Genomic DNA, 57,342 nt, shown 5'->3' on the forward strand with positions numbered 1-57,342 from the left:
AATGGGCCCAGGGCCGGGCCAGTTTTGGTGGTCTGGTGGCCGCTTTGCAGTACGAAGCGATGCGTGCCCAGGTGCCGGCAGATCGTCCCGTACGCTCGCTGGCGATCACCTTTGTCGGGCCGGTCGAGCCGGATGTACCGGTCAGTTTCGAAGTGGATGTGCTGCGTGAAGGTAAAGCCGTCAGCCAGGTGTTGGGCCGGGCGATGCAAAAAGGCCAGGTGGTGACCCTGGTGCAAGGCAGCTTCGGCGGATCGCGTCCGTCGGAGGTGGCGGTGAGCGCACAACCGGCGCCGGAAATGAAACATTGGGAAGAATGCCAGGAATTGCCCTATATCAAGGGCATCACGCCGGAATTCATGCGCCACCTGGCCATGCGCTGGAGCGTCGGCGGGCTGCCGTTCACCGGCAATACTTCGCGTCAAATGGGGGGATGGGTGCGCTTGCGCGGGGACGTCAAGGAAGAGCCGGTCACCGAGTCGCACATCCTGGCGCTGGTCGATGCCTGGCCTCCTGCCTTGTTGCCGCATCTGAAGAAACCGGCCATGGGCAGCACGCTGACCTGGACCATCGAATTTGTTCAGCCGCTGCTGGAGGTGAGCACGCTGGACTGGTGCAAATACCTGGTTGAAATCGAATACGCGGCGGATGGCTACGGGCATGCGGCTGCCAAGCTGTGGAGCCACGACGGTCAATTGATCGCCATGAGCCGCCAGACCGTGGCCATTTTCGCCTGATCAATGCCGGCGGTGGCGCTCACGCCAGGCGCGCCACCAACCGCCGCTGAGCAGGAACCGCGGAAAGGTCACGAACTGCTCGACCAGCAGGCGCGACACGGCGTCCTTGCGACCGCTGAAGGGTTCGGATGCCTGTTTTTCCAGGGTATGCCCATGGCGCTGCAAGCCCAGGGCGGCGAGCAGCCCGACGATGCCGATGGCAAAGTTGACGAAGCTCAAGCCGAACACACCCGTCACGATCAGCAGGAACGCCAGGATAAACAGCGGTACCGCAAGCAAGTGCAACACCAGATTGGTCGGGTGCTGATGATTGTTGGGGTACTCCCGCCATTGCCAGGCGGGAAGGTTGGGATGACGCTTGCCCATGATGCTGATCCTCGATCCGTGTTGAACACATGATTGAAGAATAGGCCTGGGACAGCGCAGCGGCGAATGGAGGTTGGCTATCGGGGTGATAGCGCAAGGTTCAAGATGTGTATTGATCAGGACGTTGGGCACTCAGAGTTTCAACTGCCCAATCGCCTTGCTCAATTCCCCCGCCAACGCCGCCAGTTCATTACTGGTCAGCGCCGAACTCACCGTTTGCTGCACCGTGTTCTCGGTCACATCGCGAATGCTCACCACCGCCCGGTTCATCTCTTCGGCTACCTGGCTCTGCTGCTCGGCGGCCACGGCAATCTGCGTGTTGCTTTCGCGCATCTGTGCCACCGCACTGGTGATCTGCGCCAGCGCCGCGCCCGCTTCCTGCGCCTGCTGTACGCAGTCGTCGGCCTTGAACGAACTTTCCTGCATGAAATCCACCGCATCGCGGGTGCCCGCCTGCAGGGCCGAAACCATACGGGTGATCTCGTCGGTGGAGGCCTGGACGCGCTTGGCCAGGTTGCGCACCTCATCGGCGACGACCGCGAAACCCCGGCCCATCTCTCCGGCCCGGGCCGCTTCGATGGCCGCGTTCAGCGCCAGCAGGTTAGTCTGCTCGGCGATGCTGTGAATCACCCCGACCACGCTGTTGATTTTCTGGCTGTCTTCGGCCAGGCGCTGGATCATCTGGGCCGTTTGCTGCACACCGGACGATAGCCCGGCAATCGACAACTGCACGCGGCTGACCACTGCCTGACCGCTGCCCGCCAGGGTGTCGGCGGTTTGCGACAGGTCGCGGGTGGCGCCGGCGTGCTGGGCGATGTGATAAACCGTCGCGGTCATCTGGTTGATCGCCGTGGCGGCCTGGTCGGTTTCGCTTTGCTGGCCAAGCATGCCGTGGCGCACTTCGTCCATGCTCGAAGCCAGCCGCGCCGCACCGTCATCCAGCTGCCGCGCAGTGCTGGCCACGGTATTCACCACGCGTTGATAACCGGCCTGCATCGCGTTAAACGCATTGGCCATTTGCCCGACCTCGTCGGTGCAGGCCAGGGGCACGCGGGCCGACAGGTCGCCGGTTTTTTCCACGTGCAGCATCACGTCTTTCAACGTGTTGAGCTGGCTGAGCAGGAAGCGGATCAACAATTGCGATGCGCCGAGCATGGCCAACATCAAGATAAACACCGCCACCGCGTAGTGGGCGAAGCGCTCGCCGAACACCTGGGTCAGGCTCGGGCCATGGGCGATGATCGCGATTTGCTGGCCATCCTGGCGACTGAAGACTTCAGCGCCCATCAACGGATTATCGCCAAACAGCGGCAGGGAATTGACCTCGACCCAGCCACGGGCGCCGGTCAGCGCCGGCACGGGTTGTCCGTCAATGATCGGCGCTGGCCCGTTGGAGAAGGCCAGCACGTTGTCGGCCTGGGGCAGCGGTTGCCCGTCCGGCCAGGCTTTCAGGAGGCGCGCCTGGGCCTGCGCCGATGCCTGGGCAGCGTGACCGCGTGCCTGCTGTTCGAGTTGCACGGCGTACAGCACCAGCAACAAGGTCGTGACGAAGGCGACGGCGTTGACCGCCCAGAATTTGTATTTCAACGAGATGTTGCTAAGCCAGGCACCCATGGAGGTCTTCTCTGATAGCGGAAACAATTATGGCAAGGTGCCATTATTGTGCCGGGATCGGGCGGAAGGGTCTTGATGTGGATCAAGGTTCCCGGTCAGGCTGGACACAGCCATTGCCTGCGTAATGCGCTATCCTGCGCGCCTTAAAATTTCCCTCGCTACAGGATCGCGTCCCATGAAAGCTGCACTCGTCGAACTCATCAGCAAAATCAGCTCCGGGTGCATGAGCGCTGACGAAATCCTCAAGGTGGCGGACGAAGCGGCCCAGGCCTACGCCGACCCGCAGGCGTTCCTGACGGCGAATCCGGACATCAACTACGACGACACTTTCCCGATCCCGCTGGGGGAATGGGTGGTGGTCGGCAGCCTGCCGGAAACCGTGCTGTTCCAGGCCGATACCTACATGGACCTGTTCGCCCTGATCGTCGCCTCGTTCGGGCCGGGCGTGGACTTCAACATCAAGCCCAAACAACTGGCCAAGACCGAAGCCTTGACGGCGCTCAATCGCATCCAGGTGCAGATGGGCAGCATGAACAAGGAAAACGGCGGCTACACGCTGATGAACTTCAGCCAGTTGCTCGATGATGAATTGCAGGTGGTGCTGGTGTACGGCGACGACGTGCCGCGGGTACTGGAATTGTGCGCCGAGGTCGGCATCGCCGCCGCTCCATCCCTGGAAGCCCTGAAAGTCGCCATCCACGTTTAATACAATAAAACGGAACCCTGGCATTGGCCGGCTATCCTAAGAGGGCAAACCACTCTTAGGGAGCGTCACCATGGGTTCCACGTTCAACGGCCTGATTGGCCTGATTATTCTTGCCCTGGACATCTGGGCCATCATCAACGTGCTGAAAAGTGGCGCATCCACCGGCATGAAGATCGTCTGGGTGCTGCTGATCCTGCTGTTGCCGGTCCTGGGCCTGATCATCTGGGCCATCGCCGGTCCGCGGGGCAATGTGCGGATCTGACACCTTTTTCAGCAAAGCACCCATCCTGTGGGAGCAGGCTTGCCGGCGATTGGATCAACGCGGTGTGTTTGACAGACCGCACCGTCTGCATCGCAGGCAAGCCAGCTCCCACATGGAATCAAACTTGCCCTGCAACTGAGGTTCGACCTGTCATCTTCCGCGTCGTAGAATGCGCGCCTTTCCCGGGCAATCGAGCAAATCGATTGGCCATCATGGGCGGGTAACCGTCCGTTGCCACCGCATTCATCGGAGCACTTCCCATGAGCACCACCCCAACCAGCGAATACCTGGAAACCCTCTACGAAGGCTACGGCCAGCGTTTTCGCATGGAAAAACTGCTGCACGAAGTGCGCACCGAACACCAGCACCTGGTGATTTTCGAAAACCCGCGCATGGGCCGGGTCATGGCGCTGGACGGCGTGATCCAGACCACCGAAGCCGACGAATTCATCTACCACGAAATGCTCACCCACGTGCCGATCCTGGCGCACGGGACCGCCAAGCGCGTGCTGATCATCGGCGGCGGTGACGGCGGCATGCTGCGTGAAGTGGCCAAGCACCGTGGCGTTGAGCACATCACCATGGTCGAGATCGACGGTACGGTGGTGGATATGTGCAAGGAATTCCTGCCGAACCACTCCAAAGGCGCGTTCGACGATCCACGCCTGAACCTGGTGATCGATGACGGTATGCGTTTCGTCGCGACCACCACCGAAAAGTTCGACGTGATCATCTCTGACTCCACCGACCCGATCGGCCCGGGCGAAGTGCTGTTCTCGGAAAACTTCTACCAGGCTTGCCGTCGCTGCCTGAACGAAGGCGGCATCCTGGTGACGCAGAACGGCACACCGTTCATGCAGATCGAAGAAGTCAAAACCACTGCCGGACGCCTGCGCAGCCTGTTCCCGGACTGGCATTTCTACCAGGCAGCCGTACCGACCTACATCGGCGGCTCGATGACCTTTGCCTGGGGCGCGACCGACACCCGCTATCGCAAACTGTCCCGTGAAACCTTGCAGCAGCGCTTTGCCGGCAGCGGCATCATCACCCGCTACTACAACCCGGAAATCCACATCGGCGCATTCGCATTGCCGCAGTACGTACTGCAGGCCATCAACAAGCCAAGCAACGACTGAAGCCACACGCATTGACTGTAGGAGCGAGCTCGCTCGCGATGGACGTCAACGATGACGCGGGTTGCCAGATTAAACGTGGCGCCTTCAAAGCCATCGCAAGCAAGCTCGCTCCTACAGTTTTTTGTGTCAACCGGTGAATAATCCGCGGGAACGATCACCCCGTGCAAAAGTCCAGATAGATGTAAGCCCACTTGCGGGTTTTATCGAGGAGGCACTGATGCAAAAGTGGAAAATCACTTTCGTGGATGATCACGGTGAAACAGTCGACGAAATCTTCGAGTGCGAGGAGTGCCCGGACAACGAGCACGCCGCCAAACTCATCAAGGCTCGTCTGCTTCCTGTCGCTGCGGAACTGGATCTGAATGATCTGGAAGGGCGTACCGCCGACGCGAGCGTCAAAAGTCTTAAATCCCAGAACAGCATACAAATCCTCGGCATCACTCCCGTCTGATACAACTCCTGTCACATTTAAACCAGGCCTTGGCAGCTGCTCGGTCAAAGGGCTACTCTGCAGAAGAGATCAGCGATTGGATCGCTAAGGTCTGGTCTTGTCAGCTACATGCTTGATTCCCATCGGTGACCTGGTTACCGGCTCGTCCTCACTATTCGGCTGGGGGCGTCGGGGAGCACGGAAAGTCTATCCATCGGATTGAGGAGGACGTTTCATGAGCACAGCCTATCAAGAAGACATCAGCAGCAGCGTGTTGCGCCGCATGAAAGAAGGCGGTTTCGATTTTTCAAAATTTCATCCCATCGAGTTCTACGCGATTTTTCCCGACGAGGAGCGGGCCCGCAGGGCAGCAGGTCATTACCGTGGTGAGTCCTTGAACGCGCAGATCAGTGTGCGCGACGACGGCGCATGGGCGCTGGAACTGAGCAAGGTCATGTACGCCACCTACGATGACATCGGCGATTTCGAACAGGGATTCGAGGCAGTGGTAGAGCCTCTGGGCGGCATCATCGAAGGATGGGGTGTGAAGCAGGAGGTACGAGGGCGACTCGCATAACATTATGAACAGCAACAACACCCAGCAACGGCTGACCTTCGGGTTGGCCGTTTTTCGTTCAAAAGCATGATCAAAAGATCGTCCAATCGCGGCCCGAACTTCGGCACCTCCCCTATTGGAATGCGCCCTCCGTAGGAGCCGCCGAAGGCTGCGATCTTTTGATACTGCTTTTGATTCAAAAAGGCAAAAAAAAACCGCCCAAAACAGGCGGCCAAAAGGGAAGTTCGATGAGCTTTTCAGCGAATAAGCCAATTATCCCTATCGCCAGGCGGGCATTGAAATCAACTCTGACTATGCTGGTGATAGCGACAGCATTGCTTCGCAATGGAGCGGGGGCGATCAGGTTGGGGCATTTGCCGCACGCAATTGGTGCGGTGTTTTCACGGCTTTTATCCAACTGATTGATATAAAAGCGTTTATGCCGATGGCACGGGCCTTGCGATGGCTAGATGTCCGGGTGACAAGGAGTACGGCATGATCCGCACCTATTTTGATGAGATGTACGATGCCGGCGGCCAGGTCCGCCCGCATTACCGGGAATTTGCCCGTTGGCTGGCCGAGACGCCTGAAGAGTTGCTGGCCCAACGGCGCCGCGAGGCCGATCTGCTGTTTCATCGAGCCGGTATTACGTTCACGCTTTACGGCGACGAGCAGGGCACAGAGCGCCTGATTCCGTTCGACACCATCCCGCGCAGCATTCCGGCGAGCGAGTGGCGGGTAGTCGAACGCGGTTGTATCCAGCGGGTCAAGGCGTTGAACATGTTTCTCGCCGACCTCTACCACGAGCAGCGCATCATCAAGGCCGGGATCATTCCGGCGGAGCAGGTGCTGGCCAACGAGCAGTACCAGTTGGCGATGCAAGGGCTCGACCTGCACCGGGATATCTACTCACACATCTCCGGTGTCGATCTGGTGCGCGACGGTGACGGCACCTACTACGTGCTCGAAGACAACCTGCGTACGCCCAGCGGCGTCAGCTACATGCTCGAAGACCGCAAGATGATGATGCGCCTGTTCCCCGAATTGTTTTCGGCCCAGCGCATCGCCCCCATCGACCACTACCCGAACCTGTTGCTCGACACCCTGAAAAGCTCCAGTCCCATCGACAACCCCAGCGTGGTGGTGCTGACCCCGGGCCGCTTCAACAGCGCGTTCTTTGAACATGCGTTCCTGGCGCGGGAGATGGGCGTTGAACTGGTCGAGGGCGCGGACCTGTTCGTGCGTGACGACAAGGTCTTCATGCGCACGACTGACGGGCCGAAGGCGGTCGATGTGATCTATCGCCGACTCGACGACGCATTCCTCGATCCGCTGGCGTTCAATCCGGACTCCATGCTCGGCGTGCCAGGGCTGCTGTCGTCCTACCGTTCGGGCAACGTGGTACTGGCGAATGCCATCGGCACCGGGGTGGCGGATGACAAATCGGTGTATCCGTTTGTCACCGACATGATCCGCTTTTACCTGGATGAAGAACCGATCCTGAAGAACGTTCCGACCTTCCAGTGTCGTAATCCTTCTGAACTTTCCCACGTGCTGGCCAATCTTCCAGACTTGGTGGTCAAGGAAACCCAGGGTTCGGGGGGCTATGGAATGCTGGTCGGGCCGGCCGCGACGGCGGCGGAAATCGAGTTATTCCGCGCGCGCATCAAGGCCAAGCCGCATGCCTATATCGCGCAGCCGACCCTGTCGCTGTCGACCTGTCCGACCTTCGTCGAAAACGGCATTGCGCCACGGCATATCGACCTGCGTCCGTTTGTATTGTCCGGCCGTGAAACCCGGGTGGTGCCCGGTGGCCTGACCCGTGTTGCGCTGCGCGAAGGCTCCCTGGTGGTGAATTCCTCCCAGGGCGGTGGAACCAAGGACACCTGGGTAGTCGAGGATTGAAGGAAACTTGCCATGTTAAGTAGAACTGCCTCGGATCTGTATTGGATGTCGCGTTACCTGGAGCGGGCGGAAAACCTCGCACGGATGCTCGACATCAGTTATTCGCTGTCGCTGATGCCACAGGATGGCCGCGGCGACGGCTTGCACGAACTGGCCATGCCGCTGCTGATCACCGGCACCCTGGAGGATTATCTTGAGCGCCACGGCGAACTGCACGCCGAGCGACTGCTGCACTTCTTCGCCCTGGATGCGGCCAATCCGGCCAGTATCTACAGTTGTCTCGGTTCTGCACGGGCCAGTGCCCATGCCGTGCGTGGGCGGATTACCGCCGACATGTGGGAAAACATCAATGCCACCTGGCTGGAAATCCGCGGTATCGCCGACCAGGGCTTGAGCCGCTATGGCATGAGCCGCTTCTGCGAATGGATCAAGGAACGTTCCCACCTGTTTCGCGGCGCGTCCTACGGCACCATCATGCGCAACGATGCGTTTCGTTTCATTCGCCTGGGCACTTTCATCGAGCGCGCCGACAACACCCTGCGCCTGCTCGATGCGCGCTACGAAATGGCCGGTGACCAGGCGGAAGCGGTCAGCGACGGCACCGCACATGCCTATTACCAGTGGAGTGCGCTGTTGCGCGCGCTGTCTTCATTCGAGGCCTACACCGAGATTTACCGCGACGCGCCCGGCGCCCGCCATGTTGCCGAATTGCTGCTGTTGCGCGCCGACGTACCGCGCTCACTGCGCGCCTGTACCGAAGAAATCGACCAGATTCTCGCCCAGCTTCCAGGCGCCAACGGCCGACCGGCCCAACGCCTGGCCGCAGAAATGGACGCGCGCCTGCGCTACACCGGCATCAACGAAATTCTCGACGACGGCCTGCACGCCTGGCTGACCGAGTTCATCCCGCTGGTGCGTCAGCTGGGCAACGCCATTCACAGTTCCTACCTGGAGGCTGCATGAGACTTTCCATTAGCCACGAGACCACCTATCACTACGAAGATCAGGTGCGGGCGAGCATCCAGTACCTGCGACTGACACCCCACGACAGCGAGCGCCAGCATGTGCTCAGCTGGCAGCTCGACCTGCCGCGCCCGGTGCGCGCGCAGCTTGACCCGTTTGGCAATATCCTGCATGTGCTGACCATGGACGAACCGCACGAGGCCATCATCATCGGCGCCCGTGGCCAGGTCGACATCGACGAGCTGCGCGAAGCCGAGCATGAAAGCCAGTCGGCGCTGCCGTTCCTGCGGTTCACCCGCCTGACCGAACCGGATGAAGCCTTGCGCGCGTTCGCGGAGAAGCAATGCAAGAAGCGCCGCGATCGCACGGCGTTGATCGACCTGATGCATGGCCTGAACTCGCACATGACCTACACCCCGGGCTCGACCGAGGTCGACACCAGCGCGGCCCAGTCCTTCGCCGGGCGCTCCGGGGTTTGCCAGGACCACACCCACGCCTTCCTGGCCTGCGCCCGCAGCCTGGGGATTCCGGCGCGTTACGTATCGGGTTATTTGTACAGCGAGAACAGCGAGCATCTGGCCAGCCACGCCTGGGCCGAAGCCTGGCTGGATGACGCCTGGTACAGCTTTGACGTAACCAACGAACTGGCCCGCCCCGAGCGTCACCTGAAACTGGCCGTGGGCCTGGACTACCTGGACGCCTGCCCGGTACGCGGCATGCGCCGCGGTGGCGGCTGTGAACAGATGCACGCAAAGGTGTTCGTCTCGCCGACGCCATTGCCGGTGTTTTCGGTCCAGGAGCAGTAACCCGGAGACCGCATCGCGATCAGGTCAGCCCAGGTACTACAAAACTAGGGCTGAACCTTGCGCCCGGCCATATGCTTCAAATACCCCACCAGCCTCTCCAGATCCTGATCCGGAAGCACCTGCGCACTGAACCCGGGCATCTTCGCCTGCGGCCACTGCCGCAGGCTCTGCGGATCCCGAATGTAGCGCTTGAGGAAATCAGCGCCGAAGTATTCGGTGGGATTAAACGGAATGTTTAGATCCGGTCCGAACTGCGCATCCCCTGCGCCGTTCAACCGATGGCACGCCAGGCAATTCTTCTGGAACAGCGCAAATCCCAGGTTCACCGGATCGTCGGCCTTCAACGCCGGGTCCGGCAGCAGGGCAGGGAAGCGCTGGGCCACCGGCGCCAGTTGCCGGATGCTCGCGACTTCGAATGGCCATTGCTCCGGGCTGATGTTGCCTGCCTGGGGATCGGTCCAGACCAGATAAAACGGCCCCGCGCTGTGCTTGCCCGCAGACAGGGCGGGCCATGGCCGGGCCGGATCCTCGATCGCCAGCCAGGCTCTGGCGCCCTGGGCATTGAGCAGGGGCGCGGCTGAGAGCTCTGCGGCAAATCCGTCCAGCGCCACTGCCTGCAGATGGTCTTCTGGCTTGATCCCGGTCAGCAACGCAGCGATGGGCACGGCACGGTAGGTCATCTCGCGCTTGTAAGACACATCGTTGCTGATGGTGATGGTCTGCACCTGCGGATGCTTGAGCAGCTCGGCGGTTTGCCAGGTGCGCGAATTCTCGCCCAGCTGCAGATCCAGCTGTGCGGCAGAAAGGGGCGTGCCGAATAGCAAGGCCCCGAGCAGAATGAGCGTTTTCAAATGATCGCCGTCCATGTCGTGGAGAGTGCCGTAAAGGTTGGCACACCCACGCTGGCCCGGGTAGCGGGCAGTCACATTTCTACGGCGGCGATAACAAAAGGCGCTTAAATCAGCCGATGACCTTGGTCAGGTTCGGCAAAATCAACAACAGCGTGGTGGCGAAAAGAATGAGCCCGGCTTGACGTACTTTCGATTGTTTGAACATGGCTTGACCGCCTTTATTGTTATTTCCTGATGCCTGCCTGCATATCTCCATGACGGCAGCGCGTTGCACTTCCTGTCCGACGAGCGCCTCGGCAAAACCCGACGACAACTTCGTACATGATTACCTTAGGGCCCGCGTCACTCGTGGCTTAGATCCATTTCGTATGAATGGCTCTCAATTAGCTATCAAAATAGCATGAGGCCTATTGCCAGCTCCTTTGCCGCCCTTTTGCTAGACCTCTCGCCGACCTGAAACGGTTAATCCCGTAGCACGCTACCGTTCGTCTGAGCGTGTGCGTCAATGGTGCTGAGCGTTGTGGTCATTGAATCTGAGGGCGCAGGGCATAAGGTGAAGCTTCTATAAAAGAACAAGAAATCGAGGACGTCATGACCCAAGCTTTGATTTTCGACGCGTTACGCACGCCCCGGGGCAAAGGCAAGGCCGATGGCGCCTTGCACAGCGTCAAACCGATTAACCTGGTTGCTGGCCTGATGACCGCGCTGCAGCGGCGCATGTCCCTGGACACCAGCCAGGTCGACGACGTGGTGCTGGGGTGCGTGACGCCCATCGGTGATCAAGGCTGCGACATCGCCAAGACGGCGGCGCTGGTGGCGGACTGGGATATCAGCGTGGCGGGTGTGCAGATCAACCGGTTTTGCGCCTCGGGGCTCGAGGCGGTGAATCTTGGGGCGATGAAAGTGCGTTCCGGTTTTGAAGACCTGGTGGTGGTCGGCGGCGTCGAATCCATGTCCCGGGTGCCCATGGGCAGCGACGGCGGGGCGTGGGCCCTGGACCCGCAAACCAACCTGCATACCCATTTTACCCCGCAAGGTGTGGGCGCCGATCTGATTGCCACACTGGAAGGCTTCAGCCGTGAACAGGTCGACGCCTACGCGCTGCACTCCCAGCAAAAGGCAGCGCGGGCTCGGGGCGATGGCTCGTTCAGCAAATCCCTGGTGCCGGTGCAGGATCAGAACGGCATCGTCCTGCTCGATCATGATGAATTCATTCGGGCCGACACGACTCTCGAAGGGTTGGGCAAGCTCAAGCCGAGCTTCGAAATGATCGGCCAGTTGGGCTTCGACGCCACTGCGCTGCGGGTCTACAGCCATGTGGAGCGCATCAACCACGTCCACACCCCCGGCAACAGCTCCGGCATCGTCGATGGTGCAGCGCTGATGCTGATTGGCTCAGAGGCCAAGGGCCGGGCGCTGGGCTTGCAACCCCGGGCGCGGATCGTTGCCGCGGCGGTGACCAGCACTGACCCGACCATCATGCTCACGGGGCCTGCCCCCGCCACGCGCAAGGCCCTGGCGAAGGCCGGGTTGCGGGTGGAAGACATCGATCTGTTCGAGGTCAACGAGGCCTTCGCCTCGGTGGTGCTGAAGTTCATCAAAGACATGGCCATCGACCCGGACAAGGTCAACGTCAACGGCGGCTCCATCGCCATGGGGCACCCATTGGGCGCCACCGGCTGCGCAATCCTTGGCACCTTGCTCGACGAACTGGAAGCCCGCCAGTTGCGCTACGGCCTCGCTACCCTGTGTGTCGGCGGCGGCATGGGCATCGCCACGATCATCGAACGCCTCTGAGCCCCGACTTCAAGGAACATTGTCATGACCGAAGCCATCCGTTACGAAAAGGGCCAGGACCAGATCGTCGTCCTGACCATTGATATGCCGGGCCAGAGCGCCAACACCATGAATGCTGTGTACCGCGACGCCATGGCGGACTGCGTGAAGCGCCTGGTCGAAGAGAAAGCGTCGATTGCCGGCGTGATCATCACCTCGGCGAAAAAGACTTTCTTTGCCGGCGGCGATCTCAATGAACTGATCAAGGTCGGCAAGCCCGAGGCCAAGGCCTTCTACGACATGGTATTGACCCTCAAGGCCCAGCTGCGCGCCCTGGAAACGCTCGGCAAGCCCGTGGTCGCCGCGATCAATGGCGCAGCGCTCGGCGGCGGCTGGGAAATCTGCCTGGCGTGCCATCACCGCGTGGCGCTGGATCATTCCTCGGTGCAGCTTGGCCTGCCGGAGGTCACCTTGGGCCTGCTGCCGGGCGGCGGCGGGGTCGTGCGCATGGTGCGCCTGCTCGGGATCGAGAAAGCCTTGCCGTATCTGCTGGAGGGCAAGAAGGTGCGGCCTCAACAGGCCTTGCAGGCCGGTTTGATCGACGAGCTGGCGCAGGATCCGCAAGAGTTGCTGGGCAAGGCCCGGGCCTGGATCCTGGCCAATCCGGCCGCGGTGCAGCCATGGGATGTGAAGGGCTACCAGATACCCGGCGGCACGCCATCGCACCCCAAAGTCGCGCAGATGCTGGCGATCGCGCCATCGATCCTGCGCAGCAAAACCCAGGGCTGCATGCCCGCACCGGAAAAAATCCTCTGTGCGGCGGTGGAAGGGGCCCAGGTTGATTTCGACACCGCGCACCTGATCGAGACCCGTTATTTTACCGAGTTGACCACCGGCCAGGTGTCGAAAAACCTGATCGGCACCTTCTGGTTTCAGCTCAATGAAATCAACGCCGGGGGCTCCAGGCCCCAGGGGCATGCCCCGTTCACCACGCACAAGGTCGGCGTGCTGGGTGCCGGGATGATGGGCGCGGGCATTGCCTTCGTCAGCGCCTCGGCGGGTATCGAGGTGGTGCTCAAGGACATCAACCTGGCCGCAGCAGAGAAGGGCAAGGCCCACTCGGCGACACTGCTGGATAAACAAGTCGCTCGCGGGCAGCTGTCATCCGAGCAGCGCGAAGCGATTCTGGCGCGGATTCAACCGAGCGAAAATGATGCTGACCTGGCCGGCTGCGACCTGATCATCGAAGCGGTGTACGAGGATCGGGAGCTCAAAGCCAAAGTGTCCTCGGCCGCGCAGAAAGTCGTCGGTGCCCAGGCGGTGATCGCCTCCAACACGTCCACTTTGCCGATCAGTGGCCTCGCGACCGCCGTCCCCGACCAGACCCGGTTCATCGGCCTGCATTTTTTCAGCCCGGTGGAAAAAATGCCCCTGGTGGAGATCATCAGGGGCACGCGCACCAGCGATGAAACCCTGGCCCGGGGTTTTGATTTCGTCCTGCAAATCAAGAAAACCCCGATCGTCGTCAACGACAGCCGTGGTTTCTTCACCTCGCGGGTGTTTGGCACCTTCACTAACGAAGGCATCGCCATGCTCGGCGAAGGGGTCAGCGCGGCGATGATCGAAACCGAGGCGCGCAAAGCGGGTATGCCGATTGGACCGCTGGCGATTTCCGATGAGGTTTCCCTGAGCCTCATGAGCCACATCCGCCAGCAAACCGCCAAGGACCTGCAGGCGGAGGGCAAACCGCTGATCGAGCATCCAGCCTTTGCGGTGATCGATCTGTTGCTCAACGAGTACAAGCGTCCTGGCAAGGCCGCAGGCGGCGGGTTTTATCAATACCCAAGTGGTGGCCAGAAGTACCTGTGGCCGGAACTGAAAACCCGCTTCGAAACGGCCGACGGGCAGATCTCGCCCAAGGACGTGCGCGACCGCCTGCTGTTCGTGCAGGCCATCGAAACCGTGCGGTGCCTGGAGGAGGGCGTGCTGACTTCGACGGCGGATGCCAACATCGGCTCGATTTTCGGCATCGGGTTTGCGGCCTGGACCGGCGGAGCGTTGCAGTTCGTCAACCAGTACGGCGTGCAAGACTTCGTCGCTCGCGCGCAATACCTGGCCGAGCAATATGGCGAGCGATTCACGCCGCCGGCACTGCTGCTGGAAAAAGCGGCCCGGGGGGAGACGTTTTAGGGGACCGATGATGCCTGTGGGGCTTGCCTTGTCACGGTGTTTCGAGGCAGGCTCTGGGTGTGCATTATTCCCATCACGTGTCAGGTATTTTTTATGTCGTTACGCATCTGCATTCTGGAAACCGACATCCTGCGTCCGGAACTGGTCGATCAATATCAGGGTTACGGGCAGATGTTCCAGCGTCTGTTCACGCAGCAGCCAATTGCCGCCGAGTTCACGGTGTACAACGTGATTCAGGGCGAGTATCCCGACGATGAGCAGGTGTTCGATGCTTATCTGGTCACCGGTAGCAAGGCCGATTCCTTTGGCACCGACCCGTGGATAGAAACCCTCCGGGCTTATCTGCTCAAGCGCTACGAGCGCGGCGACAAGTTGCTCGGCGTGTGTTTCGGTCATCAGTTGCTGGCACTGTTGCTGGGCGGCAAGAGCGAGCGCGCCACTCAAGGATGGGGTGTCGGCACCCACAACTACAAGCTGGCGGCCAAGGCGCCGTGGATGAGCCCGGTCGTGGAAGAGCTGACCTTGCTGATCAGCCACCAGGACCAGGTCACCGCGCTACCGGAAAATGCCACAGTCATCGCCTCCAGCGATTTCTGCCCGTTTGCCGCGTATCACATCAACGATCAGGTGCTGTGCTTCCAGGGGCATCCAGAGTTCATCCACGACTACTCGCGAGCCCTGCTGGACATCCGTCAGCAGGCCCTGGGCGAACAGATTTACCAGAAGGGCGTGGCCAGCCTCGACCAGCAGCACCACGGCGCTACCGTGGCCGAGTGGATGATGCGGTTCGTGGCGCACAAGCCAGAGCTCAAAGCGGTCTAGCCGAAAGCTGTGGGAGCAAGGCTCGCCCGCGATCGAGTGCGCAGCACTCGCCTTGCTCCTACAACCACCCTGATCTCTTGAAACTGGCCCACAAACTCACACAGCCCACCGCAATAAACCCCAGCACCGCGAAATACCCGTAGTGCCAGGTCAGCTCCGGCATGTTCTGGAAGTTCATCCCGTAGATCCCGGCCACCGCCGTCGGGAACGCCAGAATTGCCGCCCATGCGGCAAACTTGCGCTGCACCACGCTCTGGCGTGACGCCTCCAGCAACACCCCGACCTCGATCGTCTGGCTGGCAATGTCGGCCAGGGTCGTGAGGTCTTCCATCTGCCGGGTGACGTGGATCTGCACGTCGCGAAAGTACGGCCGCATGTTTTTGTCGATGAAAGGAAAACTGAGCCTCTGCAGCTCTTCGCCAATCTCCACCATGGGCGCTGCATAACGCCGCAGGCGCACGACATCGCGACGCAGGCCGTGGAGCTTCTGGATATCGCGTTCATTCAGCGCGCTGCACAACACATTGCGTTCCAGCGCATCGATCTCGGCATGGATCGCCTCGCCCACCGGCTGGTAGTTTTCGATCACGAAGTCGAGGAGGGCATAAAGGACAAAATCTTCCCCGTGCTCCAGCAGCAGCGGACGTGCCTCACAACGTTGTCGGACGTAGGCGTAGGACGCCGAATGCCCATTTCGCGCAGTGATGATGTAGCCGTTGCCGGCGAAGATGTGGGTTTCGATGAACTCGAGTTTTCCGTGTTCATCGCGAATGGGCGAATAGGTGACGATAAACAGCGCGTCGCCGAAGGTCTCGAGCTTGGGCCGGCTGTGTTTTTCCAGGGCGTCTTCAATAGCCAGTTCGTGCAGGTTGAACTGGCGTTGCAGATTGGCCAGTTCCTGGGCATCGGGCTCTTCCAGCCCGATCCAGACGAAGTGGTCGGGCTTGGCAGCCCAGGCAGCGCCCTCGTCGAGGGTGATGTTGGTCACTTTTTTCCCGGCGCTGTAAACCGCAGCCGCAACAACTCTACCCATGGTGTTGGTTCACTTCTGATTAGCAGGCAGTGTCCAGCTTAGCCCGTAGGCGCTGTCGAGTGAAACGAGGCTGCGATCTTCTTACCCTGTCGCGTGTACTCTCGGCCCTCCATGGCCACGATCGACTAGCCCGCCAGAATCTGCCGATCCATCGAAGCAATGCACTCACGCATCTGCTCGCGGCATTGCTCGATCAATGCCGGCATATCATCCAGGCTCAACCCGGCCGTAGGAATTGCCGGCAATGAGCGGATCAGAATCTTCCCGCTGTCCCAGCGATTCAGGCGCATGTGCTTCACATAAGTGCTGACGCACACCGGCACAATCGGCACCCCGGCAGCGATCGCCATCTGGAACGCGCCTTTCTTGAACGGCAACAAATCTTCACCCAGGTTACGCGTGCCTTCCGGAAACACCCAGATCGAAGTGTTTTCATTCTGCAGCGTATGAGTCGTCGTCAACATCGACTTGCGCGCCTTCTGCGCATTGCCCCGGTCGATCAGCACGTTACCGGCCAACCAGAACAATTGCCCGAACAGCGGTACCCACTTCAGGCTCTTCTTGCCGATGCACACGGTGCGGTACGGAACCACGTTGCCGAACACGAAAAGATCATAGTTGGACTGATGGTTGGCGATGATCACGCAGCTCGCAGGCTTGTCCATCAACGGGCCAACGTCGGCTTTTACCCGCAGGCGCAGGATACACATTGCAGGCCAGGCGTAGAGGCGGGCGCACAGGCGACTGTTGTCCGGGTTGAAAGGTCGGCACAGGCCGAGAATCACGCCCAGCACACCGGCGAGAATAAAGTGCAGGCCCATCAATAACATACGAAACGCGAACAGCATTTAGAGGCCCCACCGGGACAAAAGGTGGCGCAGTGTACGGATGTGCACTGTTTTCGGCAATTGTCGCTATAGAGTTCGGAGATAGGCGATGTTTAAGCACATGTTTCCGACTTGTGTGTCAGACGCGTCCTAGAGCTGTCGTAGGATTTTTAACTGATGGGTAAGCAAAGCCCGACACGAGGGTCGCAAAGCTTTGTAGGAGCGAGCTTGCTCGCGAAGAACTCGTGGACACCGCGTTTTCCCAGGCTTCACGCGTGATCGTTGACGTTTTTCGCGAGCAAGCTCGCTCCTGCAATGGGCCGCATGGCCGGGCGGGCTTTTTCAGGGGCGCAAGTCCGGGCTTAGCCCATATGTTGCTGATCCAGGACGATGGCGTTGTCCAGCGTCTCCAGCAGCGCCTTGCGCACCTTCAACTTGGTGTTCTTGTGCGCGGTCATATTGATCTTCTTCAACTGCCGGGCAGCAGCCAGCGCAGCCCCTTGCAGTTCATCGGCAGACACCACGACGTCAAGGAAGCCTGCATCGACGGCGCTCTGCGGATTAAACATCTCGCCATTGATCACGGAGCGGTGGAACGCCGACTTGCGCAGGCGATCGCGCGCCAGCTCGATGCCGGCATGGTGCATGGTCATGCCGATCTGCACTTCGTTAAGGCCGATGCTGAAAGCCCCCTCGACACCAATGCGGTAGTCCACCGACAACAGCAGGAACGCGCCCTTGGCCACAGCATGTCCGGGGCATGCGACGATCACCGGGAACGGGTGCGCCAGCAGACGACGAGCCAGCGTCGAGCCAGCCGTGACCAGGGCTACGGCTTCCTTGGGACCGGACGTCATGACCTTCAGGTCATAACCCCCCGACAAAATCCCGGGCGTGCCGGTGATGATCACCACCGCGCGATCAGTCACCGCCTGATCCAGCGCAGCGTTGAACGCGGCAATGACGTCCGGCGAGATCGCATTGACCTTGCCGTTGCTCAAGGTCAGTGTCGCGATACCGTCTTCGAGGTGGTAGGAGATCAACTCACTCATGACGCTATTCCTTGTATGAAAGATGAGGCAGACGTTACCCACCACCGTAGGCCAGGTAAAGCGCCGTGACTGACTCGCCGGTCACCCCGCGTCGCCACTCAGCGCGTGGCCAGCCACCGCCGCTGTGCCTTTGCCTCTATATAGAAGGGGCGGCCACGCCGGAGATTGGCAGGTTTGCCATGGCCAGCGGGTAGCCCGAACAACTAAATCGCTAACCGCATGAAAATTCTGAAAAAAATATTTGCCATCGGAAAAGCTTTCGACTACATTAGCGCGCCTCGACAGACAGAACATGTTTGAAGAGATACGGTGAAGTGTCCGAGTGGCTTAAGGAGCACGCCTGGAAAGTGTGTATACAAGAAATTGTATCGAGAGTTCGAATCTCTCCTTCACCGCCACATTAAGTAAACACAAACCCCTGATTTTCGTAGAGAAAGTCGGGGGTTTGTGGTTTCTGGCGTCTGAAAAAAAGTGCTTGGCTGGGAGCTTGAGTGCTTCAAGGGAAGTTCCGGGATCTCAATTCGTGAAGTGTGCTGTTAACATCCAGCCCTGGCCACTCACCTCTCGAATGGAATCGATCCTCATGTCACTGCCTGACACCACCTACCCGAAAATCGCCAAGTCGGCCGCCGCGCTGCTGATGTCGATCCTGCCATCCCTGGCTTTCGCGGTAACGCCAGCAACCTTCCCGGACGCTGCAGCCAGCGACCCCGCCAAACTTGGCTGGATGGTCGGCTCGCCGCCGCCCCCAGAGCGCACCGTGCGGTTTGCCGATGGCAGTTATTTCCAGTTTCCGGCGATGCGCTGGAGCGTTTCCAACTTCCGGCAGCTGATGCCCACCGTCAACGTGTCCCGTGGGCTGGGTGCGCCTGTTGCGCTGGAGTCAGCCTTGCGCCGGGACATCGATGCACTGAGTTTTACCCCGCTGGGTGCGCAGCAGTCGATGACCTGGGAGCAGTCGCTGGCGGCTACTTATACCGACGGGATTGTGGTGCTGCACCGCGGCAAGCTGGTCTATGAGCGTTATTTCGGGGTACTGAGCCCGCAAGGTCAGCACGCGGCGATGTCAGTGACCAAGTCAGTGGTGGGCACACTCGGTGCCACGTTGGTGGCTGAAGGGCAGATTGACGATAACAAGCGAGTGGTCGACTACGTGCCTGAACTGGCGGGGTCGGCGTTCGGCAATGCAACGGTGCGCCAGGTGCTGGATATGACCACCGGCCTGAAATTCAGCGAAGACTACGCGGACCCGAAGGCTGATGTCTGGGCCCATGGCCGGGCGGGGAGTCCGTTGCCTTTCGCCAAGGACTATACCGGGCCGCGCAGTTACTTCGAGTATCTGCAGACAGTGCAGCCCCAGGGTGAGCACGGTGCCGCGTTTGCCTACAAGACAGTGAACACCGATGTCCTGGGTTGGATTATCGCGCGTGCGACCGGTCGTAACGTGGCGCAGTTGCTGTCGGAGCGTATCTGGAGCCGCCTGGGAGCGGAGCAGGATGGGTATTTTACCGTTGATTCCATCGGCACGCCGTTTGCCGGTGGTGGGCTGAATACCGGGCTGCGTGATCTGGCACGCTTCGGTGAAATGTTACGTAATGACGGCCGCTTTAATGGCCAGCAGATTGTGCCCAAGGCGGTGATCGACGACATCCGTCGCGGTGGCGATAAACAGGCGTTTGCCAAGGCCGGTTATGACTTGCTCAAGGGCTGGAGCTATCGCTCGATGTGGTGGGTGACGGACAAGGAGGGCGGGGCTTTCATGGCGCGCGGGGTGTATGGCCAGCGGATTTACGTCGACCCCAAAGCCGAGCTGGTGATCGTGCGGTATGCATCGCACCCGGTCGCAGCCAATGCCGCCAATGATCCGGTGACGCTGCCGGCCTTCGAGGCGCTGGCTCGGCATCTGTCCCGCTAGAACCAGAGTCCATTCGTCGGGCGCGCTGTGATCTGAATGACAAGTCCAGTCGTGACCGACTAGTCTCAAAACCCTTGGTGATCGATATGGTTCGGGCAAATAGGGCTTGCCGGTGTCGATCCCGCTTTTGAAGGGGCGAAGTGATGACTGAACCGTATATCGAAGACGACGGGTCCGAGTTTCCGATCAACAATTGCGTCCAGTGTGGCCAGACCGAATACGTGGCCAGCTTTGGGGAGGACAAGCACCAGGTTGGCAAGATCAAATCGATGGTGAGCCAAGGCCCCAAGGCGAAGTTCCTGCCCAGGGTTGCGGCCGCTTCCAGAAAGTAAGCAGCCATCTGACAACCCCGCTGAACAGCGGGGTTTTTTATGGGCGCCGAAAAAAGTTTAACCAGGCGTGTTGATCTCAAATTCTTTCACAACTTTTTCACAAGGGTTTGCGTAGTCTCAGCTCATCCGTTAGAAAGCAAGTCCTGGCCCGTTTCCCCAGCGGGCTTTTTTTTGCCTGCCATAAAACCTTTTCCCATATCGCTGTCCAACCGTCGCTGCTTCCAGCAACGGAGGATATGTGTGGACGTTTCCTCCGCTTGGGCATTCAATGCCCGGGTTTCGGTTTCTCCCTATTTTTTGAGGTTTTTGTCATGCGTTTAACACTGCCTGCTCTGGTTCTGGGACTTTTCGTTGCACAAGGCGCGATGGCCGCTGGCGATGGCACGGCCGCGATCGGCGGCGGCCTGGGCGGCGCCTTGGGTAACGTGGTTGGCCAAAGCATGGGCGGCAGCACGGGCGCAGCAGTCGGCGCAGGCGTCGCGGGCGCGGCCGGCAGCGCTGTTGCGGCACGTAAAGGCAGCCGCACCAAGGCTGCGATCGGCGGTGGTGTTGGCGCTGCAGGTGGCTCGGTAATTGGTAACAGCCTGGGCGGCAAGACCGGTTCCACCATCGGCGCAGGCCTGGGCGGTGCATTGGGCGGTGGCGTCGGCAGCAACCTCGGCAAGGGTCACAAGCGTCACTGATCCTGTTGATCCAAAAGCAAAGCCCGGCTAATTGCCGGGCTTTTGCGTTTATGAACGTTTCCCCCCACAGAGGCTCAAAGCCATTACATCCCCAACGCATGCGAGGTGCACCATGACATCTAAATCCGAAAGCAAACCAGGCGACTGTCGTCGTCAAGGCTTGACGCTGTCTGCATTGGTATTGGGACTGATGGTCAGCCACGGCGCCGTGGCCGCTGGCGACGGCACCGCAGCAGTCGGCGGTGGCCTCGGTGGGGCACTTGGGAATGTCGTGGGTCAGCAAATGGGCGGCAGCACTGGCGCGGCCATCGGCGCAGGCGTCGGTGGGGCCGCGGGGAGTGCGGTAGGGGCGCCCAAGGGCAGCCGCACGGCCGCTGCGGTGGGGGGTGGTTTGGGTTCTGCGGGTGGTTCGGTGATTGGCAACAGCCTGGGCGGTTCGACCGGTTCGACCATTGGCGCAGGCCTCGGTGGTGCAGCCGGTGGCGCTGTCGGCAACAACCTGGGTACCGATGACGGTGGTTCGCATTCCAAGGGCAATCACAAGCACAAGAATAAAAACAAGTATAAGAATAAGCATCGTTGATCCATCCCTGCACCCTGCGAGGTATGCCCCATGACGCCTGAAACAGAAGGCAAGGAAGAAAAAGGTCCGAGTGGACTGCCGTTTATCAACGATCCGGGAAATGAAGATCCAGGGTCGGTAATGGACGATGCAACAGTGCCGCTCAATGACTCCGATGACGCTGGCGATGTCGACTACGAAGACGAAGAGCTGGACGAAGACGAGCAATAAGCTGTCGACCGACTGTCTCTCTCATAGAACGGCCGTGCCGCCGAGGTCGTCGAACTGTCAGGGCCTGCCATTGCAGGCCCGTCGAGAGGTGACCCATGAAATCTGTTCCCAAAGCATTCGACCCGGATGAAACGCCTGAGTATCCCCTGCCATCCCCCACGGACTCCCTGAGTCGCGATCAACGGCCGCCTGACGAAGACACGGCCGTGGAGCAGTTGCCCAGGGATGATGTGAAGCGTGGGGATGTAGAGGCCGTTCCCGATGATCAGGACATTGCAGGAAGTGATGCATCCGACGAACCGAGCTGACGTCGTCGTGGATGTCGGACGCCTTTACCCTTTCCTCAAGTCGATATCCTGCTGAACCCTTTAATCCGTCGCAGAATCGGTGCTAACGTGCGGGTCCTCTTGTTGTTGAAAACGGATCAGACGCGATGAATGCACCGCTGAACGAATTCGGCCCGATCAAGGCTGTGATTTTCGATATGGACGGCTTGTTGCTGGACACCGAGGGCATCTACACCGAGGTCACGTCGATGATTGCCCAGCGCTATGGCCGGGTTTTCGACTGGAGCATCAAACAGAACATCATCGGGCGCGGCGCAAATGATCTGGCGCGCTACGTGGTCGAGGCCCTGGACCTGCCGATCTCCGCAGAAGAATTCCTGGTGATTCGCGAACCGCTGATGCGTGAGCGTTTTCCACACGCGCTGGCAATGCCCGGCGCCCAGGAACTGGTGCGGCACTTGAAGGCGAACAACATCCCCATCGCGGTGGGCACCAGTTCTTCACGTCAGTCCTTCGGCCAGAAAACCACGCTGCACCGGGAGTGGTTCGATTTATTCGATTTCATCGTCACGGCTGATGATCCGGAAGTGGGCGCGGCCAAGCCGGCACCGGACATCTTTCTGACCGCCGCGCGGCGTCTGGGTGTCGATCCGGCCGACTGCCTGGTGTTCGAGGATTCGCCCTTCGGCGTCACAGCAGCGAAGGCGGCGGGCATGACCGCCATTGCCATCCCGGATGCGGCCATGGCCGATGCAAAGTACGCACATGCCGATGGCATCCTGCGCACGCTGAAGGCGTTCAAGCCCGCTGACTGCGGCTTGCCGGCGTTGGAATGGGCGTAAATCAGCAGGCATGAAAAAGCCGGCCACCTGATCAGGTGGCCGGCTTTTTCACGCAGGTGTTGCCATCAGGCGCCAAAGCCGCCGTCGATGGTCAAGCTGGCACCCGTGATGTAGCCCGCTTCAGGGCCCACCAGGTACGCCACGAAGCTGGCGATTTCATCGGCATGACCATAACGACCTACTGCCATCAACGGGATCAGGCTGTCGGCAAAGTCACCCTGTGCAGGGTTCATGTCGGTGTCGACCGGGCCGGGTTGCACGTTGTTGATGGTGATCCCGCGCGGGCCGAGGTCGCGTGCCAGGCCTTTGGTCAGGCCGACCAGCGCCGACTTGCTCATGGCGTACGGACCGCCACCGGCGAAGGGCATGCGATCGGCATTGGTGCTGCCAATATTGATGATGCGACCGCCTTCGGTCATATGCCTGGCAGCGGCCTGGGTAGCAATGAATACACTGCGTACGTTGATGGCCATGGTCTGGTCGAAGTCTTCGAGCTTGAAATCTTCCAATGGCGCAACCGCCAGCACACCTGCGTTGTTGACCAGGATATCCAGCGCGCCAAAGGCTTCGACGGTGGCCGTGACCGCGTGACGGATGGCCTCGGCATCGGCGCTGTCGGCCTTGATGGCCAGGGCCTTGCCGCCATTGGCGGTGATGCTGTTCTGCAATTCTTCGGCTTTTGCCGTGGAGCTTACGTAAGTGAAGGCAACGGCTGCGCCTTCAGCGGCCAGGCGTTTGACGATGGCTGCGCCAATACCGCGGGATCCGCCTTGGATCAAAGCCACTTTGCCGCTGAGGTTCTGAGTAGTCATGTCTGTCTCCAAAGTCGCCGGGGCGAGATGTCCCGGTTGATGGAGCCTAGTATCGGTTCGGGATTAACTGCCGGGTAGACGGTAATCACGATAGTCTGTGTAAACCATAAGTTTACAATGGCTCCTGTGGAAACCATCAGCAGTATCGAATGCCGAGGGCTTCCCAGGGCCGAACAAAGGCTCTGCTCAAACCTCGTCCAAGCGATCCGCCTTTACCACAATGCCAACGTATAACTCAGGATCAGCCGTGTCTCATCCAGGTCATTGCTGAAGTTCGAGCGGACCGTCGCATTTCGAACCTTGACCCCAAGATTCTTCAGCGAACCGCTTTGCACCACGTAGCCGATATCGGTGTTGCGCTCCCACTCTTTCCCCGAGTGACTGCCCGCTACCTGCACATTGTCGCCATTGACGTAACGGGTCATGAAGGTGAGGCCTGGAATGCCCAGTGCGGCGAAGTTGTAGTCATAGCGCACCTGCCATGAGTGCTCATCGGTGTTGGCAAAGTCGTTGATCTGCACAAAGTTGACCAGGTAGGGATCGCTATTGGCGATGTACGGGAACGGGTCGTCACCGCTCATTCGCTGATAGGCGCCGGTCAATACGCTGGAGCCCAGGGTATAGGCCACTTGCCCGTTCGCTGCGCGGTTGTCGAGTGGGCGGAAATTACCGTCGTCGGTACTTTTCGAATAGCGCAGGTCGAACTTGAGCGACTGTTGCGCGGCGAGAGGAATTTCATAGATGACCCCGCCAAAGTACTGTCGATAGATATTTTCCAGGTTGCCGTAGAACAGGCTTGTGCTCAGGGCTTTATTAAAACTGTAGGTGCCGCCGGCAAATCGGAAATCATCGCTGACGCCGCCGATGCGGTTACCCGTGAAGTCCTGGTAGTTTGAAGAACTGTTAAACTTGATTTGCTGCAATTTGCCGCCTTGCAGGGCCAATCGGTCGATATCTTTTGAAGTCAGCAGCGCTCCTTCGAAGGTCGAAGGCAACAAGCGCGTGTCATTACTCGACACGACTGGCGTACGGAAAGCCAGGGAGCCGACTTTGAGTTCCGTTGCAGAGACCTTCGCCTTGGCCGTCAGGCCCAGCTTGGAGTACTCGCTTTGCGAGCCGCGGCCGTTCTTCGAGCTGAGGTCAGCGGGCAACAGGCCGGTGCCACCGGACCCATCGCCGCCGTCGAGCTTGATGCCGAGCATGCCGATGGCGTCGAGGCCAACGCCGACAGTGCCTGCGGTATAACCCGACTCAATGCGCAGCATCGCGCCCTGCGCCCACTCCGCCGCAGCGTCACGCTCTGCCGTGGGCGGGCCGTTACGAAAGTCACGACTGAAGTAGAAGTTGCGCAGTTCCACACTCGCTTTGCTGTCGGCAATAAAGTCGGCCGAGGCGGTCACTGGTAAAACCAGCGCGCAGGTACCTGCAATGGCAAAAGCCTTGTTGATTGACATGCTCTTGATGCTCCAGATAAACGGCAGCTTTTAATGGTCAGGTTTTATTGTTTTTTTCATGAAAAGTTACAGCTGAACTTTTCTGCGGGCAGCACGCGGCAAACGGGTGGTTAACCCGTTGCGCGACTACCTGTAAAAGGAAAAGCTTTGAATCAAGCCAGGGTCTTGATGCGGCCAATCACCGAGCCGGCTTCAAAATAGTCACCTGCCTGTTTGGCGATCTGCACCTGGCCTTCACAAGGTGCAAGGACCGAAGTTTCCATCTTCATGGCTTCTACAACGGCAATGACCTGCCCGGCACTTACCGACTCGCCGTCTTCGACAACCCAGGTATGCAGATTACCCGCCACGGGCGTCAGCACCGCCTGCGGGTCAATGACCTCGGATGGGGCCGCGCTTTCGCTGGTGGTACCCGCTGCATTCAGGCTGACGCCGCGCAGCAGCGCAGCTGGAAGGCCCAGTTCGTGTCGTTTGCCGTCGATCTCGACAAACGTACGCAGTATTTCCGGGTCGGCCGATACAGCAGCACGTGGGGCGAGCGTGATCTGCTCGGCGAAATCGGTCTCGATCCAGCGCGTGTGTACGGCGAATTTATCGGCACCGGTGAAGTCATCATGGTCCATGACGGCCCGGTGGAACGGCAGCACCGAGGCGATGCCCTCGATGTTGAACTCAGCCAGTGCGCGCCGGGCCCGGACGATAGCCTGTTCGCGGGTGGCGCCGGTGACGATCAATTTGGCCATCATCGAATCGAAGGTGCTGGGCACTCGCGAGCCGCTTATAACGCCGCTGTCCAGGCGCACGCCCGGGCCAGATGGTGGCAGGAAATCGGTGATCTGACCGGGGGTGGGCAGGAAGCCTTTGCCCGGGTCTTCCGCGTTGATGCGAAACTCGAAGCTGTGGCCACGCGGGGTCGGCGTCTCGCTGAAGGACAGCGGCAAACCATCGGCGATCCGCAATTGCTCGATCACCAGGTCAACCCCGGTGGTCTCTTCAGTCACCGGGTGCTCGACCTGCAAGCGGGTATTGACCTCAAGGAACGACAGAGTGCCATCCTGGCTGAGCAGGAACTCCACCGTACCGGCACCGACGTAGCCCGCCTTGGCGCAGATATCCTGGGCAGACTGATGAATACGCTGGCGCTGTTGGTCGCTGATAAAAGGCGCAGGCGCTTCCTCCACCAGCTTCTGATTGCGCCGCTGCAAGGAGCAGTCACGCGTGCCGACGACCACGACCTTGCCGTGTTTGTCGGCGAGGATCTGCGCTTCGATGTGCCGGGGCCGGTCGAGGAACTGCTCGACGTAGCATTCGCCACGACCAAAGGCCGCTTCTGCTTCGCGCACGGCTGAGGCGAACAATTCAGCCACCTCATCCATGCGCCAGGCGACTTTCATGCCGCGTCCGCCGCCGCCAAAGGCTGCCTTGATGGCAATTGGCAGGCCGTGCTGCTCGGCAAAGGCCAGTACTTCGGCGGCGCTTTCGACCGGGCCAGAAGTACCGGCCACCAGGGGGGCACCGACCAGGTGGGCAATTTTTCGCGCCTCGACCTTGTCGCCGAGCACGTCGATGGTCTCCGGGTTGGGACCGACCCAGATCAGCCCAGCCTCGATCACTGCCCGGGCGAAGTCGGCCCTCTCAGACAGGAAACCATAGCCGGGGTGCACGGCATCGGCCCCGCTGCGTTGGGCGATGGCGATGAGTTTGCCGATATCCAGGTAGGTCTCGGCCGGGCGCTGGCCATTAAGTGAGTAGGCTTCGTCGGCTTGGCGCACGTGCAGGGCGTCGATGTCCGCATCGGCATACACCGCCACAGACTGCACGCCGTAGTCACTGCAGGCGCGGGCGATGCGGACAGCAATTTCACCACGGTTGGCAATCAGTAATTTCTTCATGGGAGTTTGTTCACATCGGCAGTTGATGAAGAGGCTTGCGTATCGGGTTGCATCTCTTTGAAGCCACCCAGAGGGTTGAAGCGAATCTGCGCATTGACCGGGATCTGGCCCGCCAGGTCCAGGTGGTAGCTGGCGACTGCGCCGATCACCGGGTAACCACCGGTCAACGGGTGATCGGCGAGAAACAGCACCGGTTGGCCGCTGGCCGGAACCTGGATGGCGCCCACGGAAGTGCCTTCGCTGGGCAACTCCTGATGGTTGCTGCGTTCCAGCGGCGTTTCACCCGCCAGGCGAATACCGACCCGGTTGGACTGTGAGGTGACGCGCCACAGCTGGCTGCCCAGACGCTGGATGGCGTCTTCGGTAAACCAGTCAGTGCGCGGCCCCATGACCACGTCGAGGGTCACGATGGTGGCCGCGGTGGGCAGGTCAAAGGCGGGAGATTCGTTCAACGAAACGCTGGTGCCTGTCGTCAGCGCGTTAAAGCCCAGTCGGTCGCCGGCCGCGAGAGCAGGGGGGCCGACCTGGGCGAGCGTGTCGGTGGACAGGCTGCCGAGCACCGCAGTGGCCTCAAAGCCGCCGCGAATCGCCAGGTAACTGCGCAACCCTGCCGAAGGTGAACCCAGGCTGACTTTGTCCCCGGGCTCCAGTTCGATGGGCTGGTAGTTGTCGGCAGACGATTGCAGCCCACTGGCGTTGGTGATGATGATCGGGGTTTGCGCGCCGGTGATTGCGATCACCGCATGGCCATGACAGATGAAGCTCAGGCCGCCGAGCACTGCTTCCACGCAGGCCATGTCCGAAGGGTTGCCGACCGCGCGGTTGGCTGCGCGCAGCGCGCCGAGGTCCAGCGCGCCGGAGCGGGATACGCCTTGGCCGGTCTGGCCGGGTCGGCCCATGTCCTGCAACACGCAGTGCAAGCCGGGCGTAATGATGTGCAGGTAGGCACCGCTGGGGGCGGCGGCGCTTGCCTGCGCAGTGGGGGCGGGCAGGCCGCCTGCCGGAAGCGGGCCGGCATCGGTGAACCGCACTTTGTAGCCGGGGCGAAGCAGGGCCGATTCAGCACGGTTCAGGTCCCACATCTGCAGCGGCGTGACGCCGATGATTTGCCACCCACCAGGGCTGGCCTGCGGGTAAACACCGCTGAATTCCCCCGCCAGGGCAACCGCACCTGCGGGTATGCGGGTACGCGGCGTTTGTCGGCGAGGCACCTGGAAACCCGCACCGCCGGTCAGGTAGGCGAAGCCCGGAGCGAAGCCGCAAAAGGCCACGCTGTAGTCATGGGCGGTGTGGCGTTGAACCACCTCGGCGCGGCTGATCCCCAGCAGCGTTGCGACTTCGTCCAGGTCTTCACCGTTGTAATGAACGGGAATTTCCACCCGGCGATGCTCGATCGCGCGGCGCTGGCTCAGGTCCTGGCCGGCGATACGATTGACCAGCGCCTGCCGCGCAATGGCGCTGGGGCGGAACTGGATCAGCAAGGTTCGTGCGGCAGGAATGATTTCTTCCACGCCCGCAATAGGCTCCGCCGTCAGGGCGTCGAACAATGCCAGGGTCTCATCCAGGTCGTTCAATTCGACGAGCAGGGCGTCCAGGTTTACCGGTAAGAAACGCACAGCAGACTCCTAGACGTGGTACGTGCTGTCGGGCACGTCGGTGATGAACATATGGCCGGGCGAATGGGTGATTGCGAAGGGTACGCCCGAGGCCATGACCGCGGCTTGAGGCGTTACCCCGCAAGCCCAGAACACCGGGACCTCGCCCGGCTCGATGCGCACGGCGTCACCGAAATCGGGCCGGGCCAGGTCCTGGATCCCCAGCAAGCCAGGCTCGCCGACGTGGACCGGGGCCCCATGCACCGAGGGGTAGCGCCCGGAGATACCGCAGGCCTCGGCCACGCGATCAGCGGGGATCGGTCGCATCGACACCACCATCTCACCCTGCAGGCGCCCGGCCGGGCGGCAGGCACGGTTGGTCAGGTACATCGGCACGTTGCAGCCATCGGCGATATGCCGCACTTCAATGCCTGCCTCTTGCAGGGCTGTTTCAAAGGTAAAGCTGCAACCGATCAGGAAGGCCACCATGTCGTCGTGTTCGGCCCAGGCCTGGGTGGCGTCGCTGACTTCCTCCACCAGCTTGCCGTCACGCCAGATGCGGTACAGGGGCAGGTCGGTGCGCAGGTCAGCCCCTGCCGCCAGCCGGGTGTGGGGGCTTGCAGCGTCAGTGACGTCAAGCACCGGACAAGCCTTGGGGTTGCGTTGGGCATACAGCAGGAAGTCGTAGGCCCAGTCGCGGGGCAAGGCAATCAGGTTCGCCTGAGTCATGCCCGGTGCGATGCCGGCGGTGGGGGTGACCAGGCCGCCGCGGTAGGCCGAGCGAGCTTCACGGCCAGCGGCGATGGCCGCCTGGCGAGCGCGTTCCAGGGCGTTCATGGACGACCTCCGGCAAACGGTTGCAGGGACATGTTGGCCTGTTCCAGCACGCGACGCAGTTCACGGGCCATGTCCACCGCTGCCGGGCTATCGCCGTGGACGCAGATCGAGTCGGCCTGGATGCTGACCAGGCTGCCATCGATCGCTTCCAGGGTGCCGTGCTCAACGAGGTGCAGCATGCGTTGGGCGACGAGCTTGGGATCGTGCAGCACGGCGCCGGGTTCGCGGCGAGAGACGAGGGTGCCTTGTGGCGTATAGGCACGGTCAGCGAAGGCTTCGGCGATACACTGCAAGCCCTCGTTACGGGCCAGTTCAATCAGGCTTGAGCCTGCCAATGCAACCAATACCAGGCTGGAGTCGATCGCGCGGATGGCTTCGATCACGGCCAACGCCTGACGACGATCGTGAGCAATGGTGTTGTACAGGGCGCCGTGGGGCTTCACATAGCGCACGCTGCTGCCAGCGGCCTTCGCCAGGCCCTGCAGCGCGCCGATCTGGTAGATCACGTCAGCCGTCAGTTCATCGCTGGACAGGTCCATGTTGCGGCGGCCAAAGCCGACTTTGTCCGGATAAGCGACATGGGCACCAATGGTGACGTTTTTTGCCACCGCAGCTTTCAGCGTCTGCAGGATGCCGGCCGGGTCGCCGGCGTGAAAACCGCAGGCGACATTGGCGCTGGTCACGACGTCGAGCATCGCGGCATCGTCGCCCATGCGCCAGGCGCCGAAGCTTTCGCCCAGGTCGCTGTTGATGTCTATCGTTGGCATTAACTTGACTCCTTGTTCGTCATCGGGCTCAGGCAATGTTGAGGAAGGCGAAAATCGGCCCGACGGATTTGATCGCCATGTACCAGGTCAGCAGGCAGGTCAGGGCGCCTAGCAGCAACAGCCAGCGAGGGTAATGATAACCGTCCATGAGGTCGGACCGGCGCCAGCCCACGTAGATGAAGATGCTCAGGCCGATGGGCAGTATCAGGCCATTAAAGCCGCCCGCGAAGAGCAACAATGCCGCCGGAGCCGTACCCATCAGGACAAAGATCAGCAGTGACAGGGCGATGAACACCATCGTGGCGCGGTTGCGTCCTTTCTCGGTGATGCTCGGCATGAACACGGTGATGAAGGAAATGGACGTGTAAGCCGCGCCGATCACACTGGTGATACTGGCGGCCCAGAGGATGAGGCCGAAAACGCGCAGGCCGATTTGCCCAGCCGCTGCCTGGAAGGCTTGCGCGGCCGGATTGGCGCCCTGACCCGAGGTGTCGATAACGACGCCACTGGCCACCACGCCAAGGATGGCGAGAAACAGGACGTAGCGCATCAGGCCGGTGACCAGGATGCCGCTCAGGGCTGCCTTGGTCACTGCCTGGAGGTTTTCGACTCCGGTAGTACCGCGGTCCAGCAGTTTGTGAGCCCCGGCATAAGTGATGTAACCGCCGACCGTGCCGCCGACAATGGTGGTAATGGTGGCGAAGTTGATCTGGTCCGGAAGTACGGTCTGGTAGAGCGCCTCACCCAGTGGCGGATTGGAGGCGAAGGCCACGAACAGCGTCAGGCCAATCATCACCAGGCCCAGCACCACGATCAGCCGGTCGACGGCCAATCCGGCGCGGTGGGAGAGGAAGATGCCGATGGCCAGCAGGGCGCTCAGGCTGCCGCCCCATTTTGCATCAAGCCCCATCAGCGCGTTCAGGCCCAGCCCGGCACCGGCGATGTTGCCGACGTTGAACACCAGGCCGCCGAAGATCACCAGCACCGCCAGCAGGTAACCACTGCCTGGAATCGCTTTATTGGCCACGTCTGCGGCACGCATTCGGGTCAGGGTGACGATGCGCCAGACGTTCAGTTGCACCACGAAGTCGATAAGAATCGACGCCAGGATACCGAACGCAAATGCCGCACCCATCTTGGCCGTGAAGGTGGCGGTCTGGGTAATGAATCCAGGACCGATGGCAGAAGTCGCCATCATGAAAATGGCGGCGACCAGGGAGGACCGTCGCGCCTTGGCAAAATCCTGAGCGGTCTGTGTCCCGGCGGACGGTGTCACGGCTGTCTCTGTCACGGCATCATTCCTTCGGTAGGGGATGGTTTGATTGGGCAACGAGCGTGCCAGGTTTCAATCATATGGCTGAAAGTGTTGATGCATGGCTATTTGATTGTTGAACAATCCATTCATGGTAGTTCCACAATACGCACCAGTTTGTAACCATATCACTCCTGCGTGTTACTTATTGATGCACTCGGCACCCTCGGTTCTTGCTATGCGCTGAGCTCTGATAGAACATCAAAATGACTTTCCCTGACTCTGGACCGCACATGAACGACGTTGCACATTCCCTTCCGCGCTCGCTGGGTGAGTCCATTACCCAGGAGGTCCGCAGGATGCTGGTCGAAGGCGAATTGGTACCGGGCCAACGGCTGTCCGAAGCGGCGCTGGCCGATAGTCTGCAGATTTCCCGCAACACGCTCAGAGAGGCATTCAGGGTCCTGACCCGTGAGGGTTTGCTCAAGCATGAGCCTAATCGCGGGGTCACTGTGGCGGTGCCTGATATGGCGTCGATCATTGACATCTATCGTGTACGCCGCTTTATCGAATGCAAGGCCATTGCCCAGGGGTACCCGCTGCACCCGGGGGCATTGCATATGCGTCAGGCGGTGGAGGCGGGGATGCAAGCGCGCGAAGCCAAGGATTGGAAAGCAGTCGGCACCGCTAACATGATGTTCCACAAGGCTATCGTCGAGCTCGCCGACAGCCCGCGATTGGTGGTGTTCTATGGGCAGATATCGGCCGAGTTGCGCTTGGCGTTCGGCCTGTTGGATGACGCCGAATTCCTGCACATGCCTTACGTCGACATGAACATTTCAGTCTTGCGTTGCATAGAAGAGGGGCGACCGGAGGAGGCGACCCGGATGCTCGAAGCCTATCTGGTGCAATCGGAGCGCACCGTTCTGGCGGCCTACGAACGCAGCATGAATCGATAGTCAGCCCCGCATGGAAACCTTCAGCAGTATCGAATGCTTTGTACGCAGTGCCGAAGTCGGCAGCTTCGCCGAAGCCGCGCGGCGCCTGAGCCTTACGCCGGCGGCGGTGGGCAAGAGCGTCGCCAAGCTGGAGGCGCGCCTTGGCGTGCGCTTGTTCCAGCGCAGTACGCGCAGCTTGAGGTTGACCGAAGCCGGCCAACTGTTTCTTGGCGAGGTCAGCGCCAGCCTGAACACCATCCAGAACGCCGTGGCCAACCTGGCCAGCGCGCAGGGGCTGCCGGCGGGGACGTTGAAGGTCAGCATGGGCACGATGTTCGGTCGGTTGTACGTAGTGCCCCTGCTAGGCGAGTTTTTGCGGCGGTTCCCGGCCATCAACCCTGACTGGCATTTCGATAACCGCCAGGTCGATCTGATCGCCCAAGGGTTTGACGCGGCGATTGGCGGCGGGTTTGACCTGCCCCAGGGCGTGGTCGCTCGCAAGCTGACGCCGGCGCATCGGGTGCTGGTGGCTTCTGCGGACTATCTGGCGAGCCGGGCGCCGATCCTGGAGCCTGAAGATCTCGGGCATCACGACGGTATCCTGATTCGTTCGCCGCAAACCGGGCGCGTGCGCTCTTGGCAGTTGACCAGTCGCACCCGGCAACACAGCCCCCTGGTGCTCAAGGCGCGGATGACCATGAGCGATTCCGAAGCGGCCTGTGCCACGGCGGCTCAAGGCTTGGGCGTGGCCTTGGTCAGCATGCCCTTTGCGTTGGGGTATCTGGAGGCGGGGACCTTGCAGCGGGTGTTGCCGGACTGGTGCGTCGACGATGGCAACATTTCCATCTACTACGCCGAACACAAGTTGCTGCCGGGCAAGACCCGGGCATTTGTGGATTTTGTGATTGAGCAGTTCGCGCAGCAGGGCTTGGGGCAGAGATTCAGTGCTATCTGAGCAAGGCTTGCCACCGAGGTGCTCCCATCGCGGGCAAGCCCGCTCCCACAGGTTCGATGTTGTCTCCAATTACAGCTGATACCTGTGGCCCCCAGGTTCGATGTGGTCTTCAGTTATATGGGGTACCTGTGGGAGCGGGCTTGCCCGCGATTGGGGCGCTTCGGTCTACCGACCAAACCGCACCGGCCAACCAATGATCTTCTTCGGCCGCGGCGTCGCATAGGTGCGCACCTTGGACGTCGACAAGCCCAGTCGCACCAGTGATTCGGCAATGGTAACCGCCGCTGTCACGCCATCCACGACCGGCACGCCGGTGCGCTGGCGGATCTGCTCGTCCAGCCCGGCCATCCCGCCGCAACCCAGGCAAATTACCTCGGCCTTGTCTTCGAGCACCGCCAATTCCGCCTGGCGGACAATGGCTTCCAGCGCACGCTGCGGATCCGATTCCAGCTCCAGCACCGCCAGGCCACTGGCCCGCACGGAGGCGCAGCGGTCCCACAGGCCGGAGAGCTTTAACCGGTCCTCGATCAGGGGCACGGTGCGATCCAGGGTCGTGACCACCGAGTAGGCATGGCCGAGAAACATCGCGGTACTGGCGGCCGCATCGGTGATGTCCACCACCGGCACGTCCAGCAGTTCCTGCAGGCCTTCGCGGCCGTGCTCGCCGTAACCGGCCTGGATCACCGCGTCGAAAGGCTGGTCGTAAGACATCACCCGGTCCATCACGGCAATCGCCGCCAGGTAACTTTCGAAATTGCCCTCCACTGAGTCGGCGCCGAAATACGGCGTCAGGCCAATGATTTCCGTGCCCGGGGCAGCCACTGCCTGGGCCGAACGGGCGATTGCCTGGGTGATGGACTCGGTGGTGTTGACGTTGACCACGAGAATTCGCATGGGAGGTCCTTATAGCGGGTGGTTCTGCGGCCCGACGTCGCCGGGCCGCCAAGGGTTAGTGACCGGCGTTGTCGACCGCGATGGATTCACCGCTGACGTCAGCGTAATGAGGCTCGCGCCGGGCGATGATCAGGTAGAGCATCCCGGCAATCCCGGCTCCGATCAGCCAGGAAAACGGGGACACGCTGTGAAAGCCCGGCACCAGTGCCAGGACGATGGCGATCAGCGCTGCAGGAATGAACGCTGCCACCGCGCGCAGGTTGACGCCGCGGCTGTAGTAGTAGGCGCCGTCGGGGTCTTCGCTGTACAGCTGAGGCACGTTGACCTGGCCTTTTCGCACCAGCCAGTAATCGACCATGATCACCCCGTACAGCGGCCCCAGCAGGGCGCCCAGGCCGGACAGGAAGTACACGATCACCAGCGGGCTGTTGTAGAGGTTCCACGGCAGGATCAGCACCGCAAGGGTGGCGCTGATCAGGCCGGCGCGGCGGAAGGTCAGGTATTTTGGTGCCAGGTTACTCAGCACGAAAGCGGGTGCGACGAAGTTGGCCATGATGTTCACGGCCACCGTGACGATCAGGAAGGCCAGGCAGCCCAGCACCAGGAAGAAGGTGTTGGGGATCGAGGCAATGATCTCGGTCGGGCTTTCGATGATTCGGCCATTAATTTGGAATTGCGCGCCGCACAACAGCACGGTGATGGCCGCAAACACCAGGATGTTTACCGGCAGCCCCCAGAAATTGCCGACCTTGATGGTCTTGCGGCAGGGCGAAGAGCGGGCAAAATCGCAGAAATTGAGGATCAGCGTGCCGTAGATGGCCAGCCACAAGGCGCCGCCAGCAAAGATGTTGCGCCACATCTCGCCGCCGCTCAGCGGTTCGCGGATCGACCAGGCGATGGTCGCATCGGCCTGGGTGTACATCCACCCGGCGAGGGCGGCGACGGTCAGCAGGATCACCGGGCCGGCAAACGCTTCATAGCGTCGCACCATCTCCATGCCATAGGCCAGGATGGCCAGTTGCACCAGCCAGATCGCCACGAAACACACCCAGCCCAGGCTCGACAGGCCAAGGATCGAGTTGTGGTCGTAGTCGGCGAAACCGGGGTGCACTGCCGTCAGCAGCACCCGGAACACCACCGAGGCCAGGTACGTCTGGATACCAAACCAGGCGATGGCGATAATGGCGCGGATCAATGCAGGAATCTGCGCGCCATGGATGCCGAAACTGATCCGGCTGATCACCGGAAACGGCACGCCGGTTTTCTGGCCCATGTAGCCGGACAGGTTCATGAAGAAGTAGACGAGAGCTGCGCCGATCCCCAGGGACAGCAGAATCTGCCAACCCCCGAGCCCCAGCGCATACAGGCCGATGGCGAAAGAGTAGTTGGCGATGTTGTGCACATCGTTGGTCCACAGGGCGAAAATACTGTAGCGGCCCCAGCGCCGCCCCTCGGCCTTGGTCGGTGCCAGGTCTTTGTTGTGCAGGCGCGGGCTGAGAACGACGGGGCCGTCGCAAGGTTGATCAAAGGGTGAAGGAGGGAGGTGTAGATCCAGCGCGATATTGTTATTGGAGAGGCTAGTACGCATTCCGGCAGGCTCCTGAAGCTTGGCGTTGCGATGACTGTGCTTGAGCAAGGGCTCGACAAATCTTCGTCGCGAACGGCAAACATCATTGGTTTCGGGGCATCTGCAGCCTGTACGGGATAGGGCGCTTCAGGCTTGCGGATCTAAAGTGTGTGTATGTTTTGGATTGTGTTGTATACAAAACATGTATGCACTCAAGCGAGATCTGTGCCAGATAACGATCTATGAAAGTGGCTGTTAATTTCCTTTCGTTATCTAATTTCGTTAACTAATTGATTAATAAGCTAAATAAACTGACTGTTTGATCAGCTATTTATTTTTACGGAGGGGGCGTGAGTACAGGGTCGGCGGAGGGGGTGAGGGCGGGCAAATGTAACTTTTTGGGGCGCTGAAACAAAAAGTGCACACACAAATGGCACCGATGGTGACATTCGTGTGTACACATTCTCGCAACTCCGCTCCTACAGGGTGTTCACGGCCATCTTCGAGTGGCCCCCCCGGCGCGAGCTCGCTTCTACAGTGAAGCGACAGTTATGCCTTGGACTTGCCGATGATGTTGCCCGCATGCAACCCGCACTCTTTCTGCGTCGCCTCTTCCCACCACCAGCGACCTTCGCGTTCATGCTGGTTCGGCAGCACCGGGCGGGTGCAGGGTTCGCAGCCGATGCTGATGAAGCCGCGCTCGTGCAGGCTGTTGTACGGCAGTTCGAGCATGCGGATGTAGCCCCAGATCTCTTCGCTGGTCATCTGCGCCAGCGGGTTGAACTTGTACAGGGTGCGTTCGGGGGTGGAAAACGCGGTGTCGATTTCCATCACCGCCACCGCACTGCGCGTGCCCGGGCTCTGGTCGCGCCGCTGGCCGGTCGCCCATGCGCGCACGCCCGACAGTTTGCGCCGCAGCGGTTCGATCTTGCGGATGCCACAGCATTCGCCATGACCGTCCTTATAGAAACTGAACAGGCCTTTTTCCTTCACGAAAGGTTCAAGTTTCGTGTAGTCCGGCGACACGAGCTCGATCTCGATCTTGTAGTGCTCGCGCACCTGATCGATGAAGCGGTAGGTCTCTGGATGCAGGCGGCCGGTGTCGAGGCTGAACACCTTGACGTTCTTGTTCAGCTTCCAGGCCATGTCCACGAGCACCACGTCTTCGGCGCCGCTGAAGGATATCCACAGGTCATCGCCGAACTCGGCAAACGCGAGTTTGAGAATGTCCTGGGCAGATTTATTGGCATAGGTCGTGGCGAGTTCCACGACATCGAACGATGGGCTCATCAGGGCGGCTTCCTACAGGTCGGTGGCGCTGGGCGCTCTATATGGGGCTGATGGTAACAAAATCCGACAAGCGCTGGCGCGTCCTCTGCGTTGCGCAGGCCAGTGCGAGTGGTTAGAGTTCGGCAGTCTTTTTGCTCGCTCGACTCAATAATCACTACAAATGGGAGTGTCTTGTGGAAATTGCATGCCTGGATCTTGAAGGGGTACTGGTTCCGGAAATCTGGATCGCCTTCGCCGAAAAAACCGGGATCGAATCCCTCAAGGCCACCACTCGGGACATTCCCGACTACGACGTGCTGATGAAACAGCGCCTGCGGATTCTCGACGAGCACGGCCTGAAGCTGTCTGATATCCAGGAAGTGATCGCCACGTTGAAGCCACTGGACGGTGCGGTGGAGTTCGTCAATTGGCTGCGTGAACGCTTTCAGGTGGTGATCCTGTCGGATACGTTCTACGAATTCTCCCAGCCTTTAATGCGCCAGCTGGGTTTTCCGACGCTGCTGTGCCATCGGCTGATTACCGATGACGCCGGTCGAGTGACGAACTATCAGTTGCGTCAGAGAGACCCCAAGCGCCAGTCGGTCCTGGCCTTCAAGAGTCTCTATTATCGCGTGATCGCGGCAGGTGATTCGTACAATGACACGACGATGCTGGGCGAAGCGGATGCGGGAATCCTGTTCCATGCGCCGGACAATGTAATCCGCGAGTTCCCGCAATTCCCGGCGGTGCATACCTTTGAGGAGCTGAAGCAGGAATTCATCAAGGCCTCGAACCGGGCCCTGAGTCTGTAGTCGCCAGTTCGAGCGCCATCGCGGGCAAGCCCGCTCCCACAGTTTTTGTGCCGGACACTTAATTGTGGTTCGACCTGAAACCTGTGGGAGCGGGCTTGCCCGCGATGCTTCTAGAGGTTCTGCAGGGTATCGAGCAGCACCTTCACCTTGGTGATCGACTCCGCATACTCGGCCTGCCACTGAGAGTCCGCGACGATCCCGCCGCCGCCCCAGCAACACACCTGCCCGTCCTTGACCAGCAAACTGCGAATGGCGATGGAGCTGTCCATCTCGCCGCGCACGTCCAGATACAACAGCGAGCCGCAATACAGGCCCCGTCGCGTCGGTTCCAGTTCGTCAATGATCTGCATCGCGCGGATTTTCGGTGCGCCGGTAATCGAGCCTCCGGGGAAGCTGCCGGCAATCAGGTCCAGGGCGTCGCGGTCGGCGGCCAGTTCACCGGTGACGCTGCTCACCAGATGGTGCACGTTGGGGTAGCTTTCCAGGCTGAACAGCTCCGGCACCCGCACCGAACCGATGCGGCAGGTGCGGCCGAGGTCGTTGCGCAGCAGGTCGACGATCATCAGGTTCTCGGCGCGATCCTTGGGGCTGGCCAGCAGTTCAGCGGCGTTGGCTGCGTCTTCAGCTGCGGTCTGGCCACGGGGCCGCGTGCCTTTGATCGGGCGGGTTTCGACCAGGCCATGGCTGACTTTGACGAAACGCTCGGGTGAAAGGCTCAGCACCGCACCGCCATCAGGCAGGCTCTGGAAACCGGAAAAAGGCGTCGGGCAGGCCGCTCGCAGGGCGCAATAGGCCGCCCAGGGATCGCCCTGGCACTCGGCGCGGAAACGCTGGGCGAAGTTGACCTGGTAGCAATCGCCGGCCTGGATGTACTGCTGGATACGCTCCAGCGCCTGGCGATACTCGTCGGCGCTCAGGTCGGGGCTCATCGGCGCAGTCAGCCGGAACGGCTCGATTTCATCGCTGGTCGTTCCACTGAACAGTTCGATCAGGCGCTGGCGTTCGCTATCGGCCAGCGTCGGGTGAAATACCAGTTGGCTGGTGGCCTGCTGGTGGTCGCTGATCAGGGCCCAGGCATACAGCCCGAAGCGAGCGTCCGGCAGGTGCAGATCGTCCCTGGCCACGCTCGGCAGGTGCTCAAGGTGGCGGCCGAAGTCATAGCTCAGGTAGCCGATCAGCCCGCCGGCGAAAGGCAGGTCGAGCGGTAGCGAGGCTTCACCCAGGCGCGTCAGGTTGTCCCGCAGGCGTTGCAGGAAATCGCTGCCACTTTCGTCAGGCAGCACCGCCAGTTGCTCCAGCGGCCAGGCGCTGAGCAGGTCATGGCGACCTCGGTCGGCGGTCGGACGGCCGCTGTCGAGCAGCACGGCGCCCGGGGCATGGCGAATGATCGCGAAATAGTCGGCAGGATTGGCGCGATAGGGCAGCGGGTGTACCGAGCAGGTCAGCATCGACGGTCAGCCTTCAACCGGTGGAATATGCCCGAACATTTCCTGCACGAACGCCACGCGTTCCTCAACCGTCTCGGTCACACCGCGGGCCTTCAAATCTTCCAGTCGCGCCTCGACGGCATGGGTGCGCAGTGTCAGCCCGCAATCGTTGGCAATCTGGATGTTCAGGCCGGGCCGGGCATTGAGCTCGAGAATCAACGGGCCTTTTTCCTGGTCGAGCACCATGTCCACGCCAATGTAGCCCAGCCCGCACAGCTCATAGCAACCGGCGGCAAGCTTCATGAAACCGTCCCAGTAGGGCAGTTGCACACCATCGACCGCGTTGGTGGTGTCGGGGTGCTTGGTGATGATGTTGTTCAGCCAGGTGCCGCGCAGCGTCAGGCCGGTGGCAAGGTCGACACCTACGCCGATGGCGCCCTGGTGCAGGTTGGCCTTGCCGCCGGACTGGCGAGTGGGCAGGCGCAGCATGGCCATGACCGGGTAGCCCATCAGCACGATGATGCGGATGTCCGGCACGCCCTCATAGCTGATGCTCTTGAAGATCTGGTCCGGGATCACTCGGTATTCGATCAGGGCGCGGTCGCGGTGACCGCCCAGGGAATACAGGCCCGTGAGGATGCTGGAGATATGGTGCTCGATCTCCTCATGGCTGATGATCTTCCCGGACACCGTGCGATAGCGCCCCTCGAAGCGGTCAGCGATCACGATGATGCCGTCACCGCCAGCGCCCTGGGCCGGCTTGACCACGAAATCGGTGCGCCCGCCGATGATCTCGTCGAGCTTGTCGATTTCCTTCTCGGTGGAGATCACCCCATACAGTTCCGGCACATGGATGCCGGCAGCGATCGCGCGCTCCTTGGTGATGATCTTGTCATCGACGATCGGGTACAAGCTGCGCTTGTTGTACTTGAGCACATAGTCCGCGTTGCGCCGATTGATGCCCATGATGCCCCGGGCTTCCAGGGCCTTCCAGGTCTTCCAGAAACCGAACATCAGGCGTCAGCCTTCTTCAGGAACGCCTTGAAACGCACCAGTTCGGTCAGGCGGTAGCCGCGATAGCGACCCATGGCCAGCATGAAGCCCACCAGGATCAGCAGGATCGCCGGGAACGTGAACACGAAGTACACCAGTTCCGGCACGCTCATGATCAGGTGCGCCAGGGAGGCGGCGAACAGGGTGCCGACCGCCACTTTCATGGCATGGCCACCGCCGCGTTCTTCCCAGGTGATCGACAGGCGTTCGATGGTCATGGTCAGAATCACCATCGGGAACAGCGCCACCGACAGCCCGCGTTCCAGGCCGAGCTTGTGGCTGAACAGGCTGATCGCCGCAATCAGCACCACCACGAACGTCAGCACCACCGACAGCCTCGGCAACATCTGCAGCTTCAGGTGTTCAAGGTAGGAGCGCAGTGACAGCCCAAGCGCGGTGATGATGGTGAACAGCACGATGCCGAAGCCCAACTGGGTTTCCCGGAAGGCCAGGGCGATCAGTACCGGGGTAAAGGTCCCGAGGGTCTGGAGGCCGATCAGGTTGCGCAGGATCAGGATCACCAGCACGCCGATCGGGATCATCACCATGATCATGAAGGTCTGCTGGGTCTGCAGGGGCAGGCCATACAGCGAATATTCGAGGAAGTTGGCGTCGGTGTTTTCATCCGTCAGCTTGGCCAGGCGAATGGCGTTCATTTCGCTGTTGTTCAGGCTGAAGGTCACATTGGCTTTCTTGCCACCATCGACAGTGATCAGGTTTTCATCGCCGGTCCACCACAGCAGGCGGTCGGTCGGCAGGCCCTGCTCGCCGGTTTCCGGGTTGAAGTACAGCCAGTCGGTGCCGTTGAAGCTGCGCAGCCACAGTTCGGGCACTTGCGGCTGGTCGGCCACCAGGCGGATGGTGTGGACTTTCTCGATCGGCACGTGGGCGATCGACAGCAGCAGCTCGACGATCCGCGCCTTGTGCACGGTGGACGGATCACCGCCCAGCAGCAGCTTCACGTTGTCGTCGTTGAGGTTGTTGACCCGCTTGATGGCCTCGCCAATAAAGGTCTCGACGTCGGCCGAATGCTGGCGGATGGGCGCGAGCAGGGCTTCGGCGGCGATTTTCTCCGGACCTTCGACCACGATGCTGTCGCGGAAGGTGGGGCCCTTGATCTTGGCCTTCTCGCCGGTGTAGCGCTTGGTCAGCACCAGGCGGTAGTACAGCGTCTGGTTGCCCTTGGCCCGTCGCGCAGACCAGGTGACCTTGCGGTTGCCGTCGACACGGTTGACCGCCACGCCATAGTTATTGGAAATGAAGCTTTCGTTGAGGCTGACATAGTCGCGGCTCAACGGCGGCACGAACATCTGGATCTTGACCGGATCCTTGGCACTGGCGACGAACTCGACCTTGGCGTCGATGTTCCACAAGTCGTCGGTAGCGTCTTCGGTCACTGGAATGCCGAGCACGAAAATCTGATAGGCCGTCACTGAAATGCCCAGCACCACCAGGATGGCGATCAGGATTCTCAGATGGAGTGTAAGAGCGCGCATTGGAATTACTCTGCGGTATGTGCGTCGGTGGCGCAGGCGGGTTTGCCAGCAGCGTATTTAAGACTTGGATCGACCAGCGCGTCGAAGCGTTTGAGTGCTTCGGAGCCGATCAGGAGCGGGAATTGGAAAGCGCTGCGGTCGGTTAGGTTCACTTCGATGCTGCGTAAAGCCGAACCCATGCAGATATCCAGCTCGATCACCGGACGAGCGGTGTACTTCTTGCCCTCATCGGGATCGTAGTCCCCGGCGCGTCGCTTGATCTTGCTGACGCGGGCCAGCGGTCGCTCGATCGGGTGCGAGTGCGCGGTGTCGATGGCCAGGTAGAAGCGCACCCAGGATTCGCCATTGCGCTTGAAGCGCTTGATATCCCGGGCACTCAGCGAGGCGGTTTTCGCGCCCGTGTCGAGTTTGGCCGCGACTTCAAGGTCGATGCCATTGAGGGACGCATATTCGTTGAGGCCGTAAACGGTCTTTTCCCCCGCCGCGGCGACGCCGGGCAGGCAAAGGAGATAGAGGAAGGTGCAAAAGGGCTTGAGTGTCATAAATCCTGGGGCGCAGCGGTCCGTGTATTGATTCAAGGCCCTGGCATCGCTGCGCAAGCTCCCTCGTATGCCAGCCATCATGTGATGACGGGCGGTGCAGATGTCACAAACAAATGCGGGCGGCATTCTAGCACGGTGGTTTTATGGCGCCACCGCTGGCAGGGGGCTATACCCTCTGATGCCGAGCCGGTAGGTTTCATACGCTTATTAGACGATTGTCGACAATATCCATATTTCCTTTGACTGTACGTACCGTTTTCGCTAGTTTTCCCGGTATCAGCTTTCAAGGTGTCGACAATATGCTGGATCAACTCGATCCCCCGGTCATTGCCCAGGACGATTCGGAGACGTTGTCCGAGAACGTCTTCCGGCGCATCCAGGCGGCCATCGTCAAGGGCGAGATCGCTCCGGGCAGCAAGATCTCCGAACCGGAGCTGGCGCGCACCTATGGTATTAGCCGCGGGCCGCTGCGCGAGGCCATCCATCGCCTGGAAGGCCAGCGCCTGTTGGTGCGCGTACCGCATGTCGGGGCGCGTGTGGTATCGCTCAATCACGCCGAACTGCTGGAACTCTACGAAATTCGCGAGTCCCTCGAGGGCATGGCCTGCCGCCTGGCGGCCGAGCGCATGACCCTGGAAGAAATCGACGAACTGCGCCGGGTGCTCGAAACCCATGAGCGCGATGAGGCGTTCCAGGCCGGCATCGGTTATTACCAGCAGGAAGGCGACTTCGATTTCCATTACCGGATCATCCAGGGCAGCGGCAACCGCACCCTGACCCAGATGCTCTGCGGCGAGTTGTACCAACTGGTGCGCATGTACCGCATGAAGTTTTCCACCACGCCCAACCGCCCGCACCAGGCGTTCGCCGAACACCACCGAATTCTCGATGCCATCGCCGACCGTGACGGTGAACTGGCCGAGTTGTTGATGCGCCGCCATATCGGCGCCTCCAAACGCAATATCGCCCGTCACTACCAGGACGGCGCTAACCAGACAGCCACTGAACGAGGTGAGTCATGAGTTCCAACAAGAGCACTCCAGGCCAGCGTTTCCGCGATGCGGTCGCCAGCGAGCATCCGTTGCAAGTCGTTGGCGCGATCAACGCCAACCATGCGTTGCTGGCCAAGCGCGCCGGTTTCAAGGCCATCTACCTGTCGGGTGGCGGGGTCGCGGCTGGCTCCCTCGGTGTGCCGGACCTGGGTATCACCGGCCTGGATGACGTGCTGACCGACGTACGGCGCATTACCGATGTCTGCGACCTGCCGCTGCTGGTGGACGTGGATACCGGGTTCGGTTCCTCTGCGTTCAACGTCGCGCGTACCGTCAAGTCGATGATCAAGTTTGGCGCGGCGGCGATTCATATCGAAGACCAGGTCGGCGCCAAGCGCTGCGGTCACCGCCCTAATAAAGAGATCGTGTCGCTGCAGGAAATGGTCGACCGCATCAAGGCGGCCGTCGATGCGCGTACCGATGACAGTTTCGTGATCATGGCCCGCACCGACGCCCTGGCAGTGGAAGGTCTGGAATCTGCCCTGGATCGCGCCGCGGCGTGCATCGAGGCCGGCGCCGACATGATTTTCCCGGAAGCCATCACCGAGCTGGATATGTACAAGCTGTTCGCCAACCGCGTGAAAGCGCCGATCCTGGCCAACATCACCGAATTCGGCGCGACCCCGCTGTACACCACCGAGCAGTTGGCAGCGGCCGACGTGTCCCTGGTGCTGTACCCGCTGTCAGCCTTCCGGGCCATGAACAAGGCGGCGGAAAACGTCTACACCGCAATCCGTCGCGACGGCACTCAGCAGAATGTCATCGACACCATGCAGACTCGCATGGAGCTTTACGATCGCATCGATTACCACACGTTCGAGCAGAAGCTTGATGCGTTGTTTGCCGCCAAGAAATGACCGATGAAGATCGCAGCCTCGTTTCACTCGACAGCTCCTACCGGGGCGTCGAACGCGGTCCTGTAGGAGCTGCCGGAGGCTGCGATCTTTTCAGCATCACCAGAAATTGCAGATTCCCTAACAAATTCAAAATTGGAGACAGCAATGGCCGAAGCAAAAGTACTCAGTGGCGCCGGGCTCCGTGGTCAGGTTGCCGGGCAAACCGCACTGTCCACCGTGGGCCAGTCGGGCGCAGGCCTGACCTATCGCGGCTACGACGTTCGCGAACTGGCGGCAGACGCACAATTTGAAGAAGTGGCGTACCTGCTGCTGTACGGCGAGCTGCCGACCCAGGCACAACTCGCCGCTTACCAGGACAAACTCGGCAAGCTGCGCGACCTGCCGCAAGCGCTCAAGGAAGTCCTGGAACGCATTCCCGCCGACGCCCATCCGATGGACGTGATGCGCACCGGCTGTTCGTTCCTGGGCAACCTGGAACCGGAGAAAGACTTCTCCGAGCAGCATGACAAGACCGATCGCCTGCTGGCCGCTTTCCCGGCGATCATGTGCTACTGGTACCGCTACAGCCATGACGGCAAGCGCATCAACTGCGTGAGCGACGAACCCTCCATCGGTGGTCACTTCCTGCACCTGCTGCACAGCAAAAAACCGAGCGAGCTGCACGTCAAGGTGATGAACGTTTCGCTGATCCTCTACGCGGAACATGAGTTCAACGCCTCGACCTTCACCGCACGGGTGTGTGCCTCGACCCTGTCCGACCTCTACTCGTGCGTCACCGCGGCCATCGGCTCGCTGCGTGGGCCATTGCACGGTGGCGCCAACGAAGCGGCGATGGAAATGATCGAGCGTTTCTCCTCCCCGGAAGAGGCGATCAAGGGCACCCTCGGCATGCTCGAGCGCAAGGACAAGATCATGGGCTTCGGCCACGCGATCTATAAGGACAACGATCCGCGCAACGAGGTGATCAAGGGCTGGTCGAAAAAGCTCGCCGAAGAAGTCGGCGACACTGTGTTGTTCCCGGTATCCGAGGCGATCGACAAGACCATGTGGGAACAGAAAAAACTGTTTCCCAACGCCGACTTCTACCATGCGTCGACGTACCACTTCATGGGCATCCCGACCAAGTTGTTCACCCCGATCTTCGTCTGCTCGCGCCTGACCGGCTGGGCGGCGCACGTCTTCGAACAACGCGCCAACAACCGCATCATCCGCCCGAGCGCCGAGTACACCGGCGTCGAACAGCGCAAGTTCGTGCCAATCGAACAACGCTGAATGGTGGGAGCGCCGACGCAGGGATTTGAACATATCGCAAATCCCTGTGGGAGCGGGCTTGCCCGCGATGACGGAGTCACATTCGACATAAATGTCGCCTGACCCACCGTAATCGCGGGCAAGCCCGCTCCCACAGTGGATGGTGTTGAATTCAAGCCCGGTACCAGGCTCCACCTTCTGAACACACCGTGACCGAGTCCTGACGATGAACACTGAATTTCGCAAACCGCTGCCCGGCAGCCATCTGGATTACTTCGACGTCCGCGCGGCTGTCGACGCCATCCAGCCGGGTGCCTACGACACCCTGCCATACACCTCCCGCGTCCTTGCGGAAAACCTGGTGCGTCGCTGCGACCCGGCCACGCTCACCGAATCCCTCAAGCAATTCATCGAGCGCAAACGCGACCTCGATTTTCCGTGGTTCCCGGCGCGTGTGGTCTGCCACGACATCCTCGGCCAGACCGCGCTGGTCGACCTCGCCGGCCTGCGCGACGCCATCGCTTTGCAAGGCGGCGACCCGGCGCAAGTCAACCCGGTAGTGCCGACTCAACTGATCGTCGACCACTCCCTGGCCGTCGAGCGCGGTGGGTTTGATCCGGAAGCGTTCGAGAAGAACCGCGCCATCGAAGACCGCCGCAACGAAGACCGTTTCCACTTCATCAACTGGACCAAAAAAGCCTTCAAGAACGTCGATGTGATCCCGCCAGGCAACGGCATCATGCACCAGATCAACCTGGAGAAAATGTCTCCGGTGATCCAGGTGCGCGACGGCGTGGCGTTCCCCGATACCTGCGTCGGCACCGACAGCCACACCCCGCATGTCGATGCGCTGGGCGTGATCGCCATTGGCGTGGGTGGCCTGGAAGCGGAAAGCGTGATGCTCGGTCGTGCGTCGTGGATGCGTCTGCCGGAAAGCGTTGGCGTTGAACTGACCGGCAAGCTGCAGCCGGGCATCACCGCCACCGACATGGTGCTGGCGCTGACCGAGTTCCTGCGTCAGCAAAAAGTCGTCGGCGCATGGCTGGAATTCTTCGGTGAAGGCGCGGCCAGGCTGACCCTCGGCGACCGCGCCACTATTTCCAACATGGCCCCGGAATACGGCGCCACGGCTGCGATGTTCTACATCGACCAGCAAACCATCGACTACCTCAAACTCACCGGCCGTGAAGACGAGCAGGTGCAGCTGGTGGAGAACTACGCCAGGATCACCGGCCTGTGGGCCGACAGCTTGAAGCATGCGCAATACGAACGTGGGTTGACCTTCAACCTGTCTTCGGTGGTGCGCAATATGGCCGGCCCGAGCAACCCGCACGCCCGTGTCGCGGTGTCGGACCTGGCCGCCAAAGGCATCTCCGGTCAGTGGGACGATGTTCCAGGCCAGATGCCCGACGGCGCCGTGATCATCGCCGCCATCACCAGCTGCACCAACACCAGCAACCCGCGTAACGTGATCGCCGCCGGCCTGCTGGCGCGCAATGCCAACAAGCTGGGGTTGACCCGCAAGCCATGGGTCAAGTCGTCCCTGGCGCCGGGCTCGAAAACCGTCGCGCTGTACCTCGACGAAGCCGGCCTGACCGACGAACTCGAGCAACTGGGCTTCGGCGTCGTGGCCTTTGCCTGCACCACCTGCAACGGCATGTCAGGCGCACTGGATCCGGTGATCCAGCAGGAAATTATCGACCGCGACCTGTACGCCACCGCCGTGCTGTCGGGTAACCGCAACTTCGACGGGCGTATTCACCCGTACGCCAGGAATGCGTTCCTCGCGTCCCCGCCACTGGTGGTCGCCTACGCCATCGCCGGCACCATCCGTTTCGACATCGAGAAAGACGTGTTGGGCCTGGACGCAGACGGCAAGGAAATTCGCCTGAAGGACATCTGGCCAAGCGACGAAGAGATCGACGCAGTGGTCAAGGCATCGGTCAAACCCGAGCAGTTCCGCCAGGTCTACATCCCGATGTTCGCCATCCACGAAGACACCGGCCCGAAAGTCACGCCGCTGTACGACTGGCGCGAGATGAGCACCTACATCCGTCGTCCGCCCTACTGGGAAGGCGCGCTGGCCGGTGCCCGTCCGCTCAAGGGCATGCGTCCGCTGGCGGTGCTGCCGGACAACATCACCACCGATCACCTGTCGCCGTCGAACGCCATCATGCTCGACAGCGCCGCCGGTGAATACCTGGCGAAAATGGGCCTGCCGGAAGAGGACTTCAACTCTTACGCGACTCATCGCGGCGACCACTTGACCGCGCAACGCGCGACCTTTGCCAACCCGAAACTGTTCAACGAAATGGTCCGGGAAAACGGCAAGGTCAAGCAAGGTTCGCTGGCACGCGTCGAGCCGGAAGGGCAGGTGATGCGCATGTGGGAAGCGATCGAAACCTACATGGAACGCAAGCAGCCGCTGATCATCATCGCCGGCGCCGACTATGGCCAGGGTTCTTCCCGGGACTGGGCGGCGAAAGGCGTGCGCCTGGCCGGTGTGGAAGCGATTGCCGCCGAAGGTTTCGAACGCATCCACCGCACCAACCTGGTGGGCATGGGCGTATTGCCGCTGGAGTTCAAGCCAGGCACCGACCGCCACACCCTCGCCATCGACGGCAGCGAAACCTACGACGTGATTGGCGAGCGTACGCCGCGTGCCGAATTGACGCTGGTGATCCATCGCAAGAACGGCGAGCGCGTCGATGTGCCAGTGACCTGCCGCCTCGATGCCGCTGAAGAAGTGTCGATCTACGAGGCCGGAGGCGTGCTGCAACGTTTCGCCCAGGACTTCCTCGAAGAGTCGGCGGTGGCCGTTTAACAACTCGATATGCCGCGACGGGACTTCAGGTTCCGTCGCGTCTTTTAAGGAGCACCATGGCTCACGCAACCCAGTTCGCACCGCAGATCAAAATCCCCGCCACTTACATGCGTGGCGGCACCAGCAAGGGGGTGTTCTTCAGCCTCAAAGACCTGCCCGAAGCGGCACAGGCTCCAGGCCCGGCGCGCGATGCCTTGCTGCTACGGGTGATCGGCAGCCCCGACCCCTACGACAAGCAAATCGACGGCATGGGCGGCGCCACTTCCAGCACCAGCAAAACCGTAATCCTGTCGAAAAGCACCAAGGCCGACCACGACGTCGATTACCTGTTCGGCCAGGTCTCCATCGACAAGCCTTTTGTCGACTGGAGCGGCAACTGCGGCAACCTGTCGGCGGCGGTCGGTTCGTTTGCCATCAGCAATGGCCTGGTGGACGCCAGCCGTGTCCCGCACAACGGCGTGGCCGTGGTTCGCGTGTGGCAGGCCAACATCGGCAAGACCATCATCGCCCGCGTGCCGATCACCCACGGCGAGGTGCAGGAAACCGGCGATTTTGAACTCGATGGCGTGACCTTTCCCGCGGCCGAAGTCCAGGTCGAATTTCTCGACCCGGCTGCGGAAGAAGAGGGGGGCGGTGGTTCGATGTTCCCCACCGGCAACCTCGTCGATGACCTGGAAGTGCCGGGCGTGGGGACCTTCAAGGCGACTATGATCAACGCCGGCATCCCGACCATCTTCGTCAACGCGCAAGACATCGGTTACACCGGCACCGAACTGCAGGGTGCGATCAACGGCGACCCGAAAGCGCTGGCGATGTTCGAGACCATTCGCGCTTACGGCGCCCTGCGCATGGGCCTGATCAAGAACCTCGACGAAGCGGCCACGCGTCAGCACACGCCGAAAGTGGCCTTCGTTGCTGCGCCTGCGGACTACGTAGCGTCCAGCGGCAAGGCGATCAAGACGGAGGATGTCGACCTGCTGGTGCGCGCGCTGTCCATGGGCAAGTTGCACCACGCGATGATGGGCACGGCGGCCGTGGCCATTGGTACGGCGGCAGCGATTTCCGGCACGTTGGTCAACCTCGCGGCCGGCGGCACCGAACGCAATGCGGTGCGCTTCGGCCATCCATCCGGCACCCTGCGCGTAGGCGCCGAGGCGAGCCTGGTTGACGGCGAGTGGACCGTGAAAAAAGCCATCATGAGCCGCAGTGCGCGGGTACTGATGGAAGGCTTCGTGCGCGTACCGGGTGATTCCTTCTAACCCGGCACGGCAGCCCCTGTAGGAGCTGCCGAAGGCTGCGATCTTTTGATCCTGGTTTTTACGATCAAGATCAAAAGATCGTCCGAACGCGGCCCGAGCTTTCGGCAGCTCCTACAGTGGAAAACCACTTCAATAATAAAATTTGATTGCCCTGAACCGAGGTCCCATCAACGAACCACTTCAAGAGTGAATCGAACATGAGCACCAACGTCGACCAGAACAACCGCCCCGATTACGACTCCGTCCTGCAGGACATCGCCGACTACGTCCTCACCTTCAAGGTTGAATCTGCCGAAGCCCTGGACACTGCCCGCAACTGCCTGATCGACACCCTCGGCTGCGGCCTGCTGGCCCTGCGCTTCCCCGAATGCACCAAACATCTGGGGCCGATCGTCGAAGGCACGGTGGTGCCTTTTGGCGCACGGGTGCCGGGCACCAGCTACCGCCTCGACCCGGTGAAGGCCGCCTGGGATATCGGCTGCATCGTGCGCTGGCTCGATTACAACGACACATGGCTCGCCGCGGAGTGGGGTCACCCGTCGGATAACCTCGGCGGTATTCTCGCGGTAGCCGACCACCTGTCGCAAAAACGCCTGGCCAACGGCGAAGCACCGCTGACCCTGCGCGCAGTGCTTGAAGCCATGATCATGGCCCACGAAATCCAGGGCGTGATTGCCCTGGAGAACTCCTTCAACCGAGTGGGTCTGGACCACGTCATCCTGGTCAAAGTCGCCTCGACCGCCGTCACCGCCAAACTCATGGGCGCCAATCGCGAGCAACTGCTGTCAGCCTTGTCCCATGCCTTTGCCGACGGCCAGGCCCTGCGCACCTACCGGCATGCACCGAATGCCGGCTCGCGAAAGTCCTGGGCAGCAGGCGATGCCACCAGTCGCGGGGTACGCCTGGCGGACATCGCGATGCGCGGGGAAATGGGCATTCCCGGGGTGCTGACGGCCCGGCAGTGGGGGTTCTACGACGTGTTGTTCAGCCACACCAACAACGATCTGGCGCTCAAGCCGCAAGACAAGCGCACGTTCAGTTTCTCCCGTGCATACGGCTCCTACGTGATGGAAAACGTGCTGTTCAAGATCAGCTTTCCCGCCGAGTTCCACGCACAAACTGCCTGTGAAGCGGCAGTGACCCTGCACCCACAGGTGCGCAACCGCCTGCATGAAATCGACCGGATCGTCATCACCACCCACGAGTCGGCGATCCGCATCATTTCCAAGGTCGGCCCGCTGGCCAACGCGGCGGATCGCGATCATTGCATCCAGTACATGACGGCCGTGCCACTGGCGTTCGGCAACCTGGTGGCCGAGCAATACGAGGATGCCTTCCACGCAGCGCACCCGATCATCGATGTGCTGCGCGAGAAAATGGTCATCGTCGAAAGCCCGGTTTACACCCGTGAATACCTGGAAGCCGACAAGCGCTCGATCGCCAATGCGGTGCAGGTGTTTTTCAAGGACGGGACCAGTACCGAGAACGTGGCGGTGGAATACCCGATCGGCCATCGCAGGCGTCGTGCCGAAGGCATTCCATTGCTGGAGGACAAGTTCAGGACGAACCTGCTGACTCGATTCACCCGCCAGCGTAGCGCTGAGATCTTCGAGCTGTGCAAGGATCAGGCTCGGCTGGAGGCGACACCGGTGAATCGGTTTGTGGATTTGTTTGTTATCTGAGGGACCGCGTTATCGTTCAATCGCCAGCAGGCTGGCTCCCACAGTTGATTTGTGTGCACCGCAGGTTCCCTGTGGGAGCCAGCCTGCTGGCGATGAGGCCGGAACAGGCAATGGAAAATGACTCGAACCGCTAGCAGGCTAACTCCCACAGTTGATTTGTGTGCACCGCAGGTTCCCTGTGGGAGCCAGCCTGGTGGCGATGAGGCCGGAACAGGCAATGGAGAATGACTCGAACCGCTAGCAGGCTAACTCCCACAGTTGATTTGTGTGCACCGCAGGTTCCCTGTGGGAGCCAGCCTGCTGGCGATGAGGCCGGAACAGGCAATGGAGAATGACTCGAACCGCTAGCAGGCTAACTCCCACAGTTGATTTGGTGTGCACCGCAGATTCCCTGTGGGAGCCAGCCTGCTGGTGATGAGGCCGGAACAGGCAATGGAAAATGACTCGAACCGCTAGCAGGCTAACTCCCACAGTTGATTTGTGTGCACCGCAGGTTCCCTGTGGGAGCCCGCCTGCTGGCGATGAGGCCGGAACAGGCAATGGAAAATGACTTGAACCGCTAGCAGGCTAACTCCCACAGTTGATTTGGTGTGCACCGCAGATTCCCTGTGGGAGCCAGCCTGCTGGCGATGAGGCCGGAACAGGCAATGGAGAATTACTTGAACCGCCGCTCGACGCCTTTCTCCACCAGGATCTTCGCCGAAATCTCTTCAACGGAAAAATGCGTGGAGTTGATGTTGGGAATGTTCTCGCGGCGAAACAGGTTCTCCACCTCGCGCACTTCGAATTCGCACTGGGCGTAACTCGAATAGCGGCTGTTGGGCTTGCGCTCGTTGCGGATGGCCGTCAGGCGGTCCGGGTCGATGGTCAGGCCGAACAGCTTGTGCTGGTGGGCGCGCAGGGCGTTGGGCAGTTGCAGGCGCTCCATGTCGTCTTCGGTGAGCGGGTAGTTGGCCGCGCGGATGCCGAATTGCATGGCCATGTACAGGCAGGTCGGCGTCTTGCCGCAGCGCGATACGCCCACCAGGATCAGGTCGGCCTTGTCGTAGTAGTGCGTGCGGGCGCCGTCGTCGTTGTCCAGGGCGAAGTTCACCGCCTCGATGCGCTCCATGTAATTGGAGCTGGTGCCGATCGAATGGGATTTGCCGACGGTGTAGGACGAATGCTCGGTCAGTTCCTGTTCCAGGGGCGCCAGGAAGGTCGAGAAAATGTCGATCATGAAACCATTGGAAGTGGCGAGGATCTCACGAATGTCCTGGTTGACGATGGTGTCGAAGATGATCGGCCGGAAGCCGTCGGTTTCGGCGGCTTTGTTGATTTGTTGTACCATGGCCCGCGCTTTATCCACGTTGTCGATGTACGGTCGCGTGAATTTGCTGAAGGTTATGTTTTCGAACTGCGCCAGAAGGCTTTGGCCCAGGGTTTCGGCTGTGATGCCGGTGCCGTCGGAAATAAAGAAAGCAGATCGTTTCATTTGCACCTTGGGCCTTAAGCTAATGATCATTCTTGGATATGATAGGCGCGATTTGTCGGCCGCCAATGGCCCGCATTCTCACTTATTTTCCAGGTCCAGGCCATACAGCCGGAAAACGCCCCTCAGGGCAGCCGGCTTCTGAGCTTTTCCAACACAGTTAGTGGAGAGATCACCTTGGTAGAGTACGTAGTTTCCCTCGATAAGCTCGGCAAACACGATGTTGAGCATGTGGGGGGCAAGAACGCATCCCTGGGCGAGATGATCAGCAACCTTGCAGGTGCCGGTGTATCGGTGCCCGGTGGCTTCGCCACGACAGCTCAGGCTTATCGTGATTTTCTCGAACTCAGCGGCCTGAACGACCAGATCCACGCCGCCCTGGACGCCCTCGACGTCGACGATGTCAACGCCCTCGCCAAGACCGGCGCCCAGATCCGTCAATGGATCATGGAAGCCGAGTTCCCCGAGAAGCTCAACGCCGAGATCCGCACCGCGTTCGCCACGCTGTCGGCCGGCAACCCTGACATGGCCGTTGCCGTGCGCTCTTCCGCGACTGCCGAAGACCTGCCGGATGCGTCCTTCGCCGGTCAGCAGGAAACCTTCCTGAACATCCGTGGTGTCGAAAACGTCATTCGCGCCGCCAAAGAGGTGTTCGCTTCGCTGTTCAACGACCGTGCGATCTCCTACCGCGTCCACCAGGGCTTCGACCACAAGCTGGTGGCCCTGTCGGCTGGCGTGCAGCGCATGGTCCGCTCCGAAACCGGCACCGCCGGCGTGATGTTCACCCTCGATACCGAATCGGGCTTCCGTGACGTGGTGTTCATCACCGGCGCCTACGGCCTGGGTGAAACCGTCGTACAAGGCGCGGTGAACCCGGATGAGTTCTATGTCCACAAAGGCACGCTGGAGGCGGGTCGTCCGGCCATCCTGCGCCGCAACCTGGGCAGCAAGGCCATCAAGATGATCTACGGCGAAGTCGCCACGGCCGGCAAGTCGGTGAAAACCATCGACGTCGACAAGGCTGATCGCGCACGTTTCTGCCTGAGCGACGCCGAAGTCAGCGAGCTGGCCAAGCAGGCGATGATCATCGAGAAGCACTACCAGTGCCCGATGGACATCGAGTGGGCCAAGGACGGTGACGACGGCAAGCTCTACATCGTGCAGGCCCGTCCGGAAACCGTGAAGAGCCGCACCCAGGCCAACGTCATGGAACGTTACCTGTTGAAAGAAACCGGCACCGTGCTGGTTGAAGGTCGTGCCATCGGCCAGCGCATCGGCGCGGGCAAGGTGCGTATCATCAAGGACGTGTCCGAGATGGACAAGGTCCAGCCAGGCGACGTACTGGTGTCCGACATGACCGACCCGGACTGGGAACCGGTCATGAAGCGCGCCAGCGCCATCGTCACCAACCGTGGCGGTCGTACCTGCCACGCGGCGATCATCGCTCGCGAACTGGGGATTCCGGCTGTAGTCGGTTGCGGCAACGCCACCCAGCTGTTGAAAGACGGCCAGGGCGTGACCGTTTCCTGCGCCGAAGGCGACACCGGCTACATCTTCGAAGGCGAACTGGGCTTCGACATCAAGAAAAACTCCGTTGATGCCATGCCCGACCTGCCGTTCAAGATCATGATGAACGTCGGCAACCCGGACCGTGCATTCGACTTCGCGCAACTGCCGAACGCCGGTGTGGGCCTGGCCCGTCTGGAATTCATCATCAACCGCATGATCGGCGTGCACCCCAAGGCCCTGTTGAACTACGACGGCCTGCCGCAGGACATCAAGGACAGCGTCGACAAGCGCATCGCCGGTTACAACGACCCGGTCGATTTTTACGTCGACAAACTGGTTGAAGGCATCAGCACCCTGGCCGCCGCGTTCACCCCGAAAAAGGTCATCGTGCGCCTGTCGGACTTCAAGTCCAACGAATACGCCAACCTGATCGGTGGCAAGCTCTACGAGCCGGAAGAAGAAAACCCGATGCTGGGCTTCCGTGGCGCCTCGCGTTACATCAGCGAGGCGTTCCGCGACTGCTTCGAGCTCGAGTGCCGCGCCCTCAAGCGTGTGCGCAACGAGATGGGCCTGACCAACGTCGAAATCATGGTGCCATTCGTCCGTACCCTGGGCGAAGCGAGCCAGGTGATCGATCTGCTGGCCGAGAATGGCCTGGCCCGCGGCGAGAACGGTCTGCGCATCATCATGATGTGCGAACTGCCATCGAACGCGATCCTCGCTGAAGAATTCCTCGAGTTCTTCGACGGCTTCTCCATCGGTTCCAACGACCTGACCCAGCTGACCCTGGGCCTGGACCGTGACTCCGGGATCATCGCGCACCTGTTCGACGAGCGTAACCCGGCCGTCAAGAAGCTGCTGGCCAACGCCATTGCCGCGTGCAACAAGGCTGGCAAGTACATCGGCATTTGCGGTCAGGGCCCTTCGGACCACCCGGACCTGGCCAAGTGGCTGATGGAGCAGGGCATCGAAAGCGTTTCGCTGAACCCGGACTCCGTACTGGAAACCTGGTTCTTCCTGGCGGAAGGTCAAGCAGCCGTTTGATTGTGTGAGCGGGCCGCTCCTCTGTAGGAGCGAGCTTGCTCGCGATGGACGTCAACGATAATGCGTTTATCCTGGATAAACGCGGCGTCCTGAGGTTCTTCGCGAGCAAGCTCGCGCCTACAGGGGGGAACGGCCGTTTTAGAGATTCAAGTAGGGCGGGCTCCTCTGGAAGCCGCCCTTTTTTGTGCAAGAGCATTATGCAAAGCAGCAGCCAACTATTTCCTGTCGCCCTGATCAGCGCCGAACGCCGCGGTGATCTGAGCGAAGACGTCTACCGTTTGAAACCCGCCAACAGCCCGGACGGCACCGTCGAACTGGCCGTGACGCGCCTGGGCATGGCCGACGAGCCGTCCCGGCGCGGTGTGCCGGTGATTCTGCTGCATGGCAGCTTCTCCAACCGCCGATTCTGGTTTTCCCCCAAAGGCCTGGGACTGGGTGCTTATCTGGCCCGCCTCGGTTTTGATGTCTGGATCCCGGAAATGCGCGGCCACGGCCTGTCGCAGCGCAACCAGGGTTACCGGCAGAACCGCGTCGCCGACTACGCGCGCTACGACCTGCCGGCCATCGGCGCCTTTGTGCACGAGCAAAGTGGCCAGGCTGCGCACTGGATTGGACATTCGCTGGGGGGCATTACCCTGGCGGCGGCGCTGGGCGGCCAGTACATCGACGAGTCGGTGGTGGCGTCTGCCGCCTTCTTCGGCACACAGGTCAGCCGCACCTATTGGCCGCTGAAGATCCCGCCAGTGGAGTGGGGCGGTCGCTTCATCCTCAAGCGCTTTGCCCAGCTCTCCGGTTCAAGGCTCAAGCGCGGTCCGGAGGACGAGCCGATCGGCCTGGCCCTGGAAAGCATGCGCTGGTACGGCCTGTTCGGGCGTTTTGGCGATGCGGACAAGGATTGGTGGGCCGGGTTGGCGGACGTGCAACTGCCGGTGCTGGCCGTCAGTGCTGCGGGCGATCATCAGGACCCGACCTGGGCCTGTCGCAAGCTGTTCGAGCAGATCGGTTCCGAGCACAAGCAATTCGTCAATCTGGGTCGCGACCAGGGCTTTGCCGATAATTTTGGTCACGTCGAGATGCTCGTCAGCAAAGCCGCCCAGGCCGAAGTGTGGCCGCTGGTTGCGCGCTGGCTGGTCGACCAGCGCACGGCGCTGTTGCCTGGCCAGGCGGATTTAGCCGCGGCAGTCTGAGCGCAATGCTCTATCAAGGGCATTTCGCTCGCACCGGGTTGCGGCTAAGATATGACGCATCATGCTTTTCCGGTCACTTTGCGACATCTCGATTGTCTTCCTCTCTACAGGAGTTTCTCGATGAACCATTACATCACCCCTGACCTGTGCGACGCCTATCCGGAGCTGGTCCAGGTGCTGGAACCGATGTTCAGCAATTTCGGTGGCCGTGATTCCTTCGGCGGCGAAATCGTGACCGTCAAGTGCTTCGAGGACAACTCGCGGGTCAAGGAGCAGGTCGAGCTCGAGGGGCATGGCAAAGTGATGGTCGTCGACGGCGGCGGTTCCCTGCGTCACGCACTGCTGGGTGACATGCTGGCCGAGAAGGCGGCGAAAAACGGCTGGGAAGGCCTGGTGATCTACGGCTGCATCCGCGACGTGGATATCATTGCGCAGACCGACCTCGGCGTTCAGGCCCTCGCCAGCCACCCACGCAAGTCCGATCGGCGTGGAGTCGGCGAAATCAACATCCCGGTGACGTTTGCCGGCGTGACCTTTCGCCCGGGCGAATACATCTATGCGGACAACAACGGCGTGATCATCTCGCCCAGCCCGCTGCAGATGCCCGAGTAAGCACGCGCGACCAACTTAGGGGTGAGGATGTTCGAGGAAGACAACGCGCAGTGGGGGCTGGTGCATGCCCTGGTGCTGGATGGTAAAGGCGGTGCGCGTTCGATAGCCCGGACTGAGCTCGATGACTTGCAGTTGCAGGCCCACGAAAGCC

At 60.9% G+C, this 57,342-nt stretch carries 53 protein-coding genes and 1 tRNA gene (2 of these 54 only partly in view); 33 read left to right on the top strand and 21 right to left on the bottom strand.

Annotated elements, in window-relative coordinates; genetic code table 11:
- On the top strand, positions 1-734 hold the 3' portion of the coding sequence (locus EQV97_RS23295; RefSeq protein ID WP_225569132.1) for an acyl-CoA thioesterase domain-containing protein. It extends 64 nt beyond the left edge of the window; the window shows 734 of its 798 coding nt (coding positions 65-798); its start codon lies beyond the left edge, outside the window; its stop codon occupies positions 732-734.
- Here EQV97_RS23295 and EQV97_RS23300 read toward each other — a convergent pair whose 3' ends face one another.
- Both EQV97_RS23300 and EQV97_RS23305 read right to left on the bottom strand, forming a co-directional pair.
- Complete coding sequence (locus tag EQV97_RS23300; RefSeq protein WP_045058960.1) at positions 735-1,100, bottom strand: Mpo1-like protein; 366 nt, start codon at positions 1,098-1,100, stop codon at positions 735-737.
- Between the two features lie 132 nt (positions 1,101-1,232).
- On the bottom strand, positions 1,233-2,714 hold the full coding sequence (locus tag EQV97_RS23305; RefSeq protein WP_122838056.1) for a methyl-accepting chemotaxis protein: 1,482 nt from the start codon (positions 2,712-2,714) through the stop codon (positions 1,233-1,235).
- A gap of 175 nt (positions 2,715-2,889) precedes the next feature.
- On the opposite strand from EQV97_RS23305, the gene EQV97_RS23310 reads away from it, so the two are divergent.
- From EQV97_RS23310 to EQV97_RS23345, 8 genes are all read left to right on the top strand, one after another.
- On the top strand, positions 2,890-3,420 hold the full coding sequence (locus EQV97_RS23310; RefSeq protein ID WP_122838057.1) for a hypothetical protein: 531 nt from the start codon (positions 2,890-2,892) through the stop codon (positions 3,418-3,420).
- 70 nt (positions 3,421-3,490) lie between these two features.
- Positions 3,491-3,682 carry a PLDc N-terminal domain-containing protein gene (locus tag EQV97_RS23315; protein WP_028622263.1) on the top strand — a complete coding sequence of 64 codons (192 nt, stop codon included), beginning with the start codon at positions 3,491-3,493 and terminating at the stop codon, positions 3,680-3,682.
- A gap of 260 nt (positions 3,683-3,942) precedes the next feature.
- Positions 3,943-4,818, top strand: coding sequence for a polyamine aminopropyltransferase (speE, locus tag EQV97_RS23320; RefSeq protein WP_122838058.1), 876 nt, complete (start codon positions 3,943-3,945; stop codon positions 4,816-4,818).
- 217 nt (positions 4,819-5,035) lie between these two features.
- Positions 5,036-5,269 (top strand): hypothetical protein, encoded by a 234-nt coding sequence (locus tag EQV97_RS23325; protein WP_045058993.1) that lies wholly within the window; start codon positions 5,036-5,038, stop codon positions 5,267-5,269.
- Between the two features lie 214 nt (positions 5,270-5,483).
- Positions 5,484-5,825, top strand: coding sequence for a ribonuclease E inhibitor RraB (locus EQV97_RS23330; protein WP_045058964.1), 342 nt, complete (start codon positions 5,484-5,486; stop codon positions 5,823-5,825).
- A 474-nt stretch (positions 5,826-6,299) separates the two neighbouring features.
- Entirely contained in the window at positions 6,300-7,709 is a 1,410-nt protein-coding gene (locus EQV97_RS23335) for a circularly permuted type 2 ATP-grasp protein (protein ID WP_122838059.1), read from the top strand.
- A 12-nt stretch (positions 7,710-7,721) separates the two neighbouring features.
- A complete protein-coding gene (locus EQV97_RS23340; RefSeq protein WP_240890141.1) occupies positions 7,722-8,672 on the top strand; it encodes an alpha-E domain-containing protein in 951 nt (316 codons plus the stop codon).
- Entirely contained in the window at positions 8,669-9,478 is an 810-nt protein-coding gene (locus tag EQV97_RS23345; protein ID WP_045058967.1) for a transglutaminase family protein, read from the top strand. Before EQV97_RS23340 ends, EQV97_RS23345 begins: the two co-directional genes overlap by 4 nt.
- Positions 9,479-9,522: 44 nt before the next feature.
- On the opposite strand, the gene EQV97_RS23350 is transcribed toward EQV97_RS23345, so the two are convergent.
- Entirely contained in the window at positions 9,523-10,344 is an 822-nt protein-coding gene (locus tag EQV97_RS23350) for a cytochrome c (RefSeq protein WP_240890209.1), read from the bottom strand.
- Between the two features lie 576 nt (positions 10,345-10,920).
- Between EQV97_RS23350 and EQV97_RS23355 the strand changes: the two genes are divergently transcribed.
- From EQV97_RS23355 to EQV97_RS23365, 3 genes are all read left to right on the top strand, one after another.
- Positions 10,921-12,126: an acetyl-CoA C-acetyltransferase gene (locus EQV97_RS23355; protein WP_122838061.1), complete on the top strand. Its 1,206-nt coding sequence runs from the start codon at positions 10,921-10,923 to the stop codon at positions 12,124-12,126.
- 24 nt (positions 12,127-12,150) lie between these two features.
- Positions 12,151-14,295, top strand: coding sequence for a 3-hydroxyacyl-CoA dehydrogenase NAD-binding domain-containing protein (locus EQV97_RS23360; RefSeq protein WP_240890142.1), 2,145 nt, complete (start codon positions 12,151-12,153; stop codon positions 14,293-14,295).
- A gap of 93 nt (positions 14,296-14,388) precedes the next feature.
- Entirely contained in the window at positions 14,389-15,117 is a 729-nt protein-coding gene (locus EQV97_RS23365; RefSeq protein ID WP_240890143.1) for an amidotransferase, read from the top strand.
- A 58-nt stretch (positions 15,118-15,175) separates the two neighbouring features.
- On the opposite strand, the gene EQV97_RS23370 is transcribed toward EQV97_RS23365, so the two are convergent.
- The 3 genes from EQV97_RS23370 to EQV97_RS23380 form a co-directional block, all read right to left on the bottom strand.
- On the bottom strand, positions 15,176-16,150 hold the full coding sequence (locus EQV97_RS23370) for a magnesium and cobalt transport protein CorA (protein WP_240890144.1): 975 nt from the start codon (positions 16,148-16,150) through the stop codon (positions 15,176-15,178).
- A gap of 125 nt (positions 16,151-16,275) precedes the next feature.
- Positions 16,276-16,998, bottom strand: a complete 723-nt coding sequence (locus EQV97_RS23375) for a 1-acylglycerol-3-phosphate O-acyltransferase (RefSeq protein WP_122838065.1) — start codon at positions 16,996-16,998, stop codon at positions 16,276-16,278.
- Between the two features lie 341 nt (positions 16,999-17,339).
- Entirely contained in the window at positions 17,340-18,029 is a 690-nt protein-coding gene (locus EQV97_RS23380) for a crotonase/enoyl-CoA hydratase family protein (protein ID WP_240890145.1), read from the bottom strand.
- A gap of 308 nt (positions 18,030-18,337) precedes the next feature.
- Between EQV97_RS23380 and EQV97_RS23385 the strand changes: the two genes are divergently transcribed.
- The 8 genes from EQV97_RS23385 (at position 18,338) to EQV97_RS23420 (ending at position 22,881) form a co-directional block, all read left to right on the top strand.
- Positions 18,338-18,427, top strand: a tRNA-Ser gene (locus tag EQV97_RS23385).
- Between the two features lie 185 nt (positions 18,428-18,612).
- Positions 18,613-19,944 carry a serine hydrolase gene (locus EQV97_RS23390; RefSeq protein ID WP_240890146.1) on the top strand — a complete coding sequence of 444 codons (1,332 nt, stop codon included), beginning with the start codon at positions 18,613-18,615 and terminating at the stop codon, positions 19,942-19,944.
- Between the two features lie 143 nt (positions 19,945-20,087).
- Entirely contained in the window at positions 20,088-20,276 is a 189-nt protein-coding gene (locus EQV97_RS23395; RefSeq protein ID WP_201147202.1) for a hypothetical protein, read from the top strand.
- Positions 20,277-20,587: 311 nt separating this feature from the next.
- Positions 20,588-20,959, top strand: a complete 372-nt coding sequence (locus EQV97_RS23400) for a hypothetical protein (protein WP_045058977.1) — start codon at positions 20,588-20,590, stop codon at positions 20,957-20,959.
- Between the two features lie 112 nt (positions 20,960-21,071).
- Positions 21,072-21,542, top strand: coding sequence for a glycine zipper domain-containing protein (locus EQV97_RS23405; RefSeq protein ID WP_045058978.1), 471 nt, complete (start codon positions 21,072-21,074; stop codon positions 21,540-21,542).
- Between the two features lie 30 nt (positions 21,543-21,572).
- A complete protein-coding gene (locus tag EQV97_RS23410) occupies positions 21,573-21,752 on the top strand; it encodes a hypothetical protein (protein ID WP_045058979.1) in 180 nt (59 codons plus the stop codon).
- Positions 21,753-21,847: 95 nt separating this feature from the next.
- Positions 21,848-22,060 (top strand): hypothetical protein, encoded by a 213-nt coding sequence (locus EQV97_RS23415; RefSeq protein WP_240890147.1) that lies wholly within the window; start codon positions 21,848-21,850, stop codon positions 22,058-22,060.
- 125 nt (positions 22,061-22,185) lie between these two features.
- Positions 22,186-22,881 (top strand): HAD-IA family hydrolase, encoded by a 696-nt coding sequence (locus EQV97_RS23420; protein ID WP_240890148.1) that lies wholly within the window; start codon positions 22,186-22,188, stop codon positions 22,879-22,881.
- 65 nt (positions 22,882-22,946) lie between these two features.
- Here EQV97_RS23420 and EQV97_RS23425 read toward each other — a convergent pair whose 3' ends face one another.
- From EQV97_RS23425 to EQV97_RS23455, 7 genes are all read right to left on the bottom strand, one after another.
- Entirely contained in the window at positions 22,947-23,693 is a 747-nt protein-coding gene (locus tag EQV97_RS23425; protein WP_240890149.1) for a 3-oxoacyl-ACP reductase family protein, read from the bottom strand.
- 212 nt (positions 23,694-23,905) lie between these two features.
- Positions 23,906-25,147 carry an OprD family porin gene (locus tag EQV97_RS23430; RefSeq protein WP_240890150.1) on the bottom strand — a complete coding sequence of 414 codons (1,242 nt, stop codon included), beginning with the start codon at positions 25,145-25,147 and terminating at the stop codon, positions 23,906-23,908.
- 152 nt (positions 25,148-25,299) lie between these two features.
- Positions 25,300-27,039 carry a biotin carboxylase N-terminal domain-containing protein gene (locus EQV97_RS23435; RefSeq protein ID WP_240890151.1) on the bottom strand — a complete coding sequence of 580 codons (1,740 nt, stop codon included), beginning with the start codon at positions 27,037-27,039 and terminating at the stop codon, positions 25,300-25,302.
- Positions 27,036-28,655 carry a 5-oxoprolinase/urea amidolyase family protein gene (locus EQV97_RS23440; RefSeq protein WP_240890152.1) on the bottom strand — a complete coding sequence of 540 codons (1,620 nt, stop codon included), beginning with the start codon at positions 28,653-28,655 and terminating at the stop codon, positions 27,036-27,038. The genes EQV97_RS23435 and EQV97_RS23440 overlap by 4 nt, the downstream gene beginning before the upstream one ends.
- A 9-nt stretch (positions 28,656-28,664) precedes the next feature.
- Complete coding sequence (locus EQV97_RS23445; RefSeq protein WP_225569152.1) at positions 28,665-29,471, bottom strand: putative hydro-lyase; 807 nt, start codon at positions 29,469-29,471, stop codon at positions 28,665-28,667.
- Positions 29,468-30,238: a 5-oxoprolinase subunit PxpA gene (locus EQV97_RS23450; RefSeq protein WP_122838075.1), complete on the bottom strand. Its 771-nt coding sequence runs from the start codon at positions 30,236-30,238 to the stop codon at positions 29,468-29,470. Before EQV97_RS23450 ends, EQV97_RS23445 begins: the two co-directional genes overlap by 4 nt.
- A gap of 28 nt (positions 30,239-30,266) precedes the next feature.
- Positions 30,267-31,529, bottom strand: coding sequence for an NRAMP family divalent metal transporter (locus tag EQV97_RS23455; protein ID WP_240890153.1), 1,263 nt, complete (start codon positions 31,527-31,529; stop codon positions 30,267-30,269).
- Positions 31,530-31,783: 254 nt separating this feature from the next.
- On the opposite strand from EQV97_RS23455, the gene EQV97_RS23460 reads away from it, so the two are divergent.
- A complete protein-coding gene (locus tag EQV97_RS23460) occupies positions 31,784-32,449 on the top strand; it encodes a GntR family transcriptional regulator (RefSeq protein ID WP_122838076.1) in 666 nt (221 codons plus the stop codon).
- 10 nt (positions 32,450-32,459) lie between these two features.
- The gene (locus tag EQV97_RS23465) at positions 32,460-33,383 is read left to right on the top strand and encodes a LysR family transcriptional regulator (RefSeq protein ID WP_122838077.1); all 924 of its coding nucleotides are present in this window, start codon (positions 32,460-32,462) and stop codon (positions 33,381-33,383) included.
- A gap of 165 nt (positions 33,384-33,548) precedes the next feature.
- On the opposite strand, the gene EQV97_RS23470 is transcribed toward EQV97_RS23465, so the two are convergent.
- From EQV97_RS23470 to EQV97_RS23480, 3 genes are all read right to left on the bottom strand, one after another.
- Positions 33,549-34,277 carry an aspartate/glutamate racemase family protein gene (locus tag EQV97_RS23470; protein WP_122838078.1) on the bottom strand — a complete coding sequence of 243 codons (729 nt, stop codon included), beginning with the start codon at positions 34,275-34,277 and terminating at the stop codon, positions 33,549-33,551.
- Positions 34,278-34,332: 55 nt separating this feature from the next.
- Positions 34,333-35,865: an NCS1 family nucleobase:cation symporter-1 gene (locus EQV97_RS23475; RefSeq protein WP_240890154.1), complete on the bottom strand. Its 1,533-nt coding sequence runs from the start codon at positions 35,863-35,865 to the stop codon at positions 34,333-34,335.
- Positions 35,866-36,393: 528 nt separating this feature from the next.
- A complete protein-coding gene (locus EQV97_RS23480; RefSeq protein WP_045060980.1) occupies positions 36,394-37,134 on the bottom strand; it encodes a phosphoadenylyl-sulfate reductase in 741 nt (246 codons plus the stop codon).
- Positions 37,135-37,307: 173 nt separating this feature from the next.
- On the opposite strand from EQV97_RS23480, the gene thrH reads away from it, so the two are divergent.
- Positions 37,308-37,925, top strand: a complete 618-nt coding sequence (thrH, locus tag EQV97_RS23485) for a bifunctional phosphoserine phosphatase/homoserine phosphotransferase ThrH (protein ID WP_122838081.1) — start codon at positions 37,308-37,310, stop codon at positions 37,923-37,925.
- Between the two features lie 110 nt (positions 37,926-38,035).
- Here the strand turns inward: thrH and pabB are convergent, their stop codons facing one another.
- The 4 genes from pabB to EQV97_RS23505 are packed head-to-tail and all read right to left on the bottom strand — an operon-like array spanning position 38,036 to position 42,443.
- Positions 38,036-39,373 (bottom strand): aminodeoxychorismate synthase component I, encoded by a 1,338-nt coding sequence (gene pabB, locus EQV97_RS23490; protein ID WP_240890155.1) that lies wholly within the window; start codon positions 39,371-39,373, stop codon positions 38,036-38,038.
- Between the two features lie 6 nt (positions 39,374-39,379).
- A complete protein-coding gene (locus EQV97_RS23495) occupies positions 39,380-40,366 on the bottom strand; it encodes an alpha-L-glutamate ligase-like protein (RefSeq protein WP_045060983.1) in 987 nt (328 codons plus the stop codon).
- Entirely contained in the window at positions 40,366-41,901 is a 1,536-nt protein-coding gene (locus EQV97_RS23500; RefSeq protein ID WP_122838083.1) for an inactive transglutaminase family protein, read from the bottom strand. Before EQV97_RS23500 ends, EQV97_RS23495 begins: the two co-directional genes overlap by 1 nt.
- Positions 41,902-41,906: 5 nt before the next feature.
- A complete protein-coding gene (locus EQV97_RS23505; RefSeq protein ID WP_240890156.1) occupies positions 41,907-42,443 on the bottom strand; it encodes an ATP-dependent zinc protease in 537 nt (178 codons plus the stop codon).
- Positions 42,444-42,745: 302 nt separating this feature from the next.
- Here EQV97_RS23505 and EQV97_RS23510 point away from each other — a divergent pair, with 302 nt between their 5' ends.
- From EQV97_RS23510 to prpD, 6 genes are all read left to right on the top strand, one after another.
- The gene (locus tag EQV97_RS23510; RefSeq protein WP_177328579.1) at positions 42,746-43,465 is read left to right on the top strand and encodes a GntR family transcriptional regulator; all 720 of its coding nucleotides are present in this window, start codon (positions 42,746-42,748) and stop codon (positions 43,463-43,465) included.
- Entirely contained in the window at positions 43,462-44,352 is an 891-nt protein-coding gene (prpB, locus tag EQV97_RS23515; RefSeq protein ID WP_010456549.1) for a methylisocitrate lyase, read from the top strand. The genes EQV97_RS23510 and prpB overlap by 4 nt, the downstream gene beginning before the upstream one ends.
- A 144-nt stretch (positions 44,353-44,496) precedes the next feature.
- A complete protein-coding gene (prpC, locus tag EQV97_RS23520; RefSeq protein WP_240890157.1) occupies positions 44,497-45,624 on the top strand; it encodes a 2-methylcitrate synthase in 1,128 nt (375 codons plus the stop codon).
- A 205-nt stretch (positions 45,625-45,829) separates the two neighbouring features.
- The gene (gene acnD, locus EQV97_RS23525; protein ID WP_240890158.1) at positions 45,830-48,427 is read left to right on the top strand and encodes a Fe/S-dependent 2-methylisocitrate dehydratase AcnD; all 2,598 of its coding nucleotides are present in this window, start codon (positions 45,830-45,832) and stop codon (positions 48,425-48,427) included.
- A gap of 56 nt (positions 48,428-48,483) precedes the next feature.
- Positions 48,484-49,686, top strand: coding sequence for a 2-methylaconitate cis-trans isomerase PrpF (gene prpF / locus EQV97_RS23530; protein ID WP_240890159.1), 1,203 nt, complete (start codon positions 48,484-48,486; stop codon positions 49,684-49,686).
- Positions 49,687-49,883: 197 nt separating this feature from the next.
- The gene (prpD, locus tag EQV97_RS23535; RefSeq protein ID WP_122838087.1) at positions 49,884-51,368 is read left to right on the top strand and encodes a 2-methylcitrate dehydratase; all 1,485 of its coding nucleotides are present in this window, start codon (positions 49,884-49,886) and stop codon (positions 51,366-51,368) included.
- Positions 51,369-52,023: 655 nt separating this feature from the next.
- Here the strand turns inward: prpD and EQV97_RS23540 are convergent.
- Entirely contained in the window at positions 52,024-52,842 is an 819-nt protein-coding gene (locus EQV97_RS23540; protein ID WP_045060992.1) for a pyruvate, water dikinase regulatory protein, read from the bottom strand.
- 174 nt (positions 52,843-53,016) lie between these two features.
- On the opposite strand from EQV97_RS23540, the gene ppsA reads away from it, so the two are divergent.
- The 4 genes from ppsA to EQV97_RS23560 all read left to right on the top strand — a co-directional run.
- On the top strand, positions 53,017-55,392 hold the full coding sequence (ppsA, locus tag EQV97_RS23545) for a phosphoenolpyruvate synthase (RefSeq protein WP_122838088.1): 2,376 nt from the start codon (positions 53,017-53,019) through the stop codon (positions 55,390-55,392).
- A gap of 197 nt (positions 55,393-55,589) precedes the next feature.
- Entirely contained in the window at positions 55,590-56,579 is a 990-nt protein-coding gene (locus EQV97_RS23550; protein ID WP_240890160.1) for an alpha/beta fold hydrolase, read from the top strand.
- Between the two features lie 120 nt (positions 56,580-56,699).
- Positions 56,700-57,191, top strand: coding sequence for a ribonuclease E activity regulator RraA (rraA, locus tag EQV97_RS23555; protein ID WP_045060995.1), 492 nt, complete (start codon positions 56,700-56,702; stop codon positions 57,189-57,191).
- A 27-nt stretch (positions 57,192-57,218) separates the two neighbouring features.
- Positions 57,219-57,342, top strand: partial view of a zinc transporter ZntB gene (locus EQV97_RS23560; RefSeq protein WP_240890161.1) — the 5' end (the start) only. The gene runs 872 nt beyond the window's last position; only the first 124 of its 996 coding nucleotides appear in the window; the start codon lies at positions 57,219-57,221; its stop codon lies off the right edge, out of view.

The organism is Pseudomonas sp. TMW22090, from assembly GCF_022496665.1.
Taxonomy (GTDB): Bacteria; Pseudomonadota; Gammaproteobacteria; order Pseudomonadales; family Pseudomonadaceae; genus Aquipseudomonas; species Aquipseudomonas gregormendelii.

What these genes read in the sequence shown, in the direction of transcription:
- EQV97_RS23300 (WP_045058960.1), bottom strand. Translation starts at nt 1,100, where the DNA reads ATGGGCAAGCGTCATCCCAACCTTCCCGCCTGGCAATGGCGGGAGTAC.
- EQV97_RS23305 (WP_122838056.1), bottom strand. Translation starts at nt 2,714, where the DNA reads ATGGGTGCCTGGCTTAGCAACATCTCGTTGAAATACAAATTCTGGGCG.
- EQV97_RS23310 (WP_122838057.1), top strand. Translation starts at nt 2,890, where the DNA reads ATGAAAGCTGCACTCGTCGAACTCATCAGCAAAATCAGCTCCGGGTGC.
- EQV97_RS23315 (WP_028622263.1), top strand. Translation starts at nt 3,491, where the DNA reads ATGGGTTCCACGTTCAACGGCCTGATTGGCCTGATTATTCTTGCCCTG.
- speE (WP_122838058.1), top strand. Translation starts at nt 3,943, where the DNA reads ATGAGCACCACCCCAACCAGCGAATACCTGGAAACCCTCTACGAAGGC.
- EQV97_RS23325 (WP_045058993.1), top strand. Translation starts at nt 5,036, where the DNA reads ATGCAAAAGTGGAAAATCACTTTCGTGGATGATCACGGTGAAACAGTC.
- EQV97_RS23330 (WP_045058964.1), top strand. Translation starts at nt 5,484, where the DNA reads ATGAGCACAGCCTATCAAGAAGACATCAGCAGCAGCGTGTTGCGCCGC.
- EQV97_RS23335 (WP_122838059.1), top strand. Translation starts at nt 6,300, where the DNA reads ATGATCCGCACCTATTTTGATGAGATGTACGATGCCGGCGGCCAGGTC.
- EQV97_RS23340 (WP_240890141.1), top strand. Translation starts at nt 7,722, where the DNA reads ATGTTAAGTAGAACTGCCTCGGATCTGTATTGGATGTCGCGTTACCTG.
- EQV97_RS23345 (WP_045058967.1), top strand. Translation starts at nt 8,669, where the DNA reads ATGAGACTTTCCATTAGCCACGAGACCACCTATCACTACGAAGATCAG.
- EQV97_RS23350 (WP_240890209.1), bottom strand. Translation starts at nt 10,344, where the DNA reads ATGGACGGCGATCATTTGAAAACGCTCATTCTGCTCGGGGCCTTGCTA.
- EQV97_RS23355 (WP_122838061.1), top strand. Translation starts at nt 10,921, where the DNA reads ATGACCCAAGCTTTGATTTTCGACGCGTTACGCACGCCCCGGGGCAAA.
- EQV97_RS23360 (WP_240890142.1), top strand. Translation starts at nt 12,151, where the DNA reads ATGACCGAAGCCATCCGTTACGAAAAGGGCCAGGACCAGATCGTCGTC.
- EQV97_RS23365 (WP_240890143.1), top strand. Translation starts at nt 14,389, where the DNA reads ATGTCGTTACGCATCTGCATTCTGGAAACCGACATCCTGCGTCCGGAA.
- EQV97_RS23370 (WP_240890144.1), bottom strand. Translation starts at nt 16,150, where the DNA reads ATGGGTAGAGTTGTTGCGGCTGCGGTTTACAGCGCCGGGAAAAAAGTG.
- EQV97_RS23375 (WP_122838065.1), bottom strand. Translation starts at nt 16,998, where the DNA reads ATGCTGTTCGCGTTTCGTATGTTATTGATGGGCCTGCACTTTATTCTC.
- EQV97_RS23380 (WP_240890145.1), bottom strand. Translation starts at nt 18,029, where the DNA reads ATGAGTGAGTTGATCTCCTACCACCTCGAAGACGGTATCGCGACACTG.
- EQV97_RS23390 (WP_240890146.1), top strand. Translation starts at nt 18,613, where the DNA reads ATGTCACTGCCTGACACCACCTACCCGAAAATCGCCAAGTCGGCCGCC.
- EQV97_RS23395 (WP_201147202.1), top strand. Translation starts at nt 20,088, where the DNA reads ATGACTGAACCGTATATCGAAGACGACGGGTCCGAGTTTCCGATCAAC.
- EQV97_RS23400 (WP_045058977.1), top strand. Translation starts at nt 20,588, where the DNA reads ATGCGTTTAACACTGCCTGCTCTGGTTCTGGGACTTTTCGTTGCACAA.
- EQV97_RS23405 (WP_045058978.1), top strand. Translation starts at nt 21,072, where the DNA reads ATGACATCTAAATCCGAAAGCAAACCAGGCGACTGTCGTCGTCAAGGC.
- EQV97_RS23410 (WP_045058979.1), top strand. Translation starts at nt 21,573, where the DNA reads ATGACGCCTGAAACAGAAGGCAAGGAAGAAAAAGGTCCGAGTGGACTG.
- EQV97_RS23415 (WP_240890147.1), top strand. Translation starts at nt 21,848, where the DNA reads ATGAAATCTGTTCCCAAAGCATTCGACCCGGATGAAACGCCTGAGTAT.
- EQV97_RS23420 (WP_240890148.1), top strand. Translation starts at nt 22,186, where the DNA reads ATGAATGCACCGCTGAACGAATTCGGCCCGATCAAGGCTGTGATTTTC.
- EQV97_RS23425 (WP_240890149.1), bottom strand. Translation starts at nt 23,693, where the DNA reads ATGACTACTCAGAACCTCAGCGGCAAAGTGGCTTTGATCCAAGGCGGA.
- EQV97_RS23430 (WP_240890150.1), bottom strand. Translation starts at nt 25,147, where the DNA reads ATGTCAATCAACAAGGCTTTTGCCATTGCAGGTACCTGCGCGCTGGTT.
- EQV97_RS23435 (WP_240890151.1), bottom strand. Translation starts at nt 27,039, where the DNA reads ATGAAGAAATTACTGATTGCCAACCGTGGTGAAATTGCTGTCCGCATC.
- EQV97_RS23445 (WP_225569152.1), bottom strand. Translation starts at nt 29,471, where the DNA reads ATGAACGCCCTGGAACGCGCTCGCCAGGCGGCCATCGCCGCTGGCCGT.
- EQV97_RS23450 (WP_122838075.1), bottom strand. Translation starts at nt 30,238, where the DNA reads ATGCCAACGATAGACATCAACAGCGACCTGGGCGAAAGCTTCGGCGCC.
- EQV97_RS23460 (WP_122838076.1), top strand. Translation starts at nt 31,784, where the DNA reads ATGAACGACGTTGCACATTCCCTTCCGCGCTCGCTGGGTGAGTCCATT.
- EQV97_RS23465 (WP_122838077.1), top strand. Translation starts at nt 32,460, where the DNA reads ATGGAAACCTTCAGCAGTATCGAATGCTTTGTACGCAGTGCCGAAGTC.
- EQV97_RS23470 (WP_122838078.1), bottom strand. Translation starts at nt 34,277, where the DNA reads ATGCGAATTCTCGTGGTCAACGTCAACACCACCGAGTCCATCACCCAG.
- EQV97_RS23475 (WP_240890154.1), bottom strand. Translation starts at nt 35,865, where the DNA reads ATGCGTACTAGCCTCTCCAATAACAATATCGCGCTGGATCTACACCTC.
- EQV97_RS23480 (WP_045060980.1), bottom strand. Translation starts at nt 37,134, where the DNA reads ATGAGCCCATCGTTCGATGTCGTGGAACTCGCCACGACCTATGCCAAT.
- pabB (WP_240890155.1), bottom strand. Translation starts at nt 39,373, where the DNA reads ATGCTGACCTGCTCGGTACACCCGCTGCCCTATCGCGCCAATCCTGCC.
- EQV97_RS23495 (WP_045060983.1), bottom strand. Translation starts at nt 40,366, where the DNA reads ATGTTCGGTTTCTGGAAGACCTGGAAGGCCCTGGAAGCCCGGGGCATC.
- EQV97_RS23500 (WP_122838083.1), bottom strand. Translation starts at nt 41,901, where the DNA reads ATGCGCGCTCTTACACTCCATCTGAGAATCCTGATCGCCATCCTGGTG.
- EQV97_RS23505 (WP_240890156.1), bottom strand. Translation starts at nt 42,443, where the DNA reads ATGACACTCAAGCCCTTTTGCACCTTCCTCTATCTCCTTTGCCTGCCC.
- prpB (WP_010456549.1), top strand. Translation starts at nt 43,462, where the DNA reads ATGAGTTCCAACAAGAGCACTCCAGGCCAGCGTTTCCGCGATGCGGTC.
- prpC (WP_240890157.1), top strand. Translation starts at nt 44,497, where the DNA reads ATGGCCGAAGCAAAAGTACTCAGTGGCGCCGGGCTCCGTGGTCAGGTT.
- acnD (WP_240890158.1), top strand. Translation starts at nt 45,830, where the DNA reads ATGAACACTGAATTTCGCAAACCGCTGCCCGGCAGCCATCTGGATTAC.
- prpF (WP_240890159.1), top strand. Translation starts at nt 48,484, where the DNA reads ATGGCTCACGCAACCCAGTTCGCACCGCAGATCAAAATCCCCGCCACT.
- prpD (WP_122838087.1), top strand. Translation starts at nt 49,884, where the DNA reads ATGAGCACCAACGTCGACCAGAACAACCGCCCCGATTACGACTCCGTC.
- EQV97_RS23540 (WP_045060992.1), bottom strand. Translation starts at nt 52,842, where the DNA reads ATGAAACGATCTGCTTTCTTTATTTCCGACGGCACCGGCATCACAGCC.
- EQV97_RS23550 (WP_240890160.1), top strand. Translation starts at nt 55,590, where the DNA reads ATGCAAAGCAGCAGCCAACTATTTCCTGTCGCCCTGATCAGCGCCGAA.
- rraA (WP_045060995.1), top strand. Translation starts at nt 56,700, where the DNA reads ATGAACCATTACATCACCCCTGACCTGTGCGACGCCTATCCGGAGCTG.